51 protein-coding genes (2 of these 51 running past the window's edge) are annotated in these 57,117 nt (G+C 70.0%); 36 read left to right on the top strand and 15 right to left on the bottom strand.

The features are described from left to right. The 5 genes in view from pilM to Q9R33_RS15435 are tightly spaced (at most 5 nt apart) and all read left to right on the top strand, a layout consistent with a single transcriptional unit that may run on beyond the window. Positions 1-525 carry the 3' portion of a pilus assembly protein PilM gene (gene pilM, locus Q9R33_RS15455; RefSeq protein ID WP_311294301.1) on the top strand. 510 nt of this gene lie to the left of the window's left edge, so only the last 525 of its 1,035 coding nucleotides appear in the window; its start codon lies off the left edge, out of view; its stop codon occupies positions 523-525. Then, positions 522-1,169: a hypothetical protein gene (locus tag Q9R33_RS15450; RefSeq protein ID WP_311294300.1), complete on the top strand. Its 648-nt coding sequence runs from the start codon at positions 522-524 to the stop codon at positions 1,167-1,169. Before pilM ends, Q9R33_RS15450 begins: the two co-directional genes overlap by 4 nt. Further along, the gene (locus Q9R33_RS15445) at positions 1,169-1,837 is read left to right on the top strand and encodes a hypothetical protein (RefSeq protein ID WP_311294299.1); all 669 of its coding nucleotides are present in this window, start codon (positions 1,169-1,171) and stop codon (positions 1,835-1,837) included. Before Q9R33_RS15450 ends, Q9R33_RS15445 begins: the two co-directional genes overlap by 1 nt. A 5-nt stretch (positions 1,838-1,842) precedes the next feature. Next, positions 1,843-3,135: a type IV pilus twitching motility protein PilT gene (locus Q9R33_RS15440; protein ID WP_311294298.1), complete on the top strand. Its 1,293-nt coding sequence runs from the start codon at positions 1,843-1,845 to the stop codon at positions 3,133-3,135. Position 3,136: 1 nt separating this feature from the next. Continuing rightward, entirely contained in the window at positions 3,137-4,375 is a 1,239-nt protein-coding gene (locus Q9R33_RS15435) for a type II secretion system F family protein (protein ID WP_310249538.1), read from the top strand. Between the two features lie 145 nt (positions 4,376-4,520). On the opposite strand, the gene Q9R33_RS15430 is transcribed toward Q9R33_RS15435, so the two are convergent. Next, positions 4,521-6,188: a GspE/PulE family protein gene (locus Q9R33_RS15430; RefSeq protein ID WP_056367065.1), complete on the bottom strand. Its 1,668-nt coding sequence runs from the start codon at positions 6,186-6,188 to the stop codon at positions 4,521-4,523. Positions 6,189-6,274: 86 nt separating this feature from the next. Here Q9R33_RS15430 and Q9R33_RS15425 point away from each other — a divergent pair, with 86 nt between their 5' ends. After that, positions 6,275-7,297, top strand: coding sequence for a YihY/virulence factor BrkB family protein (locus Q9R33_RS15425; protein ID WP_311294297.1), 1,023 nt, complete (start codon positions 6,275-6,277; stop codon positions 7,295-7,297). After that, positions 7,294-8,061, top strand: coding sequence for an NAD(P)H-hydrate epimerase (locus tag Q9R33_RS15420; RefSeq protein WP_311294296.1), 768 nt, complete (start codon positions 7,294-7,296; stop codon positions 8,059-8,061). Before Q9R33_RS15425 ends, Q9R33_RS15420 begins: the two co-directional genes overlap by 4 nt. Before the next feature lie 20 nt (positions 8,062-8,081). Here Q9R33_RS15420 and Q9R33_RS15415 read toward each other — a convergent pair whose 3' ends face one another. The 3 genes from Q9R33_RS15415 to Q9R33_RS15405 all read right to left on the bottom strand — a co-directional run bounded on the left by Q9R33_RS15415 (position 8,082) and on the right by Q9R33_RS15405 (position 11,921). Beyond that, the gene (locus Q9R33_RS15415; protein ID WP_311294295.1) at positions 8,082-8,462 is read right to left on the bottom strand and encodes a hypothetical protein; all 381 of its coding nucleotides are present in this window, start codon (positions 8,460-8,462) and stop codon (positions 8,082-8,084) included. Positions 8,463-8,537: 75 nt separating this feature from the next. Next, positions 8,538-9,269 (bottom strand): glutamine amidotransferase, encoded by a 732-nt coding sequence (locus Q9R33_RS15410; protein ID WP_311294294.1) that lies wholly within the window; start codon positions 9,267-9,269, stop codon positions 8,538-8,540. A gap of 132 nt (positions 9,270-9,401) precedes the next feature. Further along, the gene (locus Q9R33_RS15405; protein ID WP_311294293.1) at positions 9,402-11,921 is read right to left on the bottom strand and encodes a rhamnogalacturonan lyase; all 2,520 of its coding nucleotides are present in this window, start codon (positions 11,919-11,921) and stop codon (positions 9,402-9,404) included. A gap of 539 nt (positions 11,922-12,460) precedes the next feature. On the opposite strand from Q9R33_RS15405, the gene Q9R33_RS15400 reads away from it, so the two are divergent. After that, positions 12,461-13,105 (top strand): DUF559 domain-containing protein, encoded by a 645-nt coding sequence (locus Q9R33_RS15400; protein ID WP_311294292.1) that lies wholly within the window; start codon positions 12,461-12,463, stop codon positions 13,103-13,105. Between the two features lie 262 nt (positions 13,106-13,367). On the opposite strand, the gene glgP is transcribed toward Q9R33_RS15400, so the two are convergent. After that, complete coding sequence (glgP, locus tag Q9R33_RS15395) at positions 13,368-15,926, bottom strand: alpha-glucan family phosphorylase (protein ID WP_311294291.1); 2,559 nt, start codon at positions 15,924-15,926, stop codon at positions 13,368-13,370. A 66-nt stretch (positions 15,927-15,992) separates the two neighbouring features. Here glgP and Q9R33_RS15390 point away from each other — a divergent pair, with 66 nt between their 5' ends. Next, on the top strand, positions 15,993-16,220 hold the full coding sequence (locus Q9R33_RS15390; RefSeq protein ID WP_311294290.1) for a response regulator: 228 nt from the start codon (positions 15,993-15,995) through the stop codon (positions 16,218-16,220). Then, positions 16,210-16,878 carry a CYTH domain-containing protein gene (locus Q9R33_RS15385; RefSeq protein WP_311294289.1) on the top strand — a complete coding sequence of 223 codons (669 nt, stop codon included), beginning with the start codon at positions 16,210-16,212 and terminating at the stop codon, positions 16,876-16,878. The genes Q9R33_RS15390 and Q9R33_RS15385 overlap by 11 nt, the downstream gene beginning before the upstream one ends. 179 nt (positions 16,879-17,057) lie before the next feature. Here the strand turns inward: Q9R33_RS15385 and lpdA are convergent, their stop codons facing one another. Both lpdA and Q9R33_RS15375 read right to left on the bottom strand, forming a co-directional pair. Next, complete coding sequence (gene lpdA / locus Q9R33_RS15380; RefSeq protein WP_311294288.1) at positions 17,058-18,455, bottom strand: dihydrolipoyl dehydrogenase; 1,398 nt, start codon at positions 18,453-18,455, stop codon at positions 17,058-17,060. 10 nt (positions 18,456-18,465) lie between these two features. Next, positions 18,466-19,146 carry a copper resistance protein CopC gene (locus Q9R33_RS15375; protein WP_311294287.1) on the bottom strand — a complete coding sequence of 227 codons (681 nt, stop codon included), beginning with the start codon at positions 19,144-19,146 and terminating at the stop codon, positions 18,466-18,468. Between the two features lie 106 nt (positions 19,147-19,252). On the opposite strand from Q9R33_RS15375, the gene Q9R33_RS15370 reads away from it, so the two are divergent. Next, positions 19,253-19,654, top strand: a complete 402-nt coding sequence (locus Q9R33_RS15370) for a hypothetical protein (RefSeq protein ID WP_056367075.1) — start codon at positions 19,253-19,255, stop codon at positions 19,652-19,654. A 64-nt stretch (positions 19,655-19,718) separates the two neighbouring features. Here Q9R33_RS15370 and Q9R33_RS15365 read toward each other — a convergent pair whose 3' ends face one another. Beyond that, the gene (locus tag Q9R33_RS15365; RefSeq protein WP_056367076.1) at positions 19,719-20,069 is read right to left on the bottom strand and encodes a hypothetical protein; all 351 of its coding nucleotides are present in this window, start codon (positions 20,067-20,069) and stop codon (positions 19,719-19,721) included. A gap of 166 nt (positions 20,070-20,235) precedes the next feature. Between Q9R33_RS15365 and Q9R33_RS15360 the strand changes: the two genes are divergently transcribed. The 3 genes from Q9R33_RS15360 (at position 20,236) to Q9R33_RS15350 (ending at position 22,134) form a co-directional block, all read left to right on the top strand. After that, positions 20,236-20,739, top strand: a complete 504-nt coding sequence (locus tag Q9R33_RS15360; RefSeq protein WP_056367077.1) for an FHA domain-containing protein — start codon at positions 20,236-20,238, stop codon at positions 20,737-20,739. Then, entirely contained in the window at positions 20,739-21,431 is a 693-nt protein-coding gene (locus Q9R33_RS15355) for a MerR family transcriptional regulator (RefSeq protein ID WP_056367078.1), read from the top strand. The genes Q9R33_RS15360 and Q9R33_RS15355 overlap by 1 nt, the downstream gene beginning before the upstream one ends. 160 nt (positions 21,432-21,591) lie before the next feature. Next, entirely contained in the window at positions 21,592-22,134 is a 543-nt protein-coding gene (locus Q9R33_RS15350) for a MerR family transcriptional regulator (protein WP_056367079.1), read from the top strand. A 30-nt stretch (positions 22,135-22,164) separates the two neighbouring features. On the opposite strand, the gene Q9R33_RS15345 is transcribed toward Q9R33_RS15350, so the two are convergent. Both Q9R33_RS15345 and Q9R33_RS15340 read right to left on the bottom strand, forming a co-directional pair. Continuing rightward, positions 22,165-23,379: a PLP-dependent aspartate aminotransferase family protein gene (locus Q9R33_RS15345; protein WP_056367080.1), complete on the bottom strand. Its 1,215-nt coding sequence runs from the start codon at positions 23,377-23,379 to the stop codon at positions 22,165-22,167. Between the two features lie 133 nt (positions 23,380-23,512). Beyond that, entirely contained in the window at positions 23,513-24,322 is an 810-nt protein-coding gene (locus Q9R33_RS15340; protein WP_056367081.1) for a ParA family protein, read from the bottom strand. An 86-nt stretch (positions 24,323-24,408) separates the two neighbouring features. Between Q9R33_RS15340 and Q9R33_RS15335 the strand changes: the two genes are divergently transcribed. From Q9R33_RS15335 to def, 3 genes are read left to right on the top strand one after another with little or no spacing between them, the layout of a single operon-like run. After that, on the top strand, positions 24,409-27,816 hold the full coding sequence (locus Q9R33_RS15335) for a pyruvate carboxylase (protein WP_311294286.1): 3,408 nt from the start codon (positions 24,409-24,411) through the stop codon (positions 27,814-27,816). Positions 27,817-27,867: 51 nt separating this feature from the next. Further along, on the top strand, positions 27,868-29,922 hold the full coding sequence (locus Q9R33_RS15330) for an AAA family ATPase (protein ID WP_311294285.1): 2,055 nt from the start codon (positions 27,868-27,870) through the stop codon (positions 29,920-29,922). Between the two features lie 8 nt (positions 29,923-29,930). Continuing rightward, on the top strand, positions 29,931-30,422 hold the full coding sequence (def, locus tag Q9R33_RS15325) for a peptide deformylase (RefSeq protein WP_056367084.1): 492 nt from the start codon (positions 29,931-29,933) through the stop codon (positions 30,420-30,422). Between the two features lie 61 nt (positions 30,423-30,483). On the opposite strand, the gene Q9R33_RS15320 is transcribed toward def, so the two are convergent. Continuing rightward, on the bottom strand, positions 30,484-32,310 hold the full coding sequence (locus Q9R33_RS15320) for a long-chain fatty acid--CoA ligase (RefSeq protein ID WP_056367085.1): 1,827 nt from the start codon (positions 32,308-32,310) through the stop codon (positions 30,484-30,486). A 152-nt stretch (positions 32,311-32,462) separates the two neighbouring features. On the opposite strand from Q9R33_RS15320, the gene Q9R33_RS15315 reads away from it, so the two are divergent. The 4 genes from Q9R33_RS15315 (at position 32,463) to Q9R33_RS15300 (ending at position 36,838) form a co-directional block, all read left to right on the top strand. Next, positions 32,463-33,398 (top strand): ROK family glucokinase, encoded by a 936-nt coding sequence (locus tag Q9R33_RS15315; RefSeq protein ID WP_311294377.1) that lies wholly within the window; start codon positions 32,463-32,465, stop codon positions 33,396-33,398. Between the two features lie 4 nt (positions 33,399-33,402). Beyond that, positions 33,403-34,092 carry a 1-acyl-sn-glycerol-3-phosphate acyltransferase gene (locus tag Q9R33_RS15310; RefSeq protein WP_056367086.1) on the top strand — a complete coding sequence of 230 codons (690 nt, stop codon included), beginning with the start codon at positions 33,403-33,405 and terminating at the stop codon, positions 34,090-34,092. 62 nt (positions 34,093-34,154) lie between these two features. Continuing rightward, the gene (locus Q9R33_RS15305) at positions 34,155-35,492 is read left to right on the top strand and encodes a class II 3-deoxy-7-phosphoheptulonate synthase (RefSeq protein ID WP_056367087.1); all 1,338 of its coding nucleotides are present in this window, start codon (positions 34,155-34,157) and stop codon (positions 35,490-35,492) included. A gap of 494 nt (positions 35,493-35,986) precedes the next feature. Next, the gene (locus Q9R33_RS15300) at positions 35,987-36,838 is read left to right on the top strand and encodes a hypothetical protein (RefSeq protein WP_311294284.1); all 852 of its coding nucleotides are present in this window, start codon (positions 35,987-35,989) and stop codon (positions 36,836-36,838) included. A gap of 520 nt (positions 36,839-37,358) precedes the next feature. Here Q9R33_RS15300 and pknB read toward each other — a convergent pair. Together pknB and Q9R33_RS15290 are read right to left on the bottom strand one after the other, a co-directional pair. Then, entirely contained in the window at positions 37,359-39,314 is a 1,956-nt protein-coding gene (gene pknB / locus Q9R33_RS15295) for a Stk1 family PASTA domain-containing Ser/Thr kinase (protein WP_311294283.1), read from the bottom strand. Positions 39,315-39,394: 80 nt separating this feature from the next. After that, positions 39,395-40,615 (bottom strand): LysM peptidoglycan-binding domain-containing protein, encoded by a 1,221-nt coding sequence (locus tag Q9R33_RS15290; protein ID WP_311294282.1) that lies wholly within the window; start codon positions 40,613-40,615, stop codon positions 39,395-39,397. 143 nt (positions 40,616-40,758) lie between these two features. Between Q9R33_RS15290 and Q9R33_RS15285 the strand changes: the two genes are divergently transcribed. Further along, positions 40,759-41,109 (top strand): Rv2175c family DNA-binding protein, encoded by a 351-nt coding sequence (locus tag Q9R33_RS15285; protein WP_056367090.1) that lies wholly within the window; start codon positions 40,759-40,761, stop codon positions 41,107-41,109. A gap of 1 nt (position 41,110) precedes the next feature. Here the strand turns inward: Q9R33_RS15285 and Q9R33_RS15280 are convergent, their stop codons facing one another. Next, positions 41,111-42,157, bottom strand: coding sequence for a polyprenyl synthetase family protein (locus tag Q9R33_RS15280; RefSeq protein WP_311294375.1), 1,047 nt, complete (start codon positions 42,155-42,157; stop codon positions 41,111-41,113). 111 nt (positions 42,158-42,268) lie between these two features. On the opposite strand from Q9R33_RS15280, the gene Q9R33_RS15275 reads away from it, so the two are divergent. The 11 genes from Q9R33_RS15275 to Q9R33_RS15225 all read left to right on the top strand — a co-directional run bounded on the left by Q9R33_RS15275 (position 42,269) and on the right by Q9R33_RS15225 (position 53,772). Next, complete coding sequence (locus tag Q9R33_RS15275; RefSeq protein WP_056367091.1) at positions 42,269-42,634, top strand: DUF3040 domain-containing protein; 366 nt, start codon at positions 42,269-42,271, stop codon at positions 42,632-42,634. A gap of 197 nt (positions 42,635-42,831) precedes the next feature. Then, the gene (gene mraZ / locus Q9R33_RS15270) at positions 42,832-43,263 is read left to right on the top strand and encodes a division/cell wall cluster transcriptional repressor MraZ (protein ID WP_056367092.1); all 432 of its coding nucleotides are present in this window, start codon (positions 42,832-42,834) and stop codon (positions 43,261-43,263) included. Between the two features lie 106 nt (positions 43,264-43,369). Continuing rightward, a complete protein-coding gene (rsmH, locus tag Q9R33_RS15265; protein ID WP_056368202.1) occupies positions 43,370-44,338 on the top strand; it encodes a 16S rRNA (cytosine(1402)-N(4))-methyltransferase RsmH in 969 nt (322 codons plus the stop codon). Beyond that, positions 44,335-44,937 (top strand): hypothetical protein, encoded by a 603-nt coding sequence (locus Q9R33_RS15260; protein WP_056367093.1) that lies wholly within the window; start codon positions 44,335-44,337, stop codon positions 44,935-44,937. Before rsmH ends, Q9R33_RS15260 begins: the two co-directional genes overlap by 4 nt. 82 nt (positions 44,938-45,019) lie before the next feature. Continuing rightward, complete coding sequence (locus Q9R33_RS15255; RefSeq protein WP_311294281.1) at positions 45,020-46,804, top strand: penicillin-binding protein 2; 1,785 nt, start codon at positions 45,020-45,022, stop codon at positions 46,802-46,804. A gap of 26 nt (positions 46,805-46,830) precedes the next feature. Then, the gene (gene murF / locus Q9R33_RS15250; protein WP_311294280.1) at positions 46,831-48,246 is read left to right on the top strand and encodes a UDP-N-acetylmuramoyl-tripeptide--D-alanyl-D-alanine ligase; all 1,416 of its coding nucleotides are present in this window, start codon (positions 46,831-46,833) and stop codon (positions 48,244-48,246) included. Beyond that, positions 48,243-49,355 carry a phospho-N-acetylmuramoyl-pentapeptide-transferase gene (gene mraY, locus Q9R33_RS15245; RefSeq protein ID WP_056367096.1) on the top strand — a complete coding sequence of 371 codons (1,113 nt, stop codon included), beginning with the start codon at positions 48,243-48,245 and terminating at the stop codon, positions 49,353-49,355. Before murF ends, mraY begins: the two co-directional genes overlap by 4 nt. After that, entirely contained in the window at positions 49,352-50,926 is a 1,575-nt protein-coding gene (murD, locus tag Q9R33_RS15240) for a UDP-N-acetylmuramoyl-L-alanine--D-glutamate ligase (protein WP_311294279.1), read from the top strand. Before mraY ends, murD begins: the two co-directional genes overlap by 4 nt. Beyond that, entirely contained in the window at positions 50,856-52,151 is a 1,296-nt protein-coding gene (ftsW, locus tag Q9R33_RS15235; RefSeq protein ID WP_311294278.1) for a putative lipid II flippase FtsW, read from the top strand. Before murD ends, ftsW begins: the two co-directional genes overlap by 71 nt. Positions 52,152-52,280: 129 nt before the next feature. Next, the gene (locus tag Q9R33_RS15230) at positions 52,281-53,366 is read left to right on the top strand and encodes a UDP-N-acetylglucosamine--N-acetylmuramyl-(pentapeptide) pyrophosphoryl-undecaprenol N-acetylglucosamine transferase (RefSeq protein ID WP_311294277.1); all 1,086 of its coding nucleotides are present in this window, start codon (positions 52,281-52,283) and stop codon (positions 53,364-53,366) included. 1 nt (position 53,367) lies between these two features. Then, positions 53,368-53,772: a hypothetical protein gene (locus Q9R33_RS15225; RefSeq protein WP_310249601.1), complete on the top strand. Its 405-nt coding sequence runs from the start codon at positions 53,368-53,370 to the stop codon at positions 53,770-53,772. A gap of 6 nt (positions 53,773-53,778) precedes the next feature. Here Q9R33_RS15225 and Q9R33_RS15220 read toward each other — a convergent pair whose 3' ends face one another. Further along, positions 53,779-54,171: a GntR family transcriptional regulator gene (locus Q9R33_RS15220; RefSeq protein ID WP_311294276.1), complete on the bottom strand. Its 393-nt coding sequence runs from the start codon at positions 54,169-54,171 to the stop codon at positions 53,779-53,781. Positions 54,172-54,288: 117 nt separating this feature from the next. Between Q9R33_RS15220 and murC the strand changes: the two genes are divergently transcribed. The 3 genes from murC to ftsZ all read left to right on the top strand — a co-directional run. Further along, positions 54,289-55,713 (top strand): UDP-N-acetylmuramate--L-alanine ligase, encoded by a 1,425-nt coding sequence (gene murC / locus Q9R33_RS15215; protein ID WP_311294275.1) that lies wholly within the window; start codon positions 54,289-54,291, stop codon positions 55,711-55,713. A gap of 7 nt (positions 55,714-55,720) precedes the next feature. Further along, positions 55,721-56,788 (top strand): FtsQ-type POTRA domain-containing protein, encoded by a 1,068-nt coding sequence (locus Q9R33_RS15210; protein ID WP_311294274.1) that lies wholly within the window; start codon positions 55,721-55,723, stop codon positions 56,786-56,788. Between the two features lie 176 nt (positions 56,789-56,964). Continuing rightward, positions 56,965-57,117, top strand: the start of a protein-coding gene (gene ftsZ, locus Q9R33_RS15205) for a cell division protein FtsZ (RefSeq protein ID WP_056367103.1). The gene runs 1,005 nt beyond the window's last position; only the first 153 of its 1,158 coding nucleotides appear in the window; it begins with the start codon at positions 56,965-56,967; its stop codon lies off the right edge, out of view.

The following is a 57,117-nucleotide window of genomic DNA, read 5'->3' as shown; positions in this document are numbered from 1 at the left end:
GCGTCGCCGGAGGAGACGGTGGCGACGGTCAGCATCGGCGATCACACCACCCAGGTCGTCATCTCGCGCGGCGGCGTTCCCCTGTTCGTACGCCTGCTGCCGATCGATGTCGCCACAGCAGCCACGCGGCGGCACAACGCCGAGGCCGTCGAACCGGAGCTCGAACTCGCCGCCGTGGCGGCGGGGAACGGAGCCGGGACGGGCCTCACGGTGCCCAGCCGCACGCGCGGCTCGATCCGCGCGGCGACGCCTCCCGGTGTCTCCGACCTGGCGGCCCGTCTGCGCAGCACCCTCGCGTTCTTCGGCAGCCGACCCGCCTCAGCTCCACTCTCGCGGGTCTTCGTCACCGGCGCCGGGGCTGCGGTCGAGGGCATCCTGCCGGCGCTCGGGGCCGCGATCGATACGCCGATGACCATCGTGTCGGTCGGCGACGTCATCTCGATGTCGACCCCGCCGCCTGCCGGTGAGGTCGCGCTCAACCTCGTCGGCACGGTCGGCATCGCACTCGGGGAGGCCGGAAAATGACCGCCATCCCGGTTCCCTTCTCGGGAGCGCCGCGCGTCAACCTCATGCCGCGCACCGAGGTCGCGCGGCGCGAGCGCGACCAGCTCGTGCGCCTCTGGGTGTGGCTCGTGCTCGGCGCGATCGTCGTCGCGGTGCTCATCATCGCCGGGGCGTTCGCGTTCAAGTTCTTCGCCGATCAGCGCCTCGTCGCCGAACAGGCCCGCACGAACGCGCTCCTCACCGAGATCGCCTCGCTGTCTGAGGTGAGCCAGGCGCTCGCCACCGAGTCGGAGCTCACCGACTTCCGCACCGACGCGATGGCCACCGATCTCGCGTGGACTCCCGCGATCGGCAAGATCACCGGCATCCTTCCCACCGACACCACCCTCACCGGCGTCGACCTCGCCGTCGGCGGCGTGCCGGAGGGCGACGACCCGACGCTCGAACAAGGGCTCGTCGGCACGGTCACCTTCGACAGCCCGACGCCGATCGATATCGTCCCGCTCATCCGCTCGCTCCGCGGAGTGGAGGGAGTACTGTACGCCGATGGGCAGTCGGTCACCTCGAGCCAGGTCTCGTCGGGCAGGTACTCGTACCTCCTCACGGTCGAGTTCGACCAGACCGTCTACTCGAACGAGTACGCGGCGGAAGAAGGGGGCGAGTGATGCCCAAGCACATCGTCACCGCGATCGGACTCATCGTCTCGCTCGGCGTCATCGCGCTCGGAGTCTTCCTCGTCGCCATGCCGCTCTACTTCCAGGCGGTCTCCGTCGACGGCCAGACCGCGACCGTCGCGAGCACCAACGCGCTGTACCAGGCACAGGTCGACGAGCTCACGGCGCAGCAGGAGAACCTCGGCGAGATCGAGGCGAATGTCGCCGGGCTCCGCGCGCAGATTCCGGCCACCGGCCAGCTCGACGACGTCTTCGAGGTCGTCGCACGTGCGGCCGAGGCATCCGGTGTCCAGATCACCTCGGTGACCGCAGGAGAGCAGGTCGCGTACGCCACCCGCACCGGCGCCACCGAGGGTGACCCGGCAGCGGTCCCTGCACCCGCCCCCGAGGCGACGGAGGCGGCGACCGACGCCACCAGCGGGACGTCGACGGATGCTGCGGCCGCGGCCCCCGACGCCGCAGCCGGCGCCGGGCGCCAGCAGGTCGACTTCGTCATCAGCGCCACAGCGGCTGACATGGAACAGGCGACGGCGTTCCTCGACGCGCTGCGCGCAGGTCCGCGTCTGCTCAACAGCGTCAGCGCGACGATGACCCAGAGTGGCGAGGGCACGGTCGACATCCAGGTGTCGGCGCTCACCTTCGTCGACGCGGAAGGGTGAGGATCATGGAAGACCTCGACTTCGAGAAGCTCCTCGCGTACGGTGCCCGCCACCGCGCGTCGGACGTTCACATCACCGCCGAAGCGCCGCCGCTGCTGCGCGTCGACGGCGACCTCGTGCCGGTGGAGGCCTACCCCGCCCCGCTGTCGACGGAGTGGGTGGAGCGCACGGCGTTCGAGCTTATGACGGAAGGACAGCGTCGCGAGTTCATGGAGCACGGCGAGGTCGACCTCGCCCACGCGACGCCGGGTATCGGTCGCTTCCGCACGAACGTCTACCGTCAGCTCGGCTCGATCGCGATCGCCCTGCGGTACATCCCCGACCGGGTGTACTCGCTCGAGGAACTCGGCGCCCCGACGATCGCCCGTGACCTTGCCTTGAGGCCCCGCGGACTCGTGCTGCTCACGGGCCCCACCGGCTCGGGCAAGTCGACGACGCTCACGGCGATGGTCGACATCGTCAACCAGCTCGTACCGGCGCACATCGTCACCATCGAGGACCCGATCGAGTTCCACCACCAGTCCAAGCGCTCGCTCGTCCATCAGCGCGAGGTCGGGCGAGACACGAACTCGTTCGCCGAGGCGCTGCGCCGCGTGCTGCGTCAGGACCCCGACGTGATCCTCATCGGCGAGCTCCGCGACCCGGAGTCGATCTCGACTGCCCTCTCGGCGGCGGAGACCGGCCACCTCGTGCTGTCGACCCTTCACACGCAGGGCGCGGCGAAGAGCATCAACCGCATCATCGACGTGTTCCCGGCCGACCAGCAGCATCAGATCCGCACGCAGCTCGGGGACACGCTGCAGGGCATCATCAGCCAGACGCTGCTGCCGCTCGCGCAGGTCAACGGACGCACGATCGCGACCGAGGTGCTCATCAACACGCCGGCCGTCGCGAACATGATCCGCGAGGGCCAGGTCGCGCAGATCTACTCGGCGATGCAGGCCGGCTCCGAGCTCGGCATGCACACGCTCGACCAGGATCTTCGCCGCCTCGTCGCCGAAGGCACCATCGCACGCAACGTCGCGATGGACTTCGCGGTCGATCCGAAGAGCCTCGACGGCGTCTACGTCAAGCCGCGCGACCTCGACGCGGAGGAGTGGGCGCACCACGCCGGGGAATGGCGGCAGGGGGAGCTCACGGCTCCCGCAGCGAACGCGACGCAGGGCACCGGTATCGGCATGGGATCGCGCTTCGGCACGCCCACCGTCGGCGGCCGGGTCGACCCGACCGCGCGCGATGTCGAGTGGGGCGGCGTCGACGATCTCGAAGCGTGGGCCGCCGCGAACGGGGAGGGCTGACATGGCCGTCGTACAGGAGTTCGTCTACCGGGCCGTCGACCCGCGCGCCGGATCGGTCGTGAAGGGCACGATCGAGGCCGCGAGCGAGTCGGCTGTCACCGGCAAGCTGAAGGCTCAGGGGCTTACACCGCTCGAGGTCACGCTCAAGTCCAACACCGGACTCAACCGCGACATCAAGCTGCCGGGCGCGACCAAGACGGTATCGGCGCGCACGCTCGCGGTGTTCTCCCGTCAGATGGCGGGGCTCATCAACGCCGGTCTCCCGCTCATGCGGACGCTGGCGATCCTGATCGAGCAGACCGACGACAAGAGGCTGCAGCCGGCGTTGGTACAGGTGCAGGCCGATGTCGAGTCGGGGTCGTCGTTCTCGGCGGCGTTGGCGCGGCACCCGCAGACGTTCCCACCGCTGATGCTGTCGATCATCAAGGTCGGCGAGGCGGGCGGCTTCCTCGGGAGCGCGCTCGGCTCGATCGCCGACAACTACCAGCGCGAAGCCGAGCTGCACAACAAGATCCGTGCGGCGGTGACGTATCCCGCGATCGTGCTCATCATCGCGATCATCGGCGTGCTGGTGATGGTGACGTTCGTCGTGCCGATCTTCGAGGGCATGTTCAAGGGCCTCGGCTCGTCGCTGCCCTTGCCCACGCAGATCCTCGTGACGATCTCGAACAACATGTGGTGGATGCTGCCGGCCCTCGTGCTGGTCGTGATCGTTGCACTGATCTGGTGGCGGGCCAACCGGCACACCGAGCAGTACCGCCGCTTCGTCGATCCGATCAAGCTGAAGATGCCCGTGTTCGGCAAGCTCACCACGAAGATCGCCGTCGCACGCTTTGCGCGGAACCTCTCGATGATGCTGAATGCCGGCGTGCCGATCATCCAGGCGCTCGCGATCGTCGGGCAGGCGTCGAACAACTGGAAGATCGAGCAGGCCGTGCGCGATGTACAGGAATCGATCCGTCAGGGTCGCTCGTTCGCCGCACCGCTCGCGAAGGCCGAGGTCTTCCCGGCGATGGTGCCCCAGATGGTGTCGGTGGGCGAGGAGTCGGGCACGCTCGTCGACATGCTCGCGTCGATCGCGGACTTCTACGAGGACGAGGTGGAGACCGCGACCGCACAGCTGTCGTCGACGATCGAGCCGATCCTCATCGTGGGGCTCGGCATCGTGATCGGCGGCATGGTGATCTCGCTGTACCTGCCGATCTTCACCCTGTACGGGGAGCTCGCCAAGCAGGCATAGAAGCTGGGGAACTCAACGGCCGGTGCGCAGGGCGCCGGTCGTTGAGTTTGCGCCGGGTTCAGGGCGTTTCGACTCGCTTCGCTCGCTCAACGGACGAGGGACGGAGCCCCGGGATAGGCACAGCGCGCGCGAAGCGCGCTCCGCCTCACACCGTGACCCGAAGCACTTCCTCAATAGTCGTCAGCCCCTGCGCGACCTTCGACCACCCGTCCTCGCGCAGCGAGATCATCCCCTGCGCGATCGCCACCTGACGGATCTCCGACCCCGTCGACCGCGTCACGACCAGCGACTCGATCTCGTCGCTCAGCGTCATCACCTCGTGCAGTGCGACGCGCCCGCGGTATCCGGTGTTGCTGCAGGCGGGGCATCCCACCGCCTTGTACAGCTCGGGCACATCCGCCGGGTCATGCGGGAAGCCCAGGGCACTCAGCACCTCCGAACTCTCCACCAGCGGCTCACGGCAGCGCATGCACAGCCGCCGCGCCAGCCGCTGTGCGATCACCGCTGACAGCGCCGTCGCCACCAGGAACGGCTCGCACCCGATCTCGGAAAGCCGGGTCAACGCAGAGGGAGCGTCGTTCGTGTGCAGCGTTGACAGCACCAGGTGCCCCGTCAACGCCGCTTCGATGGAGATGTTCGCGGTCTCGAAGTCGCGGATCTCACCGACCAGCACCACATCCGGGTCCGACCGCAGAATAGACCGCAAAGCAGTGGCGAACGTGAGCCCGGCGCGGTTGTTCACCTGCACCTGGTTGATGCCAGCGATGCGGTACTCGACCGGGTCCTCGACGGTGATGACGTTGATCTTCGGGTTCGCGATCGATCGCAGCGCCGTGTAGAGGCTCGTCGACTTGCCCGACCCCGTCGGCCCGGTCGCGAGGATCATGCCGTGCGGCTTCGTGATCGCCTCGCGGAACCGCTTCTCGTTGGTGGGCGAGAACAGCAGGTCGCGCATCCCCATGGTCTGGCCGGTGTTGTCGAGGATTCGCATGACGATCTTCTCGCCCCACACCGTGGGAAGGGTCGCCACGCGGAGGTCGACGGTGCGGTTCTCGTGCGTGACCGAGAGGCGGCCGTCCTGCGGCTTGCGCTTCTCGGCGATGTCGATCGACGACATGATCTTCAGTCGCGAGATGATGCCGTCCTGAATCGCACGGTCGGCCTTCTGCATCTCGTGCAGCACGCCGTCGATGCGGAACCGCACGGTCAGCTGCTTCTCGCCCGGCTCGACGTGGATGTCGCTCGCACGGTCGTTGATGGCCTGCGCGATCAGCAGGTTCACGAACCGGACGATGGGGGCGGTGTCGTCCTGCTCCTCGAGGCTCTCGGTGAACGCGGCCTGGTTGGCCTCGCTCGACTCCTCGATCGTCATCGACAGCTCGCTGAGCTCTTCGTCCGAGCGCAGGAACCGCTCGAACATGTTCAGCAGCGCGTCTTCGGCGACGACGACGGGTTCGACGAAGAGGTCCGTGATCGAGGCGACGTCGTCGAGCGCGACGATGTCGGTCGGGTCGAGCACGCCCACGGTCAGGCGTTCGCCGCGGCGGTCGACGGGGATGAGGCCGTACTTGCGGCAGAGGTTGCCGGGCACGAGAGCGACCACGTTGGGGTCGAGCGGCATCTCGGCGAGGTCGACGTAACGGTGGCCCGTGTGCAGGGCGATCGCCTCGGCGACCTGGCCCTCGGTGACCAGCTTCGAGCTCACCAGCAAGCGCTGCAGCTCCGGACCTTCGCCCACCTGAGCGAGGGCTGCCGACATGTCGGCAGCCCTGACTGCTCCTGTGAGCACCAGCGTCTGTGCGAGACCTCTCACGGCAACACCCCTATCCCCAACCACATACTATGTGGCGCGCGTCAACCCCGGGCTGCTCGCAGGTGCGTGCTCGATAAGGTCGTGCCATGGCGGACCTGATCGCGAAGCTGACGGCCTGGGCACTCTCCCTCCGACCGGTGCGCGTCTGGTTCCACTACCTCGAACGCCGCGGCCCCATGCTCTCCGACAGCATCACGTACCGCTCGCTGTTCTCGGTGTTCGCGGGAGTCCTCCTCGGCTTCTCGTTCGCCTCCGTGTGGCTCGCCGACAACCCCGCGGCGTGGCAATCGCTGATCGATGCGGTGGATGCTGCGATCCCCGGCCTGCTCGGAACAGACGGCGATGGCCTCATCGACGTCAGCACCATCGAAGCGCCGGCAGGCCTCACGATCGCGGGCATCATCGCGCTCGTCGGTCTTGTCGGCGCGGCGATCGGCGCCATCGGGTCGCTGCGCGTCGCGTTGCGCACGCTCGCCGACAAGGTGCACGACGACGTCTTCTGGATCTGGGTGATCCTGCGCAACCTCCTCCTGGCCATCGCGATCGGCGGCGGCTTCGTGCTGTCGGCCGGCGCGACGTTCATCGGCACCACGTTCGTCGGGGCGGTGCTCGACTGGCTCGGCGTCAGTCATACCGGATTCGCCGACTTCGCCACCCGCTCGGTCTCGATCGTCGTCGTGTTCCTCCTCGACATGGCGATCGTCGCCGTCGCGTTCGTGTCGCTCAGCGGCGTCAAGACACACCCAGGGTCGCTGTGGTCGGGCGCCGTCATCGGCGCGATCGGGCTGACGGTGCTGCAGCAGCTCTCGTCCCTCTTCGTCGCCGGCGCCGGTTCGAACCCACTGCTCGCCTCGTTCGCCTCGCTCATCGCTCTGCTGCTGTGGCTGAACCTCTCGGCGCAGGTCATCCTCCTCGCATCGACCTGGATCATCGTGAGCGAACGTCAGCGGGTCGACCGCGTGCGTGAGCGGTTCGGTTCTCCGACGTTCGCCTTGCGGCGCGTGCGTCAGGCGGAGGATGCTGTGCGCGTGGCCACAGAAGAGCTCGAGCACGCGCGCGCCGACGCGGAGCGCGAGAAGCTCGCTGCACAGAAGCACCAGGCGACATGAGCGAGCGCGTTCCCACCTTCACCGCCGAACAGGTGCGTGCGGCGGAACGCCCCCTGCTCGACGCCGGAATCCCGCTCATGCACCGCGCCGCCGCGGCCCTCGCCGGCGTCATCCGGGCAGAGCTCGAGACGCCCGACACCGTCGTCACGCTGACCGGGGTGCTCGAGCCCGTGGTCCGGGAGACGCCTGTCGCCCTGCGGCCGCGGGTGCTCGTCTTGGTGGGCTCCGGCGACAACGGCGGCGACGCTCTCTACGCCGCCGCACACCTCTCCCGCATCGCCGACGTCGACGCGCTGCTCGTCTCGGAGCGCTTCCACGTCACCGCCCTCGCCGCCGCGGTCGCCGCCGGAGTCCGTCGCGTCGACCTCCCCGAAGTCGACGACGCGGTGCGCCACTACGCCCTCGTGGTCGACGGCATCCTCGGCATCGGCGCCGCGAGCGATCCGGCCCTGCGCGGCAGAGCCCGCGGTGCGGTCACGGCGATCCGCGACCACCTCCGGCGAGGAGGACGGATGCCGCGCGTCATCGCCGTCGACATCCCCAGCGGTCTCCACCCCGACACGGGCGTCGCCGACGACGCCGTGCTCGCAGCATCCGTCACCGTCACGTTCGGCGCGGTGAAGGCCGGACTCGTCACCGGACGCGGGCCCGAACTCGCCGGCGACATCGTCCTGGTCGACATCGGTCTCGGCACGGCGCTGGAATCGGTCGAGCCGGTGGGCGAGGCATCCGTCTTGCGAATCGTGACGGCGCCGACCGACTGACCGCAGCGTGCGCGCCGCGACTACTCGTCGCTCTGCTCGTCCTCGCCGTTCTTGCCGGGGAAGTCGGGGTCGTCCTTGTGGTGGCCCCAGGCCTTGCCCTTCCCGTTGCCCGGGTCGTCCCGCTTGTCGTCGCCGTCACCCTTGTTTCCGGGGAAGTCCGGCGAATCCTTATCGTGCCCCCACGCGTTGCCGTTGTTGCCCGGGAATGCGGGGTCGTCCTTATGGTGGCCCCACGCCTTCCCGTTGCCCTGCCCGCCCGGCGCATCAGCCGGCGCGACGACGCTCGTCGCGGGGAGCACCCGTGCCAACGGCACGCCCGACGCGACGCTCGGCACGATGATCGCGGCCGCGGCGACGACGGCGATCACTGCACCCGTGATGAGCAGCTTCTTCGAACCCATGACGCACCTCGATCTCCCCAGGCGGAGGCAGCCGGTGCGGGGAGCGTATCACCGCGCGCGGGCGGTGCGAAGGGGTCAGCGCGCGTAGCGCTCGACGAAGGTGCGCAGCATGCGGCTCGGGTGCGTGACCGCCGCGGTGCGGACAGCCGCCAGTGTGAGCTCGAGCTCGTGGGCGGCGAAGTATCCGTAGTCGGCGTAGGCGTGGATGCGCGTCGTGATGCCTTCGACGTCGAGCTCGGGGTGGAACTGCGTCGCGTAGACGTTCTCGCCGACGCGGAACATCTGCACCGGGCACGTCGGCGACGACGCCAGCAGCGTCGCCGACGCGGGCAGCTGCGAGATCGCCTCCTTGTGTCCGACGAACGCGCCGAAGGTCTCAGGGATCCCGGCGAGGAGGGGATCGGACGCCCCGGCCTCGGTCACCGTCACGGGCACGACGCTGATCGGCTCGGAGTAGGTGCGGTCGATCACCGCGCCCTGGTGCGCGCCGAGCGTGCCGACGCCGTAGCAGGCGCCGAGGAAGGGGAAATCCCGCGCGACGACCTCGTCGAGGAGGATGCCGAACTCCTGCTCGACCCGTCGCTGCGTCGGCGACTTCTTCTCGAGCGGGTCGGACGCGTTGAACGGCCCGCCGCCCACGAAGATCCCCGACACCTCATCGAGGTCGATCCGTGGCATCGGCTCGGCCTCGAGCCGCACCCGGATGAGCTCGTCGGGCGAGAGGCCGGTGTACCGCAGGAAGAGCGCATACTCCTCGTCGGCCGGCGCGTCCTCGGCCCGGGTCGCGAGGAGGACGAACGGCTTCACCGCACCAGCCTACGTGTGCGGAGCGTGCAGGCGTTTCGTCTGCGGGCGCCAGAGCGCCCTTCGCTCAACGACCGGGAACACGGATGCCTCGGCCCGGCGCGCAGTGCGCCGGGCCGAGGCATCCGTCGATCCTTACTTGCTGAACTGGTGCGTCCAGGTCGACACGGCACCCGCGGCGACGGCGAAGCCGGCCTTCGGGACCGCGGTCACCTGCGCCTTCGAGCCGGCGGGCACCTTGACCAGCGGCTTCTCTGCCTTGACTCCGTTGACGTAGTAGTCGAACGCCGGGTCGGGCGTGACGACCACGTGGTCGGAGTTCGAACCCTTCGGGTCGGTGAACTTCGGCGTGCCGGGCGTCGCCGCGGTCGTGAGCACGGGCACGTTCGCGAAGTCCATGTCGCTCGCGAAGTAGTAGCTCGTGTACGACGGCTGGTTGTAGGTGGTGTTCTGGCGGGCCACCTCGGCGCGGTACTGCACGTCGTGCATGAGCGTCGGCAGCTTGTGCGTGGTCGCCTCGGTGCTCGTGTAGATGCGCAGCGCGCTCGAGTCGACGGTGCGCACGAGCAGCTCCTCGCGCCAGTCGCCGAACACGTCGGCCACGAGCGACGGGTTGCCCTTGGTGCCGTTGTTCGTGCGCGTGCCGGTGGCGGTGAGCACGGTGCCGCGGGTCCAGTCCTTGATGGTGGGCGTGACCTCGAGGGCGCCGTCGACGATCTGCGTCGTCATGTCGGCGGCCCAGCGGATCGACTGGTTGGTTCCGGGGGTGGATGCTGCGAGCGGCGCGTTCGTCGCGCTCAGCAGGCCCGATCCCTCGGTGCCGTTGGGCATGCTCGCCCACACCTCGAGGCCCGGCACGTCGGCGCGCACGTCGCCGATCATGCTGCGGCCCGTGTCGCGGCCCGAGTAGGCGCCGAAGAGCACCTCGCCGGTCGCGGCATCGCGCATCGCCGAACCGTACGGTGCGAACGTGGCGCCCTCGTGCGCCGTCCAGATCTCGAGTCCGGGGCGGTTCGGGTCGATGTCGGTGACGTGCATCGCGTCGCCGTGGCCGAGACGCACGTTCTCGCCCGGCGCCGCGCTGCCCGCGGGCAGCGTGTCGAACGAGCTGTACAGCAGCCCGCCGTCGTCGTCGATGGTGGCCGAGCCGTAGACGATCTCGTGCTTGCCGTCGCCGTCCACGTCGGCCGCGCTCAGCGAGTGGAAGCCCTGCGTCGTGATCGAGCCGTACGCCGGGTCGGTGCCGTCACGACCGTGCGGGCCGTCGTTGAACGGGTTCGTCATCGGCACGTGGCCGCTGTCGATCGCCCAGCGCGTGGTCAGGTGCTCGCCGTCCCAGTCGTAGGCGTGGATCGTCGTGCGCGTGTAGTAGCCGCGAGCGAAGACCGCGGAGGGGTGCGTGCCGTCGAGGTAGGCCACGCCCGCCAGGAAGCGGTCGACGCGGTTGCCCGGCTCGATGCGGGCCATCGCGTAGTCGCCCCACAGCAGGCCGTCGTCGTCGCGGCCGGGCTCGTAGCGCACGGTCTCGAGCTCTTCGCCGGTGGCCGAGTCGAAGACCGTGAGGTACTCCGGGCCGTCGACGATGAAGCCCTCGAACGTCGTGAGGTCGTTGCGTGCGCTGCGGCTCGGTGCGTAGGTGGTGATGAAGTAGTCGACGAGCTCGGTCGCCGACGCGGTCGACAGCGGGTACTCGTGCGTCACCGGGATGCCGAACGCCTCCTCGAGGGTCGCCGGCCAGTTGCCCGCCACGACCTCGGGGTGCTCCGACCAGCCCTCGAACATCTCGATGAGGTGCTGGCGGTAGTCCGCGGCGCTCATGCGGTAGTCGTCGGCCGCGGTGTAGCCGGCCGCGAGATCTTCGGCGAGCATCGTGATGCCGGCCTCGGCCGCGACCGAGCCGTCGGCGTTGTACCGGATCGACTTCGTGCCGGGCGCCGTCTTCAGCATCGTCTCGGCGCGGCCGTCGCCGTCGAAGTCGTAGACCATGAACTGCGTGTAGTGCGCGCCCGCGCGGATGTTCACACCCAGGTCGATGCGGTTCAGCAGCGTGCCGTCGAGCTCGTACGTGTCGACGTAGACGGTGCCCGTGTAGCCCTTCTGCGACACGTCCTTCGAGTTCGAGGGATCCCACTTCACGACGAACTCGTACGCGCCGTCGCCGTCGACGTCGGCCACCGACGCGTCGTTCGCCGAGTACGTGAACGCCTCGCCGGCCGGAGTCACGCCGCCCGCCGGCTTCTGCAGCGGCAGGTCGTAGAACCCGTCGCCCCACACCGACACAGGGGCGGACTGCTCGCCGGTCACGTCGTTCCACGCGGGAGCGACCGTGTAGACGGATGCTGCGGACCCGTCCGCGTCGGCATAGTTCGTGCTGTCGTCGACCGTGGCGATGCGCTCGCCGTCGCGGAACACCGCGAACGACGGGCCGCTCACGCCGGTCTCGGTCGCGGGACCGGCTTCGGTGCCGAGCAGGCGCCAGCTGAGGAACACGCCCTCGCCCGTCGACACGGCCACCAGGCCGCGGTCCAGGGCTTCGAGCTGGGCACCGGCGGGGGAGGCCTGCTCGGCCAGTGCGGGCTGCGCCAGTCCGAGCGTGAGTGCGCACGCGGCCGAGCCGGCCACGAGCACGCGGACAGAGGTGCTGCGGAGATTCATCGTCGAATCGCTCTCCTGAGGTTGCGGCCCGCTGGGGTCGGGCCCGTGTGGGGAAACGTAGGAATACGTTTTCCCGCACGACCCTAGTCAGCGACTTCGCATGGGTCAACCACCCCACCGCGCACATTGGAACGATTTAATGTGTGGGCGCCGCGAGCACAGAATCGGAGGTCGGGCACGACACGCCGGGTCGCAGCATCCGTCTCCGGCGTGTCGTATGGAACCTCCGATTCTGTGCACACTGGCCACCACTCCGAGAGCCTCCTCCCCAATCGGCTCGCGCGCGCCGGCTGCCCACAGTTCGGCCCAGGGGAAGGGGGAGCGGATGCTGCGGCCGCGAGTCTGGCCGGATGTGCACCGCCGCTCCGCCCGCCGTCACGACGTATCGAGAACTGAGGGCATGGGGGCTTTCACGGTCGCGGATCGCCGCAGCGCTCGCCGATGGCTCACTGATCTCGCCCCGGCGAGGCGTGTACGAGCGCCTCGGTGCGTGCCACGACGTCAGGACAGCGGCGGCCCATGGAGGCTGGATCGCGTGCGTGAGCGCCGCGAAGCACCATGGGCTCTGGGTCGCGGAGCACGGTGACGGGTTGCACGTCGGGCTCCGCGGTCACGGGCGCGCCTACTCTCACCCGGACTGCTCGTGCGTCGTGCACTGGAGCGACCCGGACGACGCCGAACGCAGTGCTTTCGGTGTGCCGTCGGTCCGGGTCGTCCTGCGGCAGATCCTGCGGTGCCAAGGGCTCGAGGGGTTCTTTGTGGCATTGGAGTCGGCTCTGCGGCGGCGCATGCTGGCGAAGACCGACCTCGACTGGCTGCGGAAGGGCACGAACGCCGGCGCGAGGGCGGCGATCGCCTTCGCTCGCAGCGATGCCGACAGCGGGCTCGAGTCGTTGCTGCGGTGGCGGCTTCGGCGCTGCGGGCTTCGGGTGCGGACGCAGCAGTCGATCACCTCGGTCGGTCGGGTGGACTTCGTGATCGGCGAGCGCCTCATCGTCGAGGTCGACGGCGCGCCCAACCATGACAGCGAGTCGCACAGACACAAGGACCTCGTGCGCGATGCGAACGCAGCGGCGTGGGGCTTCGTCACCCTCCGCTTCGACTATGCCCTGGTCGTCCACGACTGGGACACCGTCGAACTCGCCATCCTCGGCCTCGTCGACCGCGGGCTGCACCTCGCCTGAGTGTGCACAGAATCGGATGTTGTCGCCGACACGCCGGGTGGCAGCATCCGTTCCCTGGCGTGTCGGCCAGGACTCCGATTCTGTGTGCGGGGTGTGCATGGAGTCGGTCCGGAACACAGAATCGGAGACTTTCGGCGACACGCCGGCTACCGGCGCCCGGCCCCGGCGTGTCGCGCAGAACCTCCGATTCTGTGCACGCCCACAACACCAGGAACGACGGATGCCTCGGCCCGGCGCAGTGCGCCGAGGCATGTGCGACGTCCTACGAGGCGTAGGTGACGAGGCCGAGCTCCACCGGCGACACGAGCTGGGGGTGCGCGGGGCGCACGCGGACGGTGTAGCCGAACGTGCCCGTGACACCGAGCGGGAGCGTGCCGCTGAACACCGTCGCGCCGTCGGCCGCGGACGCGCCGGGGGAGAGGCGGTACACCGAGTGGTCGCGCGACAGCGCGTCGTCCTCGTTCGTCGCGCCGTAGAGCAGCTCCACCGCGACGTCGTCGGGCGAGAGGCCGTCGAGGCGCACGTCGGCGCGCACCTCGAGGGTGTCACCGGCCTGCGCCTGCTGCGGGATGCCCGAGCTGTCGACGCTCGCGATCGACACGCGCCCCCACGCCTCGCGCACACGGCTGACGAACGCGGCCACCGCACGCGCCTCGAGGAACTCGTTCGCGCGCAGCGCGACGTCGTGCGCAGCCGACGGCACATACAAGCGCTGGACGTAGTCGCGCACCATGCGGTCGCTCGTCGCCTTCTTGCCGAGCTCGGTCATCGTGTGGCGCACCATGTCGAGCCAGCGCAGCGGGATGCCGCCCTCGCGCTCGTAGAAGCGCGGCACCAGCTGGTGCTCGATGAGGTCGTAGAGGGCGGCCGCCTCGTCGTCGTCGCGCTCCTCGTCGTTCGACGCGGTGTCGGCGGTGGGGATCGCCCAGCCGTTCTCGCCGTCGTACCACTCGTCCCACCACCCGTCGAGGATCGAGAGGTTCAGCGCGCCGTTGAGCGCCGCCTTCATGCCGCTCGTGCCGCACGCTTCGAGCGGGCGCAGCGGGTTGTTGAGCCAGACGTCGCAGCCGGGGTAGAGGTCCTTCGCGAGCGTGATGTCGTAGTCCGGCAGGAACACGATGCGCCCGCGCACCTTCGGGTCGCGGCTGAAGCGCACGAGCTGCTGGATCAGGATCTTGCCCGAGTCGTCGGCCGGGTGCGACTTGCCGCCGATCACGATCTGCACCGGGCGCTCGGGGTCGGTGAGCAGCTGCGTGAGGCGCTCCGGGTCGCGCAGCATGAGCGTCAGGCGCTTGTACGTCGGCACGCGGCGCGCGAAGCCGATCGTGAGCACCTCCGGGTCGAGGAGGTCCTCCACCCAGGCCGGCGTCACGGCCGAGCCGCTGGAGACGGATGCTGCCACCCGCCGCCGCGCCTCGGCGACGAGCTCGCCCTTCATCTGCTGGCGCACGCCCCACAGCTCGGCGTCGCTGACGACGTCGCGGTCGGTCCAGTCGTGCGTGTCGGTGTGCGCATCGCCCCACGCCCGCTCGCTCACGGCCTTGAGCGCGGGGTGCACCCAGGTCGGAGCGTGCACGCCGTTGGTGATCGAGGTGATCGGCACCTCGTCGGTGTCGACGCCCGGCCACAGCATGCCGAACATGCCACGGCTCACCTCGCCGTGCAGCACCGAGACGCCGTTGGCGTGCTGGCCGAGGTGCAGGCCGAGCACCGCCATGTTGAAGACGCCCTGGTCGCCGCCCTCCCACGTCTCGAGGCCCAGCGAGATCGCGCGGCCGGCGTCGAGGCCCTGGAACAGGCCGCTCGAGAGGAAGTCGGCGATCAGGTCGCGGGGGAAGCGGTCGATGCCCGCGGGCACCGGCGTGTGGGTCGTGAAGACCGTGCCGGCGCGCACCTGCGCGAGGGCCTCGTCGAAGCTCAGCCCGTCGTGCGTGATGAGCTCCGACATGCGCTCGAGTCCCTGGAACCCGGCGTGGCCCTCGTTGGTGTGGTAGACGTCGGGGGTCGGGCGTCCCGTCAGGTCGCTGAACGCACGCACCGCGCGCACGCCGCCGACGCCGAGCAGCAGCTCCTGCAGCAGGCGGTGCTCGCCACCGCCGCCGTAGAGGCGGTCGGTGACGCGGCGCATCTCGTCGGTGTTCGAGGGCGTCTCGGAGTCGAGCAGCAGCAGCGGGATGCGGCCGATGTCGGCGACCCAGACGCGGGCGTGCAGGCGGCGGTCGCCCGGCAGATCGAGCGCGATCTCGACGGGCGCTCCCTCGCGGTTGCGCAGGAGCGTCAGCCCGAGGCCGTACGGGTCGAGCAGCGGGTAGCTCTCGCGCTGCCAGCCGTCGTCTCCGATCGACTGGCGGAAGTAGCCGGCGCGGTAGAAGAGGCCGACGCCGGTCAGCGGCACGCCCAGGTCGGACGCGCTCTTGAGGTGGTCGCCGGCGAGGATGCCGAGGCCGCCGGAATACTGCGGCAGCGAGCCGTCGACGCCGAACTCGGGGGAGAAGTACGCGATGTGCGCGGGCTTGTCGCCCTCGAGCTGCTGGAACCAGCGGTCGCCCTCGAGGTATGCGGTGAGGCGCTCGTCCTCCTCACGAACGCGGGCGACGAACTCTTCGTCCCGGGCGAGCTCGTCGAGGCGCTCCTGGCCCAGTGCGCCGAGCATCCGTGCCGGGTTCGCGCCGATCTCGTCCCACAGGACGGGATCCATCGAGGCGAACAGCGCGTGCGTCGCGCGACTCCACGACCAGCGCCAGTTGGAGGCGAGGCGGTCGAGCGGGGCGAGGGATGCGGCGAGGACGGGACGGACGGTGAACGTTCGGATGGCCTTCACGCTCGCGATTCTAGGGGCAAAAGCTGGAAGCGCTTGCACGGAAGTCGTTGGGTCTACGCTGGCGCTATGGCACTCGCACGACTGCACGGCGGACCCCTCGACGGACAGATCATTCCGCTCGACCCGACCGTCTCCGACTCGTACATCGTCCCCTACGGCGAGGGACAGCTGGTCTACCGCCGCGAAGGCGAAGAGACCCATGCGGGCGACCAGGACGGGCCGACCGAGACCCGCTTCGTGTACGTCGAGGCGACCGAAGACATCGACCCGAACCCGGACGGTCGTGACGACTGACCGCATTCCCGACGTGACCGGCGGCGACGCCGGAGCGAACGGTCCGTCGCTCAGCGTCGAGGTCGAGCTCAAGTTCGATGTCGGCGAGTCCACGCCGCTGCCCGACTGGTCGGCGCTTCCCGGTGTGGCGAGAGTCGGCGAGCCCGAGCTGCGTCACCTCGACGCCACCTACCTCGACAGCGACGACCTCGCGCTCGCCCATTCCGGCTACGCGGTCCGCCACCGCACCGGCGGCCCCGACGAGGGCTGGCACATCAAGGGCCCGCGCGGGGCCGACGGCGGGCGGGTCGAACTGCACTGGCCGATCAGCCCGGTGGATGAGATCCCGGATGCTGTCGCCGACGCGGTCTCGAAGATCGCGAGCGCGTCGGACTTCGCGCCGATCGCGCGCATCCGCAACAGCCGCAACGCCTTCGCGCTGCAGGACGAGCGCGGTGGCCTCGTGGCGGAGTTCGTCGACGACCACGTGACAGCCACCGACGAGCGCTCCGGCACGCAACGGTCCTGGCGCGAGTGGGAGTTCGAACTCGGCCCCGCCGCCCCCGCCTCGGACGAGGCGCGCGCGGCGCTGCTCTCAGCGGCCGAAGCCGCGGTGCATGCCGCAGGCGGCCGGGCCGCAGCATCCGATTCCAAGCTCGCCCGCACTCTCGGCGCCTGAGGCTGCTCGAAAGTCCGAGGCGTTTCGACTTCGCGCGCCAGAGCGCGCTTCGCTCAACGACCGGTGCCTTCACTCCCGGTGCCTTAACTCCCGGTCGTTGAGCGAGCTTGCGAGTCGAAACGCAGAGACGAAACGCCCCGGACCTTCCGAGAAGGTCCGGGGCGCTCGGCGTCAGCTGATCAGAGGTTGATCATGTGGCCGGCGAGGCCGTGGAAGGCCTCCTGCACGGCCTCCGACAGCGTCGGGTGCGTGTGGACGTTGCGCGCCGCCTCGAGAGCGGTGAGGTCCCACTTCTGCGCGAGGGTGAGCTCGGGCAGGAGCTCCGAGACGTCGGGGCCGATGAGGTGGCCGCCGAGCAGCTCGAGGTGCTCGCCGTCGGCGATGAGCTTGACGAAGCCGATGGGCTCGCCCAGGCCGTTCGCCTTGCCGTTCGCCGAGAACGGGAACTTCGCGACCTTCACGTCGTAGCCGGCGTCGCGGGCCTGCTGCTCGGTGAGGCCGAACGAGGCCACCTGCGGCGAGCAGAACGTCGCGCGCGGCATCATGCGGTAGTCGCCGAGCGTCATGGTCTCGGCCTTGCCGATGGTCTCGGCGGCGACGACGCCCTGCGCCTCGGCCACGTGCGCGAGCTGCAGCTTCGCGGTGACGTCGCCGATCGCGTAGATGTGCGGCACGTTGGTGCGCATGTGGTCGTCGATGTCGATGGCACCGCGGTCGGTCAGCTTCACGCCGGTGTTCTCGAGACCGAAGCCCTCGACGTTGGCGGCGAAGCCGATCGACATCATGACCTTGTCGGCGTCGATGGAGCCCTGGGTGCCGTCCTTGGCGGTGTAGGTCACGGTGACCTTGTCGCCCTGGTCGGTGACCGTCTCGACCTTGGTCGAGGTGAGGATGTCGACGCCGTAGTTCTTGTACTGGCGGGCGATCTCCTTCGAGACGTCCGCGTCCTCGTTCGGCAGCGCACGGTCGAGGAACTCGATGATCGTGACCTTCACGCCGTAGTTCACCATCACGAAGGCGAACTCCATGCCGATGGCGCCGGCGCCGACGATGACGATCGACTGGGGCAGGTCGCGGGCGAGGATCTGCTCCTCGTACGTCACGACGTTGCCGCCGAGCTGCACGCCCGGGAGCAGACGCACCTTCGAGCCGGTCGAGATGATCGCGTTGTCGAAGGTGACGCGCTCGGTCGTGCCGTCGGCCTTCTTGACGTCGATCGTGTTCGCGTCGACGAACGACCCGCGACCCTCGTACTCGTCGACCTTGTTCTTCTTCATCAGGTAGTGGATGCCCTTGACGTGGGTCTCCGCCACCTTGCGGCTGCGGTCCCACGCGACTCCGAAGTCGAAGTGGACGTCACCCGAGATGCCGAACAGGTCGGCCTTGTGGTGGAACTGGTGCGCGAGGTCGGCGTTCTTGAGGAGAGCCTTCGAGGGGATGCAGCCGACGTTGAGGCACACACCGCCCCAGTACTTCTCTTCGATGATGGCGACCTTGAGGCCGAGCTGCGAAGCGCGGACGGCTGCGACGTAGCCGCCGGGCCCCGCGCCGAGGATGGCGACGTCGTAATGAGGCATGGTCTCAAGCCTATCGGTCGGTGGGGGGCACGGAGTCGGGCTGCGAGGTGCCGTCGGCCGGGCCGGCAGCGCCGTTCGCGAGAGCCTTCTCGCGGCGGGAGCGGGAGACCAGGAGGTAGACGACCGCGGCGATGAGCGCGAGGGCCAGCACGCCCGCGATGATCCACGGCAGCGCGGTCGCTCCCTCGCTTGCCACGGGCTCGCTCGTGACGGTCGGCGTGGGCTCAGCCGACTGGGTCGGCACCGCGGTCGCGGTGGGCGTCGGGGTCGCCGTCTCGGTGGGCGTCGGCGCGCCCGCGACCGTGAACGAGAACTGGCCCGAGATGGGGTGCCCGTCGCTCGAGACGACCTTCCACAGCACCGTGACGGCACCGGATGCCTCGCCCGCGAGCGGCTGCGTCAGCACGTTGTCCTGCACGGTCGGTGTGCCGTCGACGAGCGACGCTCCCGAGGCATCCGTCACCTCCACGACCGAGGCGCCGTCATCGTCGGCGATCTCGGCGCTGAACGTGAGCGTCAGCTGCGCCGGGAGCGCGTCGAGCGTGCTGCCCTGCGCCGGGTCGCTGCCGAGCAGCTCGTCGTGCGCGTGGGCGGGGGATGCCGTCGCGAGGACGACGCCGAAGGCGACGAGCAGTGCGGCGAGGAATGCCCAGACCCGGGCTGGAAGCGGCTTGTGAAGAGTTTGTGACATCACCCGATCGAGCCTATCCGGCTCTTTGCTGCGGACCCCGCGAGGTCTAGCCTGGCCAATGGCGGGCCCCCTGCCCGTCGTCCCCACACGCGGAAGGATGCGGCAGATGGATCAGATGATGATGGGCGCCATGTCGAAGGACATGATGTCGATGCCCGGCATGCAGGCGATGGACATGTCGGTCATGCAGGCCTGTATGGACGCCTGCTCGGCCTGCGAGCAGGCATGCACGGTGTGCTCCACGCAGATGATGTCGTGCGCCCCCGCATGCATGAACTGCGCCGACATGTGCAACACGATGATGCGCGCCATGATGCGGATGCAGGGCATGAACCCGGCGACCATGATGTCGATGCTCGACGCCTGCATGGCGATGTGCCAGATGACGATGGACGAGTGCATGGAGCACGCGGACCACAGCGAGGTCTGCAAGATGTGCGCTCAGGCCTGCAAAGCGTGCATGGACGCCTGCATGGCCATGAAGGACATGATGATGGCGATGAGCTGACGCTCGTCGCCATCGCTCGTTGAGCGAACCTGCGAGACGAAACGCGCGGTGCGGGCCGTCCGACTCAGCCGCGGAGGACGTTGAACCGCGCGCCGCCGACGGCGAGCACGTGGTAGCGCTCGTGGAGCGCGACCGGCGTGCCGGGCGTCGCGGCCGCGGCAGCGCCGGTGCCGTTCCAGAGGGCGACGGGGGTCCAGTCGGCGAGCGTGCGGACGATCACGAAGCCCGAGCGCTCGTCGGAGGCCTCCACGATCGCGTCCGCCCAGTCAGACGGCGTCGCCGAAGCGAGGCGCGCCTGGATCAGGTGCAGCGCGTGACCGGGGGCGTAGGACGAGCAGGTGTCACCGTGGTCGCACATGCACGCCGCAGCCTCACGCACCTCGAGGGGCGGGATGTGGCTGTGCGGGCTCGACACGGTGATCTCCTTCTGGTTAACGGATCTTTGCCGGTCCTGCCAGGGTAGAAGGGCCGCCATGTGGGCCGCACGTCGAGTGACACGGGGCGAAACATTGCGGGAACGGCGAACGTCCTCTTCCGAGCCGGGGGCGATCGGATAGGCTGGCCGGACGAAGGAGGAAACCGTGGAGCACGACCGCCGACCCGATCAGGGCGACATCCGCCGGGCCGCAGGGTCCGACGCGCACGAGTCCGACCGCGCGGCCGACACGACGCAGACGTTCGGCCACGATTCCGACCTGTCGTTCGTGCCGTTCGGCAGCGAGCTCGGCGAGGCCGAGCTCGACGCGATCGACGCCCTTCCGTCCGGCGCCGCGCTGCTGCTCGTCCGTTCCGGACCCACCGCAGGCGCCCGCTACCTGCTCGACGCCGACGTCACATCCGTGGGGCGGCATCCCGAGGCCGACATCTTCTTCGACGACGTCACCGTCTCGCGCCGCCACGCCGAGATCAACCGCACCGGGACCGCCTTCGAGCTCGTCGACCAGCGTTCGCTGAACGGCACCTACGTGAACGGCGAGCGGGTCGACAGGGCCGCGCTCACCAACGGGGCCGAGGTGCGCATCGGCAAGTTCCGCCTCAACTTCTTCGTCTCACCGGCTGACCTCTCCAGGGCGACGGAGGCCTGATGCCCGCGGCTTCCGCCCGTGACAGGGCGTCGTCCGCGGGTCTTCTCAGCATCGGTCAGGTCCTCGCGCGTCTGTCGCCCGAGTTCCCGGCACTGACCTCCAGCAAGCTGCGCTTCCTCGAGGTCCAGGGGATCATCACACCGCTGCGCACGGAGTCGGGCTACCGCAAGTTCTCGCAGGACGACCTCGAGCGCCTGCGCCTCGCGCTCACCCTGCAGCGTGACCACTACCTGCCGCTGTCAGTCATCCGCGACTACCTCGAAGATGTCGACGCCGGTCGCGATCCCGCGACACCGACCGCCGTGCCGCCGCCGTCGATCGTGCCTGCGCCGCGCCGCTACCGCCGCGACGAGCTGCTGTCGGCGGCCGGCGCCGCGCCCCAGCTGCTCAACGACGCCATCAGCACCGGCATCCTCGCGGGCGCCGAGTCGTACACCGAGCAGTCGGTGACGCTGCTGCGCGCCCTCGTGGCGCTGGACCGCCACGGCATCGAGCCGCGCCACGTCCGCGCCCTGCGGCAGAGCGCCGAACGCGATGTCGCACTCGTCGAGTCGGCTCTCGCGCCGCTGCTGCGCCGGACGGATGCCTCGTCCCGCGGCCGCGCCGGCGAGCTGGCGCCGGAACTGACCCGGCGCCTCGACGACGTGCGGGCCATCTTCGTGCGGGCGGCGCTCGACCGCATGCTGTCCTGAGGTGCCGAGTACGTCGCGCTTCACGCACCGGTCGTCGAGCGAGCTCGCGAGTGAAACGCGCGAAGTGCGCGACACGCCGACCCCTGAACGCCGGATGTCGTTGCCGCGAGGGGGAGGCTGATCTAGCGTGGAACTATTCGATCCGGAGGGGGGAACGAGCATGATCGGAGACGTTGCTCCAGGCGAGCCGTTCAGTGCAGAACTCCTCTTCACGGACGGTCTTCCCGCGATGGACGACGAGGTCGGCTACCGTGGTGCGGCCGCGGCCAAGGCCGCCGGAATCACCTATCGCCAGCTCGACTACTGGGCCCGCACCGAGCTCGTCCAGCCGACGGTGCGCGGTGCCAGCGGGTCCGGCTCGCAGCGACTGTACGGCTTCCGCGACATCCTCGTGCTGAAGCTCGTCAAGCGCCTGCTCGACACCGGCATCTCGCTGCAGCAGATCCGCACGGCCGTCGACCAGCTCCGCGCCGCCGGCATCCGCGACCTGGCCGGTACGACGCTCATGAGCGACGGGGCATCCGTCTATCTCTGCACGTCGAACGACGAGGTCATCGACCTCGTCAGCCGTGGTCAGGGAGTCTTCGGCATCGCCGTCGGCAAGGTGCTGCGCGAGGTCGAGTCGGAGCTCCTCGAATTCGAAGTCGAGAAGCTCGACCCGACGGACGAGCTCGCGGTGCGTCGCGCCGCCCGCTCCGCATAGAGCGCAGCGCGCCGCACCGCTCCGTCCGGGTCAGCCCAGCGCGGACTCCATCCGTTCCCGCACGCCCGCCGTCGCGGTGAGGGCCTGATCGAGGTCGGCGATGAGGTCGGCCGGATCCTCCAGGCCGATCGAGAGGCGCACGAGCGCGTCCGAGGGCTTGGCGTCGGCGGTGACGGGCCGGTGGGTGAGCGCAGCCGGGTGCTGGATGAGCGAGTCGACGCTGCCGAGCGACACCGCGTGCGTGAAGAGCTGGACGGATGCTGTCAGCGCCGCCGCGGCGTCGAAACCGTCGGCGAGCTCGATCGCGATCATCGCGCCAGGACCCGACTGCTGGGTGCCGATGAGACCCCGGGGATCGCTGTCTGCGAACCCGGGGAAGTGCACGCGCGCGACCTCCGGGCGTGAGAGCAGCCAGTCCGCGACCACGCACGCGCTGTCCTGCTGGGCGCGCATGCGCACGGGGAGGGTCGCCAGGCCGCGGTGCAGCAGGTACGCCGCGAGCGGGTGCATGATCGCGCCGGTGATGGCGCGGGTGCGCCGCAGCGCCGCGGCGAGTCGCGCGTCGCACGCGACGACGCCGCCCACGACGTCGCCGTGACCGCCCAGGTACTTCGTCGCGCTGTGCAGCGAGAGCGACGCGCCGAGGTCGAGCGGGTGCTGCAGCACGGGGGTCGCGAAGGTGTTGTCGACGAGTACCGGCACGTCGCCGGCGGCAGCGGCCACCCGGCGGATGTCGACGAGTTCGAGCGTCGGGTTCGCCGGGCTCTCGAGCACGACGAGCGCGGTGTCGTCGCGCAGGGCGGCGGCGACATCGTCGGGGGAGCAGAACGTGGTCTCCACGCCGAGCAGGCCCGACGCCAGCAGGTGGTCGGTGCCGCCGTACAGCGGACGCACGGCCACGACGTGACGCCTCTGGGATTCGTGTGTGAGGGCCAGCAGCACGGCGGTGACCGCGGCCATTCCGGACGAGAACGCCACCGCCTCCTCGGCGTGCTCGAGACGCGCCAGAGCCTCCTCGAATCGCGCGACGGTCGGGTTCCACAGTCGCGCGTAGACGTTCGACCCGCCCTCGAAGGGGTGGCCTCCGGTCGCGAGGACCTCGTAGGACATGCCGCCGAGCTCGATGCCCGGCAGGGGATTGGTCGACGAGAGGTCGAGGGGGAGAGCGTGCACGCCCAGGCTCGCGAGATCGTCGCGGCCGGCGTGCACGGCAAGGCTGTCAGGGTGCAGCGTCATCGATGCCATGGCGATATGGTCAGCGATATCGCGACGATTGGCAAATCGAGCTCACCCGGACGTGCAGAACTAGCGCAATCTGCTCATCGAGTGAGCAGAGTGGTCACCCGCACGGATGCTGCGGCCCGCAGCATCCGTCCGATCAGGAGCGGGAGTCCTCGGAGACCGGGATGCGACCGGTGCGCATGATGCGGTCGAGCAGGGAGTCGAAGTCGGCGGCGAGCTCCTGGGCGGAGTCGCCGGGCCAGATGTGCAGCGGCTTCGCGGCGCCCTGCGCCTGCTGGAGCGAGGTGCGCTCGGGCAGCTGCGGGCTCAGCACGAGCGGGCCGAACATGTCGCGGAGCTCCTTGATGCGGAACTGGTGCTCGATCGACTGCGGGCGCACGCGGTTGACCACGATGCCCAGCGGCTGCAGGCGGGGGGAGAGGCCGCGGCGGATCTCTTCGATCGCACGCAGGGCGCGGTCGGCCGCGGCGACGGAGAAGAGTCCCGGCTCGGTCACGACGATGACGCGGTCGGAGGCCGCCCACGCGGTGCGGGTGAGGGCATTGAGCGACGGCGCGCAGTCGATGAGCACGAGGTCGTAGTCCGCCTCGATGGTGGCGAGCGCCTCTTCGAGCTTCCAGACGTCGCGGACGCTCGGGTGAGGACCGTCGAAGTTGATGGCCGACGGGCTGCCGATCATGACGTCGATCGTGCCCGGGTGCACCTTCGCCCAGCCGCTGGAGGTGATGGCCTGACGGACCGTCTTCTCCTTGGGATTGGCGAGGACATCTGCGACATTCAGGCGGCCGGCCACCTGGATGTCCATGCCCGTCGAGACGTCGGACTGCGGGTCGAGGTCGACGACGAGCGTGCGGACACCGCGGGCGAAAGCCGCCGACGCGAGTCCGAGAGTCACGGTCGTCTTGCCGACGCCACCCTTGAGCGAGCTGACGGATAGGACGTGCACAAGCCACCACGTTACCGTCCCCTAGGCTGAGAGCACACTCAGCCCGATTTTCGGGCCCCGCCTGCGCCGCCGCACACGGAGGTCTCATGTTCCGCAAGATCCTGGTCGCGAACCGAGGCGAGATCGCCATCCGAGCATTCCGCGCCGCATACGAGCTGGGGGCGCGCACCGTCGCAGTGTTCCCCTTCGAGGACCGCGGCTCGCTGCACCGCCAGAAGGCCGACGAGTCGTACGAGATCGGTGAGAAGGGCCATCCGGTCCGCGCCTATCTCGATGTCGACGAGATCGTCCGCGTCGCGCTCGCGGCCGGTGCCGACGCCATCTACCCCGGATACGGCTTCCTCTCCGAGAACCCCGAGCTCGCCGAGAAGGCCGCCGCGAACGGCATCGCCTTCATCGGACCGCCCTCGAAGGTGCTCGAGATGGCCGGCAACAAGGTCACCGCGAAGCAGCACGCGATCGCCGCGGGCGTGCCCGTGCTGCGCTCCACCGACGCGTCCGACGATGTCGACGCACTCCTCGCCCAGGCCGACGACATCGGGTTCCCGATCTTCGTGAAGGCCGTCGCGGGCGGCGGCGGGCGGGGGATGCGGCGGGTCGAGCGCAAGGAAGAACTCGCGCCCGCGCTGGCCGAGGCCATGCGCGAGGCCGGCAGCGCCTTCGGCGACGCCCGTGTCTTCCTCGAGCAGGCGGTGCAGCGACCCCGTCACGTCGAGGTGCAGATCCTCGCCGACAAGACGGGCGAGACCGTGCACCTGTTCGAGCGTGACTGCTCGGTGCAGCGTCGCCACCAGAAGGTGATCGAGATCGCTCCGGCGCCGAACCTCGATCCCGCCATCCGCGACGCCCTCCACGGCTACGCCGTCGCGTTCGCGCGGTCGATCGGGTACGAGAACGCCGGCACCGTCGAGTTCCTCCTCGAGACCGCCGGGCCCCGCACCGGCGAGGTCGTCTTCATCGAGATGAACCCGCGCATCCAGGTCGAGCACACCGTGACCGAGGAGGTGACCGACGTCGACCTCGTGCAGTCGCAGATGCGCATCGCCGCGGGGCAGACGATCGCCGACCTCGGCCTGACGCAGGACCGCATCCAGCTGCGCGGTGCGGCGCTGCAGTGCCGCATCACGACCGAGGACCCGTCGCAGGGCTTCCGCCCCGACACCGGCCGCATCACGACGTACCGCTCGCCCGGTGGTGCCGGCATCCGTCTCGACGGCGGCACGACCGCTGCCGGCTCGCAGATCAGCCCGCACTTCGACTCGATGCTCGCGAAGCTCACGTGCCGCGGCCGCGACTTCCCGGCAGCGGTCGCGCGCGCCCGCCGCGCCCTGGCCGAGTTCCGCATCCGCGGCGTCTCCACGAACATCCCGTTCCTGCGGGCGGTGCTCGACGACCCCGCCTTCGTCGCGGGCGACGTCAGCACCTCGTTCATCGACGAGCGGCCCGAGCTGCTCACGAGCAACCCGTCGCGCGACCGTGCGACGAAGCTGCTCAACTGGCTCGGCGACGTCACCGTCAACCGCCCCTACGGCGAGAAGCCCGTGTCGGTGTCGCCCGGCAGCAAGCTGCCCGCCATCGACCTCTCGTCGCCGCCGCCCGCCGGCACGCTCGACCGCCTGCGCGAGCTCGGCCCCGAGGGCTTCGCCCGCGCCCTGCGCGCACAGAGCGGTCTCGCCGTCACGGAGACCACGTTCCGCGACGCTCACCAGTCGCTGCTCGCCACCCGGGTGCGCACGCGCGACCTCGTCCGCGTCGGCCCGCATGTCGCGCGCATGACGCCGCAGCTGCTGTCGGTGGAGGCATGGGGCGGCGCGACCTACGACGTCGCGCTGCGCTTCCTCGCCGAGGACCCGTGGGAGCGCCTCGAGGCGCTGCGCACGGCGATGCCGAACATCCCGATCCAGATGCTGCTGCGCGGCCGCAACACCGTGGGCTACACGCCACGCCCCGTCGAGGTGACCGACGCCTTCGTGCGCGAGGCCGCCGCGACGGGCGTCGACATCTTCCGCATCTTCGACGCCCTGAACGACGTGTCGCAGATGCGTCCGGCGATCGACGCCGTGCGCTCGACGGGCACCGCGGTCGCCGAGGTGGCGCTCTGCTACACGTCCGATCTGCTCGACCCGGCCGAGAAGCTGTACACGCTCGACTACTACCTGCGCCTCGCCGAGCAGATCGTCGAGTCGGGCGCGCACATCCTCGCCATCAAGGACATGGCCGGCCTGGTGCGTCCGGCGGCCGCGGCCAAGCTCGTCACGGCTCTGCGCGAGAACTTCGACCTTCCGGTGCACCTGCACACGCATGACACCGCGGGCGGTCAACTCGCGACGCTGCTCGCGGCGAGTGCCGCGGGAGTGGACGCGGTGGATGCTGCAGCCGCTCCGATGTCGGGAACCACGAGCCAGCCGTCGCTCTCTGCGCTGGTCGCCGCGCTCGCCCACACCGACCGCGACACCGGCCTCAGCCTGCAGGCGGTCAGCGACCTCGAGCCGTACTGGGAGGGCGTCCGCCACCTGTACCGCCCGTTCGAGTCCGGCCTCGCGTCGCCGACCGGTCGCGTCTACCACCACGAGATCCCGGGTGGTCAGCTGTCGAACCTGCGCCAGCAGGCGATCGCCCTCGGCCTCGCCGACGACTTCGAGCTCATCGAGGACATGTACGCCGCAGCCGACCGCATCCTGGGTCGCATCCCCAAGGTGACGCCGTCGTCGAAGGTCGTCGGCGACCTCGCGCTCGCGCTCGTCGCCGTGCGCGCCGATCCCGCCGACTTCGAGGAGAATCCGCAGAACTACGACATCCCCGACTCGGTCGTCGGCTTCATGGCGGGCGAACTGGGCGACCTTCCTGGCGGTTGGCCTGAGCCCTTCCGCACGAAGGTGCTCGCGGGCCGCACGATCTCGATCGACGTCCCGCCGCTCACCGCCGAGGAGCAGGAGGGCCTTGCCGGCGACGCCGCGACGCGCCGACGCACGCTCAACCGCCTGCTGTTCCCCGGTCCTGCGCGCGACTTCGAGAGGAACCGTGAGGCGTACGGCGACCTGACCGCGCTCGGCACCCCCGACTACCTCTACGGGCTGAAGCCGGGGGAGGAGCACGTCGCCGAGATCGACCCGGGCGTGCAGCTGTACGTCGGTCTCGAGGCGATCGGCGAAGCCGATCCCAAGGGCATGCGCACGGTCATGACGACCCTCAACGGCCAGCTGCGCCCCGTGTTCGTGCGCGACCGCAGCATCAAGGTCGAGGCGCGCCAGGCCGAGAGGGCCGACACCTCGAAGCCGGGCCAGGTCGCAGCGCCGTTCTCGGGCGTCGTCACCCTCAAGGCGAAGGCCGGCGACACCGTCACGGCGGGCCAGCCGGTCGCGTCGATCGAGGCCATGAAGATGGAGGCGGCGATCACCGCACCCGTCGACGGCGTCGTCGAGCGCCTCGTGATCGCCGAGACCGCGCAGGTCGACGCCGGCGACCTTTTGGTCGTCATCCGTCCGGCCCAGTAACCTGGAGGGCGGCATCCGCCCGAAACGCCGTCTTTTCAGGAGAGCTCCGCAGTGACGCCCGATCGCATCGAACACACGCCCGACGAGCCCGAGAACGGCGTGCTGTCCGAGACCGGAAGCATCGACACGACCGGTCTCGGCATCCTGGGTGGTGCGACGGCGCAGGTGAACGTCGAGCTGCCGTCCGAATCCGACGACGACCGGGAGGACGACGGCGTCATCGATGACGAGGTGCCCTTCGTGATCGAGATCCCGGCCGACGCCGATCTTCCGGTCATCGAGGCCGCTCCGGTCGAGGAGTTCTCGACCGAGACGACCGAGGCCGAGATCGTCGAGAACGCCGCCGACCTCGAGGAGTGGACCGTCGAGGGCGAGGGCTTCGCCCCGGCGCCGCCCGCCGAGGACATCGCCGATGCGGAGATCGTCGAGCTGATCGAGGCCGAGATCGACGTCGAGGACGCCGACGTGGTCGACGAGGCCGAGCCCGAGCCTGTGGTCGAGCCTGAGCCCGTGGTCGAGGAACCGACGGCCGACGTCGAGGAGTTCGAGCCGGTCTCCGAGGAGCAGGTCTCCGAGGAGCGCGAGGCCGACGACGAGGAGTCCGTGGCCGACGGCGGCGAGCCTGAGGCCGCCGCCGAGGAGCCCGAAGCCGTCGCTGACGAGCCCGAGGCGGAACCCGTGCCGGCCGAGTCCGCACCCGCGGAGCCGGCCGTCGACGAGTTCGCGATCACCGATTTCGACGCCGTCGACTTCGAAGACGCCGATTTCGACGGCGAGTTCGATCCGGCCGAGTTCGATCTCGAGCTCGCCGACGACGGCGTGGAGGCCGCCCTGGCGGAGAACGCCGCATCGGGAGACGATGTCAACAGGGCCGACGACCCCGTGGAGGAGCCCATGAGCGCCAAGACCCCGGCCGACGACGACAAGGCATCCGCGAGTGCGGCGCCGGCAGCGCCCCAGCCAGCGCCCGCCCGGCCATCGGTCCCGGCCGCTGCCGCCGCCGCGAAGACGGCCACCGGCCCGACGCCCGCCACCCGCCGTGAGGCCAACCACACCGGCGCCCAGCCGGTCGTGGAGCGCACGGCCGTCGAGCGTGCGGGGTTCCCCCGTGGCGACGTCGCCCTGACCTCGAAGCGTCTCGGCGAATTCGAGGCCGGCCGCGAGACCGCGGACCTGCTCACCGCCGATCGCCTGCTCGACCCGCACCAGGTGATCCGCCCCGAGCCCGAGGGGGCGTGGCAGCACTTCTTGTACTCGATCTCGGGAAAGCGCATCAACCTCGGCGACAGCAAGCGTGCGAAGGCCCGCAAGGACCTCGACCGCCGGATCGCGGCCCCGCTCACCGGCGGCGCCCGGTTCGTCCCGGTGCTGTCGCGCAAGGGCGGCGTCGGCAAGACGACCGTGACCACCCTGCTCGGCCAGGCGCTGGCCGACGCCCGCGACGACCGCGTGATCGCCATCGACGCGAACCCCGACCGCGGCACGCTCGCGGAGCGCATCACCCGTGACAGCGGCAAGACCGTGCGCGATCTCGTGCGCATGAGCCCCGAGGTGGTCGGCTTCAACGACCTGTCGGGCATCGTCGCGCGCGACGAGACGCGCCTCGACGTCGTCGCGTCCGACACGGACCCGCGCGTGTCGGAGGCGTTCAACGACACCGACTACCGGGATGTCGCGGCTCTCGCGGCCCACTACTACTCGGTGGTGCTCACCGACACGGGGACCGGCATCGTCCACTCCGTCATGGGCGCCACGCTCGACCTCGCCGACCAGATCGTGATCGTCGCCGGCCTGAGTGTCGACGAGGCCCGTCTCGCCTCCGAGACGCTGACCTGGCTCGAGACCAACGGCTACGCCGACAAGGTGCGCAGCGCCGTGGTCGTGCTGAACAACGCGCGGCCGGGGCATCCGCTCGTCCAGCTCGACGAGCTGGAATCGCACTTCCGCACCCGCGTGCGCGCGGTCGTGCGTGTGCCGTACGACCCGCACATCGCGGCCGGCAGCGCCATCGTGTTCCGCGAGCTGCAGCCCGCGACGCGCGAGGCCGCACGTCAGCTCGCCGCGACCGTGGTCGAGGGCCTCCGTTCGCTCGCATCGGCGGCCTGAGGCATCCGATGGCAGTCCGTCCCATCCGTGTCTTCGGCGACCCCGTCCTGAAGTCCGTCAGCACCCCCATCGGCGAGATCGACGACGGCGTGCGCGCCCTCGTGCGCGACCTGGTCGACACCGTCGAGCTGCCCGGCCGCGCCGGCGTGGCGGCGCCCCAGATCGGTGTCGGGCTGCGCGCTTTCAGCTACAACATCGACGGCGACATCGGCTACGTGCTCAACCCGGTGCTCGTCGAGGTGTCCGGAGAGCCTGAGGCCATCGGCGAGGGCTGCCTGTCGGTGCCCGGCCTCTGGCACGACGCTGTCCGCTACCCGCGGGCGAAGGTCGTCGGCATCGACCTCGACGGCAACGAGATCGTGCTCGAGGGTGAGGGCCTGCTCGCCCAGGCGCTCCAGCACGAGACCGACCACCTCGACGGCACGCTCTACCTCGATCGGCTCACGAAGGAGCAGCGTCGCGTCGCGATGCGCGAGATCCGCGAGTCCGACTGGTTCTGAGACACAGAAGAGGAGCGGATGCCGGGCTCCCCGGCATCCGCTCCTCTTGTGTCTTCTGAGCTCAGCTGAGCGAGACGTTGGTGGTGTTCACCGGCACCGAGTAGAGCTCTTCGATGTCGGTCTTGAAGTCCTCGAGGATCACGTTGCGCTTGATGCTCATCTTCGGCGTGAGGTGTCCGCTCGACTCGGTCCACTCCGTGGGCAGGATCGTGAACTTGCGGATCGACTCGGCGCGCGAGACGTTCTTGTTCGCGATGTCGATCGCGCGCTGCACCTCGGCGCGCACCGCGTCGTTCTTGGCCGCGTCGGCGAGCGACATGTCGCCCGGCAGGCTGTTGTTCGCCAGCCACGTCGGCAGCATCTCAGGGTCGAGCGTCACGAGGGCCGCGATGAACGGCTTCTGGTCGCCGACGACCACGACCTGCCCGACGATCGGGTTGGCGCGGATCGGGTCCTCCAGAGCCGCGGGCGCCACGTTCTTGCCACCTGCGGTGACGAGGATCTCCTTCTTGCGACCGGTGATCGTGAGGAAGCCCTCGTCGTCGAACGCGCCGATGTCGCCGGTCTTGAACCAGTCGCCGTCGAACGTGGCGGCCGTCGCCTCGGGATTGCGCCAGTACTCCTTGAACACGTTGATGCCGCGCACCTGGATCTCGCCGTCCTCGGCGAGACGGACGCCCACGCCCGGGATCACGGGCCCGACGGTGCCGATCTTGGACTTGCGCGCCTGGTTGACCGTCGCCGGTGCGGTGGTCTCGGTGAGGCCGTAGCCCTCGAGGATCGTGACGCCGAGGCTGTGGAAGAAGTGGCCGAGGCGGTGGCCCAGGGGAGCGGACCCCGACACGGCATACGCCACGCGCCCACCCATCGCGGTGCGCAGCTTCGAGTAGACCAGGCGGTCGAAGAGCGCGAACTTGATCTTGGTGAGGAAGGGGATCTTCTTGCCCTCCTGCAGGAGACGGGAGTGCTCGATCGCGGTGTGGGCGGCGGCGCGGAAGATCTTGCCCTTGCCACCGGCCTCGGCCTTCTGCTCGGCTGAGTTGTAGACCTTCTCGAACACGCGCGGCACGGCCAGGAGGAACGTCGGCTTGAACGAGCCGAGGGCGGGCAGCAGCTGCTTCGTGTCGGGCTGGTGGCCCGTCTTCACGCCCGCCTGGATGTCGAGGATCGAGATGAACCGCGCGAACACGTGGGCCGTCGTGATGAACAGCAGCGTCGAGGCACCCGGCGTCTCGAAGACCTCACGGTTGGAGCGGGCCGCGTTGCGCGTGAGCTCGACGAAGTTGCTGTGGGTCAGCACGCAGCCCTTGGGACGCCCGGTCGAGCCCGACGTGTAGATGAGGGTGGCGATGTCGGCGCCGTTGGCGAGGTTGCGGCGCCGCTCGATCTCGTCGTCCGAGACGCCGGCACCCTCGGCGACGAGCTTGTCGAGGTCGCCGCTGTGCATCTCCCACGCGGAGCGGATGAGCGGCAGCTCGGCTCGGGCCTCGGCGAAGCGGGCGGCGTGATCGGGCAGCTCGGTGATGATCGCCACGGCGCCCGAGTCGGTGAGGTTCCACGCGATCTGCGCGCTCGAGCTGGTCTCGTAGATCGGCACCATGACGGCGCCGGCATAGAACAGCGCGAAGTCGACGAGCGTCCACTCATAGGTGGTGCGGGCGATGAAGCCCACCTTGTCGCCGGGCTCGATGCCGCCGGCGACGAAGCCCTTGGCCAGCGCGATGACCTGCTTCTGGAACTCGGCCGCGGTGATGTCGCGCCAGCCCTCGCCCTCGGGCACGGCGAACAGTGCGAGGTTCGGCGTCGCCTTGACGCGCTCGACCAGGAGGTCGGTGATGTTCGCCTGCGGATCGGCAGGGACGATAGCGGGGACTTCGAATTGGACCACGGCAGCTCCTTCGGTACCGGACGACTGAATCTCGGGTGGATCTCATCCGAGTCTAATCAGGTGTCACATCAGACTCGCCGGCGGGTGTGGAGAGCACCGCCTGGATAGACTTCAAGGCGCTGTCGCGCGTGCGGCGGATGGAGAGGGAGAACGTGCTCAAGGTCGGCATCGACATCGGCGGAACCAAGATCGCGGGCGGGGTCGTCGACTCCGACGGCACCATCGTCGAACAGCTCCGCGTCGACACCCCCACCGACACCGCCGCGCTCGCCCAGGCCGTGGTCGATATGGCCCGCTACTTCCGCGGCGCGCACGACGTCGCCGCCGTGGGTGTCGCGGCGGCCGGCTTCATCGATCGCGACCGGGCGACCGTCATCCACGCCCCCAACATCGCCTGGCACAACGAGCCGCTGAAGGCGACGCTCGAAGAGGGCATCGGCCTGCCGGTCACCATCGAGAACGACGCGAACGCCGCCGGGTGGGCCGAGTTCCGCTTCGGGGCCGGCCGCGGCGTCGAGCACATGGTCATGCTCACGATGGGCACCGGCGTCGGCGGCGCCATCGTCCTCGACGGCGAGCTCTTCCGCGGCGGTCACGGCGTCGCCGCTGAGCTCGGCCACATCCGCTTCATCCGCGACGGCATCCTGTGCGGCTGCGGTCAGCACGGATGCCTCGAGCAGTACGCGTCGGGCCGCGCACTGCAGCGCGAGGCCAACGACATCGCCGACGCCGGCGGAATCGGTGCCGCGCTGGCGGCCCACCGCGCCGAGAACGGCAAGATCAGCGGACCGGCGGTGTCGCGCCTCGTGCTCGCGGGCGACCCCGGGGCCGCCGAGGCGCTGCGGCGCGTGGCGACCGCGCTCGGCGAGGCGTGCGGCGGCTTCCAGGCGGTGCTCGACCCCGAGCTCTTCGTCATCGGCGGCGGGGTGGCCCAGCTCGGCGACGCCCTCCTCGAGCCGATGCGCGTCGCGTACGAGAAGTCGCTGCCGGGCTATGGCGAGCGGCCGATCGCGACCTTCAAGATCGCGAAGCTCGTCAACGACGCGGGCCTCATCGGAGCGGCAGATCTCGCGGGGACAGAGGCGTAGCGCGATGTTCTACTGGCTGATGAAATACGTGGTCATCGGACCGATCGTCAAGGCGATCTGGCGCCCGTGGATCGTCGGCCGTCGCAACGTCCCCGCCGAAGGCGCCGCGATCCTCGCGAGCAACCACCTCTCGTTCGTGGACTCGATCTTCCTGCCGCTCATGCTCGACCGGCCGGTCGCGTTCCTCGCCAAGAGCGACTACTTCACCGGCAAGGGCCTCAAGGGGTGGGCGACCCGCATGTTCTTCAAGGGCACGGGTCAGCTCCCCATCGACCGTTCGGGCGGCAAGGCGTCCGAGGCATCCCTCAACACGGGACTGCAGGTGCTGGGTCGGGGCGACCTCCTCGGCATCTACCCCGAGGGCACCCGCAGCCCCGACGGCAAGCTCTACCGCGGCCGCACCGGCATCGCGCGCATGGCACTCGAAGCGCACGTGCCGGTGGTGCCCGTCGTCATGGTCGACACCGACACGATGATGCCGATCGGCACCACGGTCCCTCGGATCGTGAGGGTCGGCATCGTGGTGGGCGAGCCCCTCGACTTCTCGCGCTTCGAGGGCATGGAGGGCGACCGCTACATCCTGCGCTCGATCACCGACGAGATCATGGTCGCGCTGCAGCGGCTGGGGGAGCAGGAGTACGACGACGTGTACGCGTCGACCGTCAAGGACCGGCTCAAGCCGAAGACCCGCTGAACGCGGAGTGGCCGGTCGTCACGCGGCGCCGGTGGCCCGCGTCCCGCGGCTAGAATCGGGGGATGCTCCAGCACCTCGACGCACTCGACCATTGGCGGACCCTGCCCATCAAGCAGCAGCCGCAGTGGTATGACGCGGACGCGGTGGCGGAGGCATCCGCAGAACTTGCGACGCTGCCGCCGCTCGTCTTCGCCGGTGAGGTCGACAACCTCCGCGACCGCCTCGCGCGTGCCGCGTCGGGCAAGGCTTTCCTCCTGCAGGGCGGCGACTGCGCCGAGACCTTCGCCGGCGCGACGGCCGAGCAGATCCGCAACCGCATCAAGACGGTGCTGCAGATGGCCGTCGTGCTCACGTACGGCGCCTCGATGCCCGTCGTCAAGATGGGCCGCATGGCGGGCCAGTTCGCCAAGCCCCGTTCGAGCGACACCGAGACCCGCGGCGACGTCACGCTGCCGGCCTACCGCGGCGACATCGTCAACGGCTACGACTTCACCGAGGCGTCGCGCAAGGCCGACCCCAACCGGCTGCTCAAGGGTTACCACACGGCCGCGTCGACCATCAATCTCATCCGCGCGTTCACGCAGGGCGGCTTCGCCGACCTCCGTGAGGTGCACTCCTGGAACAAGGGCTTCGCATCGAACCCCGCCAACCAGCAGTACGAGCGCCTCGCCACCGAGATCGACCGGGCCATCAAATTCATGGAGGCGGCGGGAGCCGACTTCGACGAGCTGAAGCGGGTCGAGTTCTACACCGGTCACGAGGGCCTGCTCATGGACTACGAGCGGCCCATGACGCGCATCGACTCCCGCACGAACACGCCGTACAACACGTCGGCGCACTTCCTGTGGATCGGCGAGCGCACCCGCGAACTCGACGGTGCGCACGTCGATTACTTCTCGAAGATCCGCAACCCCATCGGCGTCAAGCTCGGCCCGACCACGTCGGCCGACACGGCGCTCGCGCTCATCGACAAGCTCGACCCGAACCGCGAGCCCGGCCGCCTCACGTTCATCACGCGCATGGGTGCCGGCAAGATCCGCGACGCGCTGCCGCCGCTGCTCGAGGCCGTGAAGGACTCGGGCGCGACCCCGCTGTGGGTCACCGACCCGATGCACGGCAACGGCATCACGACCCCGACCGGCTACAAGACGCGTCGCTTCGACGACGTCGTGGACGAGGTCCGCGGCTTCTTCGAGGCGCACCGCTCGGTCGGCACGTTCCCCGGTGGAATCCACGTCGAGCTCACCGGTGACGATGTCACCGAGTGCCTCGGCGGCTCCGAGCAGATCGACGAGGCCACCCTCGCGACCCGCTACGAGTCGCTGTGCGACCCGCGCCTGAACCACATGCAGTCGCTCGAGCTCGCCTTCCTCGTCGCCGAGGAGCTCGAGAAGCGCTGACCTCTCGCGCCTGACACGAAGAAGATCCCGGATGCCTCGCCTCGAGGCATCCGGGATCTCTCTGTTCCTCCCCTCCTCTGCCGGCTCTGTCCCCGTCGCGGCCGCCGTCGGCGACGAGACCGCGTGATAGCACCGCCTATCGAGGCTTGACGGTGCTGTTGTGAGATCTCGTCGCGATTGCGTGCGGGACAACGGGATGCCTCGGCCCGCAGCATCCGGAATCCTCGCCGCTCAGCGGTTCTGTGCGACGCCGTCCCGGCCCCGGCCCCCGGCAACGAGACCGCGCGATAGCACCGCAGACCTGGGGACGACGGTGCTGTTGCGCGGTCTCGCGTCGGGGTTGTGGACAATCTCCGCCTCCGTCGACGCAGGCGCGGCAGGATCGACGGATGCCGCGCCGACAACTCCCTGATGAGCTCAAAGGGTTCGCGTTCACGACCGCAGAGGCACGTGAGCGTGGCGTCGATCGGGGGAGGTTGCGGGGGAACGATGTCGTGAATCCTCATCACGGGATCCACATCGCGGCGGAGTGCGCGGTCGACGACGACATCATGGCGCGTTGCGAACGACTCATCCCGGCATTGGGGCCGGGGCATTGGTTCAGCCATCGGACGGCGGCGCGCATCTGGGGGATTCCGCTCCAGCCGGCGTACTCGGCGACCGAAGGGCTGCACGTCCTGTCGGTGGGAACACGCGTGGCGCTGCGCCACGCCGGCGTGATCGGTTGGGTGACGTCTGCTGATCCGGTGCAGCGGGAGATGTTCGGCCTGCTCCCGGTGGTCTCGCCTGCCGACGTCTGGTGTCAGCTCGCCCAGCGTGGCGCGGTCGTCGGTGGCGCGCTGATCGCGCACGAGTGGCTCGTCGCGGCCGCGGACTACCTCCTGACCGGTAAGCGGCAACCCGACGGGACGCGTGGCACGCCGCCGTGCACCGTCGACGACCTGGAGGCCGCGATCTTCCGCCGTGGTCGTGGGCGAGGCACCGCGGCGCTCCGCCGGGCCCTCTCCGACGCCCGTTCTCCGGTGGACTCTCCCTACGAGACACGGACGCGGCTCGGCCTGGTCGCACACGGGCTGCCCGAACCGCAGGTGCAGGTGCCGGTCGAGACCACCGAAGGGCGGCGGCACGCGGACCTGGGGTATCCGAGCCGGAAGCTGCTCATCGAGTATCAGGGGGAGGAGCACCGCAGCTCGCGCAAGAGGTGGCTCAGCGATCTGACACGCGTGCAGCTGTTCCAGGACGCGGGGTACGAGGTCTTCCTGATCGGCGCCGACGATGTCGACCCGGACTGTTCCGCCCTCGCCGCGCGCGTGAGACGCGCCCTGAGCCGCGAGACCGCACGATAGCACCGGGTCCGGGCGCCTTGTGGTGCTGTTGTGAGGTCTCGTCGCGATAGGCGAGAGGAGTGGATGCTGCTGCCCGCGGCATCCCGCACCGCGGGCGTCTGTTGCGCCAGCGTGTGAGCCGCGAGACCGCACGTTAGCACCGGGTGCGGGCGCCTCACGGTGCTGTTGTGAGGTCTCGTCGCGATGGGCGCGAGAGGGGCGGATGCTGCTGCCCGCAGTATCCCGCACCGCGGGCGTCGGTTGCGCCAGCGGGTGAGCCGCGAGACCGCACGTTAGCACCGGGTCCGGGCGCCTTGTGGTGCTGTCGTGAGGTCTCGTCGCGATGGGCGGGAGATCAGCGGATGCTGCTGCCCGCGGCATCCCGCACCGCGGGCGTCTGTTGCGCCAGCGTGTGAGCCGCGAGACCGCACGTTAGCACCGGGTCCGGGGGCCTTGTGGTGCTGTTGTGAGGTCTCGTCGCGATGGGCGGGGAGGAGACCACCTCTGCGCCGACCGCGCCCCGAGGGGCGCCGGGAATAGGTCAGAGGGCGGCGGCGATGCGCAGCGAGATGACGGTGCCTTTGGGCTCCATGTCGCCGGCGTCCGGCTTCTGCGACTCGACCTGGGTGAACGGGTCGGGGAAGGCGTCCCAGCGGTCGTCGTAGTCGATCGTGAATCCGGCGTTCGAGGCGGCCTGGCGGGCCTCGGCCAGCGTCATGCCCTCGAAGTCGGGGACCTCGAACAGCGCGGGACCGGTCGACACGACGAGGGTCACGGTGTCGCCGGGGGCGAGCGGGCTGCCGTCCTCCTTGCCGAGGACTCGGATCACGCGCTCGGCCTTGACCGAATCGCTGGACTCGGTCTGGCTGGGGTCGGCGACGACGAGCCCGAGGCCCTCGAGCGTGCTGCGCGCCTTGCCCTCGCTCTCGCCCGCGACGTTCGGGAGCGGTCCGAGCGACACCTGAAGACGCGCGGTGTCGCCCTGGTGGACGGTGCAGCCGTCCATGCACGCGACGTCCTGCGATCCGTCCTCGGGCGCGCCTGCGGGGCGGATGGTCACGCCGATCACGACGTCGGGGGCGGCGTCGGTGAAGAACTTGGCGCTCTCGTCGGGCACAGACACGGACTGGGCCTGGAGCGCTGCGCGCGCGTCGGCATCGGGCATTCCCGCGAACGACGGGAAAGTCGCCTCCTGCGGGCCGAGCGAGACGTAGACGTCGACCTCGGCGCCCTTGTCGACGCGGGTGCCGCCGCCGGGGTCGCTGCGGATGACCTGGCCCGGCGCGACCTCGAGGCTGTACTCGCCCTGCTGCACGGCGACGAGGGAGTCCTCTTGAAGGCGGGCGGATGCCTCGTCGAAGCTCATGCCCGTGACATCGGCGACGGCGACCATCGACCCGGGTCCGGAACCGAACCACCACCCGAGCCCGCCCGCGAGCGCGGCGAGCACGAGCACGAGCGCGATGAGCCAGGCGCCCCGGGACCGGCGGCGCTGCGTGGCGCGGCGAAGCCGGCCGGCGTTGTCGACCTCCGCCATCGTCGCGACGGGGCCGGTGGCCGTGCTGGGCAGCACCGCGGTGAGCTCGCCGGTGGCGGCGATGTCGTCGCGGACGATGCCGATCGGGCCGGTGCGGGCGACGACGGGGGAGATGCCCAGCTCGCGCTCGATGTCGTGCAGACGCTGCAGCATCTCGCGCGCATCGATGGGCCGCTCGTCGGGCGACTTCTCGGTCGCCCACAGGACGAGCTCGTCGAGCGGCTCGGGAACGCCCGGATTCTTCACGCTCGGGCGCGGCACCGAGTCGGTGGCGTGCTGGAAGGCGATCTGCATGGGCTGCTCGCCCTTGTAGGGCTGCTCGCCGGTGAGCATCTCGTACAGCATGATGCCGATGGCGTAGATGTCGCTTCGGGCGTCGGCCGTGCCGCGTGTGACGAGCTCGGGGGCGAGGTACGCGATCGTGCCGAGCAGCTGGGCGCCCGACGCGGTGTTCGCGGTCGTGGCCCGGGCGAGGCCGAAGTCGCCGATCTTGATGCGGCCGTCCTCGGCGAGGAGCACGTTCTCGGGCTTGACGTCGCGGTGCACGATACCGGCCTTGTGCGCGGCGGCGAGGCCCGACAGCACGGCGTCGAGGATGGAGACCGCCTGCGGGATGGTCAGCCGGCGCTGCTCGCGCAGGAGCTCGCGCAGTGTGATGCCGGGCAGGTACTCCATGACGAGGTACGCCATGTCGCCGTCCTGGCCCTGATCGAACACGTTGACGACGTGCGGATCGGCGAGACGGGCGGCCGCGCGGGCCTCCTGGATGAACCGGCTCTGGAAGACCGTGTCATCGCTCAGATGCGAGTGCATGACCTTGAGCGCGACCCGCCGCTCGAGACGCAGATCGGTCGCCACGTACACCGTGGCCATGCCGCCGCGGGCGATGCGAGCACGCACCCGGTACCGGCCGTCGACGAGACGGCCGATCAGCGGGTCCGTCTGCTGACTCGTGCTCACCCTGAGAGTCTACGGATCCGTGCCTGCGAGCCGGGGGAGCGGCTCACCCGGCGAGACCGCATTGTGACGGATGCCTCGGCTCAGCCGAGCGCCGCGAGCCAGGAGTGGGCCGAAGCCTCCCACCTCGCATACGCGTCGGGGTACGCCGAGATCTGCACGGCCTGAGCGGCCTGCGCGAAGGTCAGGCTCTCCCAGCCGGGGATGTCGAGCAGTCCGCGCGTGCGGGATCCGTTGGGGTCGCCGGCTCCGCCGAAGAAGACGCGCGTCGCGCGCGCGGCATCCTGCACCTCCGCGGCGGTGCCCCAGCCGTAACTGGGACGCTGCTGGAACAGGCCGAGCGAATCGCGGTCGCCGAACGTCACATTGCGCAGCGACGACTCCTGCATCGCGGTGCCGAGTGCGATGGCGATGCCGCGGTCCGAGACGCCGAGTTCACGGCCGATGCGGACGATCAGCTGCGCGTTGGCGACCTGCTCGGCGGTGAGTCCGGGCACCGACGGTGCCGAACCCGGGATCTTGATTGTTTGCCCGGGGTAGATGATCGACGACCAGCCGAGCCCGTTGGCCGAGAGCACGGCGTTCGTCGTCACGCCGTACCGCTTCGCGATCGAGCTGATCGTCTCGCCGGCTGCGATGGTGTGCGAGCCGCCCGCCGACGTGTTCGGTGCGGGAGCGGGCGCAGGGGCAGGTGCCGGAGCGGGAACGGATGCTGCGGGCGCGGCCGCGCCGGGGATCCTGATGGTCTGCCCGGGGTAGATGATCGACGACCAGCCGAGCCCGTTGGCCGAGAGCACAGCGTTCGTCGTGATGCCGTGCCGCTTGGCGATCGCGCTGACCGTGTCGCCGCGCTGCACGGTGTACGTGCCTGTCGACGGGGTCGGTGCGGGAGCAGCCGGCGCCGGTGCGGCGGCGGCCGCGCTGAGCTTGAGCACCTGGCCCGGGTAGATGGTCGACGACCACCCGAGCCCGTTGAGGGCGAGCACGTCGTTGGTGCGGAGCCCGAAGCGCGCCGCGATGCGGCCCACGGTGTCGCCGCGCTGCACGGTGTACGTCGCAGGTGCTGTCTCGGTGGTCACGCGGACGGCGGGCAGTGCGGCGACGCGGGGGACACTCGCGGCCGTCGCAGCGAACGCGCGCGGCACGCTCAGGGGCGCAGCATCCGTCGTCGCCGCGTGAGCGGGCACCGCCGACAGTGTCAGTGCGATCGACCCGGCGACGGCCACCGGCACGCCGGTGAGGAGCGCGCGCGACGGGATGCCTGCCTGCTGGACACGATTCCTGGTACTGCGGACCTGTCGCACGAGTTTCCCCCCTCAGTCGACTCCGAGAACCGTGTCACGGATGTTTATTGGTGTCAACAGGTGTTATTTGGAGGGGTTTCTGTTACTGATGTGGCCAGAGTGTGGTGGACGAGTGCCCGATCCGATCTGAGATAGTTGCTTTCGTGACCTCTGACGCCGCTCCGCGCTTCGAGACCGATTGGCTCACCCTGCCCGACCTCGTGGAGGTGCTCGGCGAACCGCTCGGCCGCGTGCGCCGGCTGCTCGACGACTACTACCTGGTCGGGTCCAAGCGCGACGGCGTCTTCAAGGTGCCGTCCGTCTTCGTGGTCGACGGGCACCCCCTGTCGTCGCTGCGGGGCACCGTGTTCGTGCTGCACGACGCCGGCTTCTCGGACGACGAGGCGATCGACTGGCTGCTGTCTCCGGAGGAGTCCCTCGGCCATGCCCCGATCGAGTCGCTCCTGGCCGGGCGCAAGAGCGAGGTCCGCCGGATCGCCCGCACCCTCGCCTGATTCAGGTCGTGCGGACGGTCGCGGCGCGCGCGAGGTCGCGCAGCTCCCCGACGGCCGCGTTGCCCAGCCGCGCCCCCGAGAGGGCGCGATCGGCCTCGCGGGCATAATCGGCGATGAGCCGCTCGACGCGGTCGAGCGCGCCGGTGTCGACGATCGTCCGCTGAAGCGACGCCACCTGGTCGGCGTCGAGACCGGGGTCGCCGACGAGCTCGTCGACGATGCGGCGCGCGGTCGGCGCGAGCGCCTCCCGCGCGTAGGCGATGAGCACGGTGCGCTTGCCCTCGCGCAGGTCGTCGCCGGACGGCTTGCCGGTCGCGGCCTCGTCGCCGAACACGCCGAGCACGTCGTCGCGCAGCTGGAACGCCATGCCGAGCGGATGCCCGAACGCGGCCAGCGCGGCCGCTTGCGCAGCATCCGCCCCCGCGAGAGCCGCGCCGATCGCGAGCGGCTGCTGCACGCTGTAACGCGCGGACTTGAAGGATGCCACCCGCAGCGCCCGTTCGGCATGCCGGTCGTCGGGCTCGCTCGCGAATGCGGACTCCTCGGCGACGTCGAGGAACTGCCCGAGGGTGACCTCGCGGCGCATCAGCGCGTACTGGCTCCGCGCGGCCGCGGCCCGTTCGGCGGAGGTCTCGGCGAGCCCCTCCTCGATGAGGTCGTCGCTCCAGGCGACGAGCAGATCGCCGAGCAGGATCGCGCCCGAGCGGCCGAAGGCGTCGGCGTCGCCGAGCCAGCCGGCGTCTCGGTGCCCGGCCTCGAGCGCGCGGTGCGCCGACGGGCGGCCGCGGCGCGTGTCGGAGTTGTCGATGAGGTCGTCGTGCACGAGGGCTGCCGCGTGGAACACCTCGAGGGCGGCGGCCGCGGCGATGACCGGGGCGGGCGGTGCGCCGGCGGGGCCTGTGGCTTCCTCCACTGCCCTCCACCCGGAGAGGCAGAAACGTCCGCGAAGGCGCTTTCCGCCGGTGACGGCAGCCGCCCCCGCGGCGACGAATCGCGCCGCTTCGGGGCCGGCATCGGCCACACCCCGGCGTTGAGCCGAGATGAACATGTCCACTCGCTGGGAAATGGCTTCGATCGGCTCAACAGGGGCGGACACGGGCCTAGCCTAGTGAGGAACGGCACGCGTACAATCGAGCCACCGAAGTACAGAGGGGGAAGCATGCCACTCTCCGAACAGGAGCAGCGCCTGCTGGACGAGATGGAACGCCATCTCATGCGCAACGACGCGGATGTCGTCAGCGCGCCCCGCGACGGACGCACTCTGAGCTATCGCAACATCGTCTACGGCACGATCCTCGTGCTGCTCGGACTCGGCGGTCTCATCGTCGGGGTGTCGCAGCAGTTGATCGTCGTCGGGGTCATCGGATTCGTCGTGATGCTGGGTGGGGTGCTCCTCGCCGTCACACCGGGCCGCGGTCCCGGCAAGATGCGCGTCGAGCCCGAGCGACCGGCCAAACCCCAGAACAACTCTTCGTTCATGGATCGCATGAACGACCGCTGGGACAAGCGGCAGGAGGAGCGCTGAGCGTCCCCGCCGCCTGAATCGGCACGAGAAGCACCGACCTTCGGGTCGGTGCTTTTTTGTTGCCCGCGCGCCGCCCGTAGATCCCGCCGCAAGGGGCGTGGGGGAGCGCCGGATAACAAATCGGTAGCGAAGTGGAGGAGAGTGGAGTAAAGTGGCGCACAACCCGGGGGGCCGGACGAAGGGGGTGTGATGTACCGATGCTTTTGGGCACGCACACACCCAAGCTCGATGACAAAGGGCGCGTCATCCTCCCGGCGAAGTTCCGCGACGACCTTGGTGGGGGTGTCGTCGTGACGCGCGGACAGGATCGCTGCCTGTACGTGTTCAGCGAGAAGGAGTTCGAACGGGTGCACGACCGCATCCGCGAGGCGCCTCTTGCGAACAAGCAGGCGCGCGACTTCCTGCGCATGTTCCTCTCCGGCGCGAGCGCCGAGAAGCCCGACAGCCAGAACCGCATCACCATCCCCCCTCCGCTGCGCGCATACGCCGGCCTGGAGCGCGACCTCGTCGTCACCGGCGTAGGCGCCCATGCCGAGATCTGGGACGCCACGGCGTGGAACACCTACGCCGAGGCCAACGAAGAGAGCTACGCCGAGCTGGAGCAGGAGGTGATTCCGGGCCTGTTCTGAGCCCTCGGCCGTGACTCCCAGCTGCTCGTGCCCTGTCGCCACTTCCCCGGTGCCAGGTCGGAGCGGGTGGGGATCAGGGCCTGGGGACCAGGACTGCCAGGTGATGATGAACCTGCGCGACATCCACACCCCGGTCATGCTGGAGCGCTGCATCGAGCTGCTGGCTCCCGCCCTCGAGCGCGACGGCGCCGTCTTCGTCGATGCCACGCTCGGCATGGGCGGGCACTCCGAGGCGTTCCTGCAGCGCTTCCCGAAGCTCCAGCTCGTCGGCCTCGACCGTGACACCGACGCGCTCCGCATCGCGGGGGAGCGCCTCGCGCCCTTCGGCGACCGCGTGCACCTCGTGCACACCGTCTACGACGGGATCGCAGATGCGGTGACAGCCAGCGGGTTCGCGGCGGCTGACGGCATCCTGTTCGATCTGGGCGTCTCGTCGCTGCAGCTCGACGTCGCCGACCGCGGGTTCGCCTACGCCCAGGACGCACCGCTCGACATGCGCATGGACCAGTCGGCCGGCACGACCGCGGCAGACATCCTCGCTACCTACGGCGAGGGCGATCTGCGGCGCATCTTCGAGCGCTACGGCGAGGAGAAGCTCGCGGGCCGCTACGCCCGCGCGATCATCGCCGCACGTGCCGAAGCGCCGATCGATCGGTCCGGCCGGCTGGTCGAGATCCTGCAGGCGGCGACTCCCGCCGCCGTGCAGCGCACGGGGCACCCCGCGAAGCGCGTGTTCCAGGCGCTGCGCATCGAGGTCAACCGCGAGTTGTCGGTGCTCGAGCGCGCGGTGCCGTCCGCCCTCGGCATCGTGCCGGTCGGCGGCCGCATCGTCGTGCTGTCGTACCAGTCCCTCGAGGATCGCCTCATCAAGCGTGCGTTCGCCGAGGCTTCGGCGTCGACCGCGCCCCAGGGCCTGCCGGTCGAGCTGCCCGAGCACGCGCCCAAGTTCCGACTGCTCGTCAAAGGTGCCGAGCTCGCCACCGACGAGGAGCGCGCGGTCAATCCGCGCGCGACGCCGGTGCGCCTCCGAGCCGCTGAGCGCGTGAGGCCCGAGCACGCGGAGGGTGCCTCATGAGCACGATCGCGAATGCCACGACCAGCGCCCGCCTCGGCCGGGCTGCCGCTCCGGAGAGGACGGATGACCCGCGCCGCCGTCTGCGGGTGCTCGACGCGCCGGCCCGCCGGCGTCGCCCGAAGCTCTTCTACGGCATCGTCGCGGTGCTGGGGGCGTTCCTCATCGGGGCCGCCCAGATGTCGCTGTCGATCATGACGACGCAGGGGACGTACGAGATCGCCGCCCTGACGAAGGAACAGCGCGACCTCACGTACGAGAAGCAGATCCTCTATGACGACGTCGCGGGGCTCAGCTCGCCGCAGTACCTGGCGGCGAACGCGGCGGCCCTGGGCATGGTGATCAACGAGGCGCCCAGCTATCTGCGGCTGAGCGACGGAGCGATCCTCGGTCCGTCCGAGGTCGCGATGGGCACCTCGTCGGTCGACGCGATCGGCCGCGGATCCGTACCCAACGCGCTCATCACGAACACGCCCCTGGTGACCGTGCCCGACGCCACGATCGACGGGCTGCCGGTCGAGGTCGCCGAGACGCCCGACGGCGGAGTCGGCAACACTCCGCCCCCGCTGACGGACGGATTGCCCACCCCGAGCACACACTGAAGCGACGACGCCGAGCCGAGAACCGATCGAGACGCCCCGCTGCGCGGGGCGCAGAGCACGAGACGCAGAGCACGAGACGCAGATGACGACACGAAGCACGAGAAGCCCCCGCCGCCGCACCGTCGTGGCCCTCGCCGTTGTCCTGGCCGTGCTCGCCGGATTCATCGTCCGCCTCGTCGACATCCAGGTCGTGAACGCCGACGACCACATCAAGGACTCGCTCGACGTCGCGTTCGCGGGCGAGCAGACGCTCTACGGCACGCGCGGCTCGATCGTCGACACGAACGGGCAGACCCTGGCGGGCAGCATCCTCCGCTACGACTGCCAGCTCTCACCGCTGCTCATCACCCAGATCGACGAGCAGGTGCTCGCGGGCGACTCCGACGCCCGGCTGTGGGCGGACGTGTCGAACGACGTGGCCGAGATCACGGGCCAGACGCCCGAAGAGGTCCGTGCGATCGTCGGCACCGCTCTCGCGGAGGACCCCAACTCGCAGTACGCGGTGCTCAAGAAGGGCGTCTCGACCGAGCAGTTCCGCGCCCTGGCCGACCTCAAGACGCCCTACATCGCGTGCGTCTCGCACCCCGCGCGCACGTACCCCGACGGTGCGGTCGCCGGCAACCTGATCGGGTTCGTCGGCTCTGACGGGACTCCTCTCGAGAGCCTCGAGCGGTCGCAGAACGCCTGCCTCGCTGCGACCGACGGCACGCGCACGTACGAGAAGGGGAAGGACGGCGTCGTCATCCCGGGCACCGAGCAGGAGACGCCCGCGACGGACGGCGGCACGCTGCAGCTGACCATCGACCGCGATCTGCAGTGGTACATGCAGCAGCTGATCGCCGAGCAGACCCAGACGATGGCCGCGCAGCGCGGCGCGATCCTCGTCTACGAGGTGAAGACGGGCAAGGTCCGTGCGGCCGCCGAGTATCCCACCGTCGACCCCAACGACTTCGAAGCCGCGGAGGTGAAGGACCGCACGAGCAGCATCTTCCTCGGCACATTCGAGCCGGGGTCCACGTTCAAGGGCCTGACGGCGGCGACGGTCATCGACGCCGGGGGGCAGACCCCGAACTCCACCGTCGTGGCCTCGAGCCTCGAGAACTTCGACGGGGGCGCGCGCGTGCGCGACTCGTTCCAGCACCCGGCCAACACCTATACCCTCACCGGCGTGCTCATCGACTCGTCGAACGCGGGCATCTCGAAGTTCAGCCAGAAGGTCGACAAGCAGATGCGCTACGACTACTTCAAGCGGTTCGGCATCGGCGACAGCACGGCCTCCGGGTACCCCGGCGAGGGCCAGGGTCTCCTCTACCCCGCGGACCAGTGGGGCGCGCAGACCACTCTCAACACCTCGTTCGGCCAGGGCGTCACGACGACCATGCCCGAGCTCGCCCGGGCGTACGGCGCGATCGTGAACGGCGGCGTCAAGATGCCGCTGCAGATCATCGAGTCGTGCACGAAGGCCGACGGCACCGTCGTCGAGCCTGAGGTGGCGGAGCCGGAACGGGTCATCAGCGAGGGCACCTCCGCCGAGATGCGCGAGATGCTCGAGAACGTGTTCCTGCAGGCGCCCTACGCCAAGACGGTCGCGATCCCGGGCTACCGCCTCGGCGGCAAGACGGGCACCGGTGAGAAGAGCGACGGCCAGGGCAACTACAAGGCCGGCGTGTACTACACGACGATGGTCGGATTCGCCCCCGCCGACGACCCCGAGTACGTGGTCGTCGTCACCCTCGACGAGCCGACGAAGGTAACATCGTCTGCGGCCAACGCGACCGCGTTCCAGAAGGCCATGACCCAGGTTCTCAAGACCTACCGCGTCATGCCCTCGACGACGTCGCCGGAGCTGCTGCCCAAGTTCGGGTAGTGTCCCGAGCTTCCGGAGTTCCCCACATGATCGCGCTCAACATCGCCCAGATCGCCCACGCCGTTTCGGGCGAAGTGCACCTCGAGAACGGCGACACCCTCGACACCGTCGTGTCGGGGGCGGTCGACACCGATTCCCGCCTCATCGAGCCCGGCGGCGTCTTCGTCGCCAAGCCGGGCGAAGAGACCGACGGGCACCTGTTCGTCGACGCAGCCGTCGAGAAGGGCGCCGCCCTGGCCCTCGTCGAGCGGCGGGTCGAGGCATCCGTGTCCCAGATCGTCGTGGCCGATGTCGTCGCGGCAATCGCCGCCCTGGCTCGCGAGGTCGTGAGGACGGTTCGGGATGCTGCCGACCTGCGCGTCGTCGGCATCACCGGGTCGAACGGCAAGACGACGACCAAGAACCTGCTCGCCCGCATCCTCGAGGGGGAGGGCGAGACCGTCTCTCCGAAGGCGTCGTTCAACAACGAGGTCGGCGCACCGCTCACGATGCTGCGCGTCACCGGCACCACGAAGTACCTCGTCAGCGAATTCGGCGCGAGCGCGCCGGGGGAGATCGCCCGCCTCGCCGGACTCGTCGACCCCGATGTCGGCGTCGTGCTGATGGTCGGCATGGCGCACGCCGGCGGCTTCGGCGGGATCGAGGCGACCTTCCACGCGAAGTCGGAGCTCGTGCGCGCGCTGAGCGCCGGGGGAGTGGCGGTGCTCAACGCCGACGACGCCCGCGTCGCCGCCATGGCGCCCATCGCCGCCGAGCAGGGCGCGAGCGTGCGCTGGTTCGGCCGGGGGCCCGCCGCCACCGATGTGCGCGCCGACGACGTCGTGGTCACGGCATCCGGAACCTCGTTCACGGTGACCGCCGACGGCGTCTCGCTGCCCCTGCGCCTGCGGGTGCTGGGCGAGCACCACGTCATGAACGCCCTGGCGGCGATCGCCGCCGCGACGACCTTCGGGGTCTCGCTCGCCGACGCCGTCGCGCGCCTGGAGACCGTCGAGATCGCCGAGCGGTGGCGCATGCAGCCCCTCGGGTCGGAGCGCGTGCGCATCATCAACGACGCCTACAACGCCAGCCCCGACTCGATGTCCGCGGCCCTGCGCACCCTCGCGCAGATCACCGGGCCCGGTGAGCGCACCGTCGCCGTGCTCGGCGCGATGAGCGAGCTCGGCGAGTACGCCGAGGAGGAGCACGACCGGGTCGGGCTGCTGGCCGTGAGGCTCGGCATCCAGCGCATCGTCGTCGTGGGCGACGCTGCGCGCCGCATGTACCTCGAGGCCGTGGCGCAGGGCTCGTGGGACAACGAGGCCGTCTTCTTCTCGACCGCCGACGAGGCGTTCGAGTACCTGCAGGGTGAGCTGCGCGACGGCGACCGTGTGCTGGTGAAGTCGTCGAACTCCGCCGGGCTCCGGTTCCTCGGCGATCGTCTGGGAGAATCGTTCTCGTGAGATCACTCCTAACTGCGGCGGCGATCTCGCTGGCATTCACGCTCTTCCTCACCCCCGTGTTCCTGCGGCTGTTCCGCAAATGGGGATGGGGCCAGGTGATCCGGACGCCGGAAGACATCCGCAACCCCAACCACCAGACCAAGCGCGGCACGCCCACCATGGGCGGCACGATCTTCATCGTCGGCACGATCGTCGGCTACCTGGTCGGGTGCTACGTCGGCAACAACCCGCCGACCGTCTCAGGCCTGCTCGTGATCTGGATGATGGTCGGTCTCGGCGCGGTCGGCTTCATCGACGACTACATGAAGGTGCGCCAGCAGAAGTTCATGGGCCTGAGCGGCTGGCGCAAGGTCGCCGGTCAGGTCGCCGTCACGGTGCCGTTCGGCATCGTCGCGCTGAACTTCCCCAACCAGTTCGACCAGACGCCGGCGTCGCCGTTCATCTCGGTGTTCCGAGACGTGCCGGCCCTGGGCTTCATGACCCTCGGGCTCATCGTCGGCTGGATCCTCTACCTCGCGTGGATCACGTTCATCGGCGTCGCCTTCTCCAACAGCACGAATGTGACCGACGGCCTCGACGGCATGGCCGCGGGCGCGGCGATCTTCGTCGTCGGCGCGTACAGCCTCATCGCGTTCTGGCAGTTCAATCAGGCGTGCTGGGGCGGCGACGCCCTCTCGGCCGCGGCGAAGGCCGCGTGCTACCCGACGCGCGATCCGTTCGACCTCGCGATCATCTCGGCGTCCTTCGTCGGCGCGCTCGTCGGGTTCCTCTGGTGGAACGCCCCCAAGGCCAAGGTCTTCATGGGCGACGTGGGATCGATGGCGATCGGCGGCGTCATCGCCGCGATGGCGATCCTCACCCGCACCGAGCTGCTCGCCGTGCTCGTCGCCGGCGTCTTCATCATCGGCCCGGGATCGGTGATCCTGCAGCGCCTCTACTTCAAGATCACGCGCGGCAAGCGCCTCTTCCTCATGAGCCCGTTCCACCACCACCTCGAGCTGCGGGGCTGGTCGGAGGTCACCATCGTCGTGCGCATGTGGATCATCGCCGGCCTCCTGGCGGTGTCGGGCGTCGGATTCTTCTACGTCGAATGGCTCTCTCGCACATGACCTCGGAACGCCTGCGCACCCTCACCAGCTGGAACGCCGACTGGAAGGGCCTGCGGGTCGCCGTGCTCGGCCTGTCGGTCACCGGCTTCTCCGTCGCCGACACCCTCGCCGAGCTCGGCGCGGACGTGCTCGTCGTCACCGAGAAGGCCGACGACGAGTACGCGCGCCTCCTGCCCGTCATCGGCGCGCGCCTCTGGACCGGCTCCCTGGAGTCGGTTCCCGCCGAGCTCGTCGAGTTCGCGCCCGAGGTCGTCGTGGCGTCGCCGGGGTTCGCGCCGAGGCATCCGCTCATCTCGTGGGCGCGGGAGAGCGACATCGCGCTGTGGGGCGACGTCGAGCTCGCGTGGCGCGTGCGCGACAAGGTGATCAGGGCCGACGGCACGCCCGCCGACTGGATCCTCATCACCGGCACCAACGGCAAGACCACGACCACGCGGCTCACGGCCACGATGCTCGTCGCCGGGGGCCTGCGCGCCGCGCCGGTCGGCAACATCGGCACGCCCGTGCTCGACGCGGTGCGCGACCCCGAAGGGTTCGACGCGCTCGTGGTCGAGCTGTCGAGCCATCAGCTCTGGTACCTCGCGCTGCAGGACTCGCCCGACCCGCTGTCACCGCACGCGGCCGTGTGCCTCAACCTCGCCGACGACCACCTCGAGTGGCACGGCTCGTTCGACGAGTATCGCGCCGCCAAGGCGCACGTGTACGACAACACCCGCGTCGCCTGCGTCTACAACAAGGCGGATGCCGCCACCCAGGCGATGGTCGAGGACGCCGAGGTCGTCGAGGGCGCACGCGCCATCGGCTTCGACCTGGGTGTTCCGGGGCCAAGCGACCTCGGCGTCGTCGAGGGGATCGTCGTCGACCGCGCGTTCCTCGAAGACCGGCACAAGAGCGCCCTGGAGCTCACGACGGTCGAGGAGCTCGCCTCCCTCGGGCTCGCCGCGCCGCACATCGTCGCGAACATCCTCGCCGCGGCAGCGCTCGCACGGTCGCTGGATGTCGCACCCACGGCGATCCGCGACGCGTTGCGGGGCTTCCGCCTGGACCCGCACCGCATCGAGGTCGTCGCACGCCACGCGGGCGTCACGTGGGTCGACGACTCGAAGGCCACCAACCCCCACGCCGCGGCGTCGTCGCTCGCGGCCTACCCCGGCGCCGTGTGGGTCGTCGGGGGACTGCTCAAGGGCGTCGACATCTCGGAGCTCGTCGCCGGACGCGGAGCGACCGCGAAGGCCGCGATCGTGATCGGCCTCGACCGCGCCGCCGTGGTCGCCGCGTTCGAGCGACACGCGCCGACGGTGCCCGTGTTCGAGGTGGACGCCGATGAGACTGAAGTTGTCATGGCGCAGGTCGTCGAACTGGCGGCAGGGGTGGCGCGTGACGGGGACGTTGTTCTTCTCGCTCCCGCTGCCGCATCCTTCGACCAGTTCGCGTCGTACGCGGACCGCGGCCGCAGATTCGCTGCGGCGGTGAGGGATCGGATCGGAACGGAGGACCCGGGTGACCACGACGCAGCCGCCGCGGCCCCGGACGACGCACCCCGCTCCACCGGCGACGAAGACCGAGGCTGACCCGCCCGCGCGACGCGGCCTCGCCGCTCGCGTGTCGCTCGGCCGGGTGTTCGCCCCGGTGCCGAGCGAGTTCCTGCTCATCGCCTCCACGACGCTGCTCCTGACGGTCTTCGGGCTCGTCATGGTGCTCTCGGCGACCTCCGCGACGGCGACTGCCGCCGGAGAGGCGCCGTGGGAGATGGTGCTCAAGCAGGTCGTGTTCGCGGTGATCGGCATCCCGTTGATGTTCATCGCGAGCCGCCTGCCGGTGACGTTCTGGAAGAAGATCGCGTGGCCTGCGCTGATCTTCGGCGTCGCCTTCCAGCTCCTGGTCTTCACGCCGCTCGGCCACGGGGCCGACGGAAACCGCAACTGGATCATCATCGGAGGCTTCCAGGCGCAGCCCTCGGAGTTCCTGAAGCTCGGCCTCGCGCTCTGGGTGGCCTTCGTGCTGTTCCGCAAGCGCACGCTGCTCACGAAGTGGCAGCACGTGTTCATCCCGCTCGTGCCTGTCGCCGGCCTCGCGATCGCGACGGTGCTCGCCGGCGACGACCTCGGCACGGCCATGATCCTCGTGCTCATCGTGCTGGGCGCGCTGTTCTTCTCGGGCGTGAAGCTCCGCATCTTCGTCCTGCCCGCGATCGCCGCAGCCGGCGCGGTGGCGTTCCTCGCCGTGACGAGCCCCGACCGCATGCGCCGGTTCATGAGCTTCCTGAATCCGAACTGCCTCGACGACTACTTCAACGACTGCTACCAGCCGCTGCACGGGATCTGGGGCCTCGCCAGCGGCGGGGTCTTCGGCCTGGGCCTCGGCAACTCCCGTGAGAAGTACGACTGGCTGCCCGCCGCCGCGAACGACTACATCTTCGCGATCGTCGGCGAGGAGCTCGGCCTCATCGGGTGCGCGGTCGTGCTGGCGCTCTTCGCCCTGTTCGCGGTGGGCGCGTTCCACGTCATCCGCAAGACCGACGACCCGTTCGTGCGCATCGCCGCCGGCGGCATCACCGTGTGGATCGTCGGGCAGGCGCTCATCAACATCGGCGTCGTGCTGCGCGTCTTCCCGGTGCTCGGCGTGCCGCTGCCGTTCATGTCTCAGGGCGGCACCTCGCTGCTCTCGGTGCTGCTGGCCTGCGGCGTGCTGCTCGCGTTCGCGCGATCACTGCCGGCCTCCGTCGCGCGACGTGAGGCCGCCATCGCCTCGGCGCGCGCGGCGCGCGAGCGCGCGAAGCTCCACGCCGTCCGCTGACGTCGGGGTCGTCGCGTTCCGGTTCGAGGCCGTTCGGGGCATGATCTCTCCGTCGGGGCGGAGGTTCTGCGCCCCGACGGAGTGAATGCGCCCCGAACCGGCAGGGACCGAGCCGGGTAGGCTCGGGGAGTGACGACGTACCTCCTTGCCGGCGGCGGCACCGCCGGACACGTCAACCCGCTCCTGGCTGTCGCCGACGCGCTGCGCGCCCGCGACCCCGAGGCCGAGGTGCTCGTGCTCGGCACCCGTGAGGGGCTCGAAGCGCGGCTGGTGCCTGAGCGCGGCTACGAGCTGCTGTTCGTCGACAAGGTGCCGTTCCCTCGGCGCCCGAACAAGGCGGCCGCCGCGTTCCCGGCGCGCTTCCCCCGCGCGATCTCACAGGTGCGGGCGCACATCGCGCAGCGCGGCGTCGACGTCCTCGTCGGCTTCGGCGGCTATGCGTCCGCCCCGGCGTACGTCGCGGCGCGGCGCGAGAACGTGCCGTTCGTCGTGCACGAGGCCAACGCCCGCCCGGGACTCGCGAACGTGCTCGGCGCCCGCCGGGCGGCCGGCGTCGGCGTGGCGTTCGAGGGGACGCCGCTCAAGCGCTCGAAGGTCGTGGGAATGCCGCTGCGTCGCGAGATCGTGTCGCTGGATCGCGCCGCCCTCCGCGACGAGGCCGCCGCGTACTTCGGACTCGATCCGGCGAAGCCGGTGCTCCTGGTCTTCGGCGGCTCGCTCGGCGCGCAGCGCCTGAACGCCGCCTTCGGCGAAGGTCACGACGAGGGCTGGCGCGCGGTCGTCGGCGCCGGGTGGCAGCTGCTCCACGTCACCGGCGAGCGCTCCGAGCTCGTCGATCCTGACTCGCCCGGGTACGTCGTCCGCCGCTACGTCGACCGCATGGACCTCGCCTTCGCCCTCGCCGACTTCATCGTGTCGCGCGCCGGCTCGGCCACGGTCAGCGAGATCAGCGCTCTGGGCATCCCGACCGCCTACGTGCCGTACGCCGTGGGCAACGGCGAGCAGGCGCTGAACGCCTCGTCGGCGGTGCGCGCCGGCGCGGCGATCCTGATTCCGGATGCCGAGTTCACCGGCGACCGCGTGGGGTCGGAGGTCGTGCCGCTCCTGACCGACGAGACCCGCCGCGCGGCGATGGCGGCGGCCGCGGCATCCGTCGGCACCCGCACCGGAACCGAGAACGTCGTCGCGATGATCGACGACGCGCTGCGCGCGTGAGATGCGCGTCCTCGCCGCTCTGCTGACCGCACTGTGCGTGCTCGCGCTGAGCGGATGCGTGACCGGGCCGGGTGCGCCGAAAGGCGGCCCGACGCCGCAGGCCTTCCTCGATCGCGAGGAGCTGCCCTCGTGCGGCACCGTCGTGCTCGAACAGGGCGAAGAGGTTCCGACCGGCGACATCGCGTGCCTCGAGGAGGCGTCCGTCGCCGGCGCGGAGCTGGCCGTGACACGACCGAGCACCGAGGGCGACCCCATCACGCAGTACTACCGCGTGCTCCCCGGCGGTGGGTGGCAGATCTACACCGACATGACGAGGGATCGCTACGGCGAGGGCTGGTGGCTCGACGAATGCCCTGACGCGCTGTCGATGTCCCAGCTGGGGGAGTGTACGAACACCCGGCTGTGATCGGGTTCAGGCCGTGGTGGCGCCCGGAGAGCGGAGCGCTGCGGTGACGACGGCGAGGGCCTCCTCGGCGTCGAGATGCAGGTCGCGCACCTGCGCGGCGAACGCCGCGGCGGCGCGCTGCAGCTGCTGACGGGCGGGGTCGGCGTCGAAGGCGACGAACGTGCCGTTGCGACCCCGCGTCTCGATGATTCCGGATGCCTCGAGCTCGCGGTACGCGCGGGCGACCGTGCCGGGCGCGACACCCAGGTCCTCGGCGAGGCGGCGCACCGTGGGCAGTCGCGCGCCCGCGGCGAGCTCGCCGGACGCGACCGCGTCGACGAGCCCCGTGCGCAGCTGCTCGAACGGCGGGACGGCGGAGGATGGGTCGATGACGAACGACATCTCGGACTGTTCGGGCATGATTCCGATTGTGTCGCGGTCTGTATCAATGTGTCAACACAAAGTCGACTCCGGCGCAGAGCCGCCCCAGCGCGCCGGGGCCGCGGCATCCGCCCGCCAACTTAGACTTGACCGGTCATGATCAGACCCGATCTCACTCTTCCCATTCCCGCCGACATCACCGCCGCCCACTTCATCGGAATCGGCGGATCCGGCATGTCGGGGCTCGCCCGCATGTATCTGGAGCGCGGGATCCGCGTCTCGGGATCCGACCGCGCCGACAGCAAGGCGCTGCGCGAGCTCGCCGAGCTCGGCGCGACCGTGTACGTCGGGCACGACGCGTCGAACCTCGCCGACGACGTCGACACCGTCGTGCACACGGGCGCGATCTGGCCCGAGAACCCCGAGTTCGTGCTCGCCAAGGAGCGCGGGCTCCACGTCATCCACCGGTCGCAGGCGCTGTACTGGCTGATCGGCGGCCGCCGGCTCGTCTCGGTCGCCGGCGCGCACGGCAAGACCACGTCGACCGGCATGATCGTCACCGCCCTCCGCGACCTGGGCGTTCAGCCGACCTTCGTGAACGGCGGCGTCATCGCGCAGCTCGGCGTCTCGAGCGGCAGCGGCTCGGACGACCTCTACGTCATCGAGGCGGACGAGTCGGACGGAACGTTCCTGCTGTACGACACGTCGATCGCGCTCATCACGAACGTCGACCCCGACCACCTCGACCACTGGGGCACGCGCGACGCGTTCTACGCCGCGTTCGCCCGGTTCGCGAACGAGGCGCGCGAGGCGGTCGTCATCTCGTCCGACGACGCGGGTGCGCAGCTCGTCGCCGCACAGCTCACCCACCCGCACGTCGTCACCTTCGGCGAGGCCGCAGACGCGACGGTGCGCGTGAGCGACATCGTCACCGACGGCCCCGTCTCGTTCCGCATCACGCACGACGGGGTCACCGTCGACGCGCAGCTGCCGGTTCCCGGCGCCCACAACGCGATCAACGCCGCCGGCGCCGTCGCCGTGCTCCTCACTCTCGGCCACGACCTCGAGCCCGCGGTCCGCGCGGTCGAGGGCTTCGCCGGCACCGTCCGTCGCTTCGAGCTGCACGGCGTCGAGCGCGGCGTCAGCGTCTTCGACGACTACGCGCACCACCCGACCGAGGTCGCCGCCGCCCTCGCCGCCGCACGCTCGGTCGTCGGCGACGGACGCCTCATCGCGATCCAGCAGCCGCACACCTACTCGCGCACGCAGGAGATGTACCGCGAGTTCGCCGAGGTGCTGGAGACGTACGCCGACCACACGGTCATGCTCGACGTCTACGGCGCCCGGGAGGACCCGGTGCCCGGAGTCACCGGCGAGCTCGTGAGCGGCGCCTTCGCCGACCCGTCGCACGTGCATTACGTTCCCGACTGGCAGGAGGCCGCCGACTACACGGCCTCGGTCGCGCGCGACGGCGACTACGTCATCACGCTCGGCTGCGGCAACGTGCACCTCATCATCCCGCAGGTCCTCGAGGCACTCGCCCACGAGGACCCCGCCCGTCAGACGAGCACGGCGGAGTAGCAGCCGCATGCGTCGCCCGTCGCCGTTGCCGCAGTCGCCGGTCGCCTCGCGCGGCACGGCGGAGAAGGCCGCGTCGGCGCGCACGCAGCGCCCCGCCCGCGACCAGGCGCCGGCGCCGGAGCGCGAGCCCGTCGAGCCGACCCTCGACGCGAACCCCACGGCTCCCGTCATCCCGCTGGCGTCGCCGACGCCGCTGCCCGACGCGAAGCCCGACCTCGACCCGACGACGGACGAGGGAGTGGTCCCCGCGGCCCCTCCACACGACGCGGGCGCATCGCGCGGAGCCTCCGGCCACGTGGGCCCGGCTGCGGAGGTGGGCTTCCGCGAGGTGTGGCGGGCCGCCCATGCCCGGCGCAAGGCGCTGCGCGCCGAGATCCGCCGCTTCACCGTGCGCCAGCGACGCCGGCGCGCGGTGTGGTTCGGTGCGGCAGCATCCGTCCTCCTCCTGGCCCTCGGCACGCTCGGCGCCGCGTACAGTCCCCTGTTCGGGGTGGAGAAGATCACCGTGGTCGGGGCGCAGCAGCTCGCCGCGGGCGATGTCGCCGCCGCCCTGTCGGGTCAGCTCGGCAAGCCGCTGCCACTGGTCGACGAGAGCGCCGTCAAGGCCGAGCTCGTCGCGTTCCCGCTCATCGAGACGTACGCCCTCGAGGCGCGCCCGCCGCACGAGCTCGTGGTGCGAATCGTCGAGCGCACGCCGATCGGCCTCATCGAGACGCGTGCCGGGTACACCCTCGTCGACGCGGCCGGCGTCGCGCTGTCGACGACCGCCACCCCGAGTGCCGGCACCCCCGTGCTCACGATCACGGGCGGCGTGGACTCCGACGCGTTCGCCGCGGCCGGTCAGGTGATGCGGTCGCTGCCGGACGAGATCCGCGCGCAGGTGACGGGGGTCGCGGCCTCCACCCCCGACGACGTGACGCTCGAACTCGGCGGCACCAACACGCAGGTCGTGTGGGGGAGCGCGGAGGATTCGGCGGAGAAGGCTCTCAACCTCGCCAAGACGATGGCCGCCCGGCCCCCGGCCGACGTGTACACGTACGACGTCTCCTCGCCTGACGTCGTCGTCGTCCGCTGACCCGAGACGCCCTCCGACGCGACTTCGAGTACCAGATGGCGCGACACGCCGACTCGGTCCGCGCACGCGCGCGGCATCGGCCTACTTTCGTGACAAAGGAATTGCATACCGGGCAATTCTTTATACCTCTACTAGAGGTTGAAGGTTTAGACAGGTCCAGGGCTACGGAGGCCGGCATGAGCCAGAACCAGAACTACCTCGCCGTCATCAAGGTGGTCGGCGTCGGCGGCGGCGGAGTGAACGCGGTCAACCGCATGATCGAGCTCGGCCTGCGGGGCGTCGAGTTCATCGCCATCAACACCGACGCCCAGGCGCTGCTCATGAGCGAC

Source organism: Microbacterium sp. PRC9, assembly GCF_031844125.1.
Classification (GTDB): domain Bacteria; phylum Actinomycetota; class Actinomycetes; order Actinomycetales; family Microbacteriaceae; genus Microbacterium.
The sequence above is the reverse complement of the archived record's forward strand: the minus strand, read 5'-3'. Positions and strand labels throughout refer to the sequence as shown.

What these genes read in the sequence shown, in the direction of transcription:
- Q9R33_RS15450 (WP_311294300.1), top strand. Translation starts at nt 522, where the DNA reads ATGACCGCCATCCCGGTTCCCTTCTCGGGAGCGCCGCGCGTCAACCTC.
- Q9R33_RS15445 (WP_311294299.1), top strand. Translation starts at nt 1,169, where the DNA reads ATGCCCAAGCACATCGTCACCGCGATCGGACTCATCGTCTCGCTCGGC.
- Q9R33_RS15440 (WP_311294298.1), top strand. Translation starts at nt 1,843, where the DNA reads ATGGAAGACCTCGACTTCGAGAAGCTCCTCGCGTACGGTGCCCGCCAC.
- Q9R33_RS15435 (WP_310249538.1), top strand. Translation starts at nt 3,137, where the DNA reads ATGGCCGTCGTACAGGAGTTCGTCTACCGGGCCGTCGACCCGCGCGCC.
- Q9R33_RS15425 (WP_311294297.1), top strand. Translation starts at nt 6,275, where the DNA reads ATGGCGGACCTGATCGCGAAGCTGACGGCCTGGGCACTCTCCCTCCGA.
- Q9R33_RS15420 (WP_311294296.1), top strand. Translation starts at nt 7,294, where the DNA reads ATGAGCGAGCGCGTTCCCACCTTCACCGCCGAACAGGTGCGTGCGGCG.
- Q9R33_RS15415 (WP_311294295.1), bottom strand. Translation starts at nt 8,462, where the DNA reads ATGGGTTCGAAGAAGCTGCTCATCACGGGTGCAGTGATCGCCGTCGTC.
- Q9R33_RS15405 (WP_311294293.1), bottom strand. Translation starts at nt 11,921, where the DNA reads ATGAATCTCCGCAGCACCTCTGTCCGCGTGCTCGTGGCCGGCTCGGCC.
- Q9R33_RS15390 (WP_311294290.1), top strand. Translation starts at nt 15,993, where the DNA reads ATGGCACTCGCACGACTGCACGGCGGACCCCTCGACGGACAGATCATT.
- lpdA (WP_311294288.1), bottom strand. Translation starts at nt 18,455, where the DNA reads ATGCCTCATTACGACGTCGCCATCCTCGGCGCGGGGCCCGGCGGCTAC.
- Q9R33_RS15375 (WP_311294287.1), bottom strand. Translation starts at nt 19,146, where the DNA reads ATGTCACAAACTCTTCACAAGCCGCTTCCAGCCCGGGTCTGGGCATTC.
- Q9R33_RS15370 (WP_056367075.1), top strand. Translation starts at nt 19,253, where the DNA reads ATGGATCAGATGATGATGGGCGCCATGTCGAAGGACATGATGTCGATG.
- Q9R33_RS15355 (WP_056367078.1), top strand. Translation starts at nt 20,739, where the DNA reads ATGCCCGCGGCTTCCGCCCGTGACAGGGCGTCGTCCGCGGGTCTTCTC.
- Q9R33_RS15350 (WP_056367079.1), top strand. Translation starts at nt 21,592, where the DNA reads ATGATCGGAGACGTTGCTCCAGGCGAGCCGTTCAGTGCAGAACTCCTC.
- Q9R33_RS15345 (WP_056367080.1), bottom strand. Translation starts at nt 23,379, where the DNA reads ATGGCATCGATGACGCTGCACCCTGACAGCCTTGCCGTGCACGCCGGC.
- Q9R33_RS15335 (WP_311294286.1), top strand. Translation starts at nt 24,409, where the DNA reads ATGTTCCGCAAGATCCTGGTCGCGAACCGAGGCGAGATCGCCATCCGA.
- def (WP_056367084.1), top strand. Translation starts at nt 29,931, where the DNA reads ATGGCAGTCCGTCCCATCCGTGTCTTCGGCGACCCCGTCCTGAAGTCC.
- Q9R33_RS15310 (WP_056367086.1), top strand. Translation starts at nt 33,403, where the DNA reads ATGTTCTACTGGCTGATGAAATACGTGGTCATCGGACCGATCGTCAAG.
- Q9R33_RS15305 (WP_056367087.1), top strand. Translation starts at nt 34,155, where the DNA reads ATGCTCCAGCACCTCGACGCACTCGACCATTGGCGGACCCTGCCCATC.
- Q9R33_RS15280 (WP_311294375.1), bottom strand. Translation starts at nt 42,157, where the DNA reads ATGTTCATCTCGGCTCAACGCCGGGGTGTGGCCGATGCCGGCCCCGAA.
- Q9R33_RS15275 (WP_056367091.1), top strand. Translation starts at nt 42,269, where the DNA reads ATGCCACTCTCCGAACAGGAGCAGCGCCTGCTGGACGAGATGGAACGC.
- mraZ (WP_056367092.1), top strand. Translation starts at nt 42,832, where the DNA reads ATGCTTTTGGGCACGCACACACCCAAGCTCGATGACAAAGGGCGCGTC.
- rsmH (WP_056368202.1), top strand. Translation starts at nt 43,370, where the DNA reads ATGAACCTGCGCGACATCCACACCCCGGTCATGCTGGAGCGCTGCATC.
- Q9R33_RS15260 (WP_056367093.1), top strand. Translation starts at nt 44,335, where the DNA reads ATGAGCACGATCGCGAATGCCACGACCAGCGCCCGCCTCGGCCGGGCT.
- Q9R33_RS15255 (WP_311294281.1), top strand. Translation starts at nt 45,020, where the DNA reads ATGACGACACGAAGCACGAGAAGCCCCCGCCGCCGCACCGTCGTGGCC.
- murF (WP_311294280.1), top strand. Translation starts at nt 46,831, where the DNA reads ATGATCGCGCTCAACATCGCCCAGATCGCCCACGCCGTTTCGGGCGAA.
- murD (WP_311294279.1), top strand. Translation starts at nt 49,352, where the DNA reads ATGACCTCGGAACGCCTGCGCACCCTCACCAGCTGGAACGCCGACTGG.
- Q9R33_RS15225 (WP_310249601.1), top strand. Translation starts at nt 53,368, where the DNA reads ATGCGCGTCCTCGCCGCTCTGCTGACCGCACTGTGCGTGCTCGCGCTG.
- Q9R33_RS15220 (WP_311294276.1), bottom strand. Translation starts at nt 54,171, where the DNA reads ATGCCCGAACAGTCCGAGATGTCGTTCGTCATCGACCCATCCTCCGCC.
- murC (WP_311294275.1), top strand. Translation starts at nt 54,289, where the DNA reads ATGATCAGACCCGATCTCACTCTTCCCATTCCCGCCGACATCACCGCC.
- Q9R33_RS15210 (WP_311294274.1), top strand. Translation starts at nt 55,721, where the DNA reads ATGCGTCGCCCGTCGCCGTTGCCGCAGTCGCCGGTCGCCTCGCGCGGC.